The organism is Nodularia chucula CCY0103 (assembly GCF_963923915.1).
GTDB lineage: Bacteria > Cyanobacteriota > Cyanobacteriia > Cyanobacteriales > Nostocaceae > Nodularia > Nodularia chucula.
This window is the reverse complement of sequence record NZ_CAWUOL010000029.1, coordinates 1-49030: the sequence shown is the minus strand read 5'-3', so window position 1 is coordinate 49030 and position 49030 is coordinate 1. Positions and strand designations below refer to the sequence as shown.

42 protein-coding genes, 1 tRNA gene and 2 pseudogenes are annotated in these 49030 nt (G+C 41.5%); 20 read left to right on the top strand and 25 right to left on the bottom strand.

The window, feature by feature from the left end:
* The first annotated feature begins 90 nt into the window (after positions 1–90).
* Positions 91–858 carry a CHAT domain-containing protein gene (locus ACM0OP_RS10720; RefSeq protein WP_414528395.1) on the top strand — a complete coding sequence of 256 codons (768 nt, stop codon included), beginning with the start codon at positions 91–93 and terminating at the stop codon, positions 856–858.
* Between the two features lie 89 nt (positions 859–947).
* Here the strand turns inward: ACM0OP_RS10720 and ACM0OP_RS10715 are convergent, their stop codons facing one another.
* Both ACM0OP_RS10715 and ACM0OP_RS10710 read right to left on the bottom strand, forming a co-directional pair.
* On the bottom strand, positions 948–1391 hold the full coding sequence (locus tag ACM0OP_RS10715; RefSeq protein ID WP_414528394.1) for a DUF29 domain-containing protein: 444 nt from the start codon (positions 1389–1391) through the stop codon (positions 948–950).
* Between the two features lie 120 nt (positions 1392–1511).
* A complete protein-coding gene (locus ACM0OP_RS10710) occupies positions 1512–2108 on the bottom strand; it encodes a glyoxalase-like domain protein (protein WP_414528393.1) in 597 nt (198 codons plus the stop codon).
* A 420-nt stretch (positions 2109–2528) separates the two neighbouring features.
* Here ACM0OP_RS10710 and ACM0OP_RS10705 point away from each other — a divergent pair, with 420 nt between their 5' ends.
* The 3 genes from ACM0OP_RS10705 to ACM0OP_RS10695 all read left to right on the top strand — a co-directional run bounded on the left by ACM0OP_RS10705 (position 2529) and on the right by ACM0OP_RS10695 (position 5738).
* Positions 2529–3158 (top strand): sigma-70 family RNA polymerase sigma factor, encoded by a 630-nt coding sequence (locus tag ACM0OP_RS10705; RefSeq protein WP_414528396.1) that lies wholly within the window; start codon positions 2529–2531, stop codon positions 3156–3158.
* Between the two features lie 98 nt (positions 3159–3256).
* Positions 3257–4279, top strand: coding sequence for a tetratricopeptide repeat protein (locus tag ACM0OP_RS10700; RefSeq protein ID WP_414528392.1), 1023 nt, complete (start codon positions 3257–3259; stop codon positions 4277–4279).
* A 52-nt stretch (positions 4280–4331) separates the two neighbouring features.
* The gene (locus ACM0OP_RS10695; protein ID WP_414528391.1) at positions 4332–5738 is read left to right on the top strand and encodes a sensor histidine kinase; all 1407 of its coding nucleotides are present in this window, start codon (positions 4332–4334) and stop codon (positions 5736–5738) included.
* Positions 5739–6104: 366 nt separating this feature from the next.
* On the opposite strand, the gene ACM0OP_RS10690 is transcribed toward ACM0OP_RS10695, so the two are convergent.
* On the bottom strand, positions 6105–7529 hold the full coding sequence (locus tag ACM0OP_RS10690; RefSeq protein ID WP_414528390.1) for a sensor histidine kinase: 1425 nt from the start codon (positions 7527–7529) through the stop codon (positions 6105–6107).
* Positions 7530–7639: 110 nt separating this feature from the next.
* Between ACM0OP_RS10690 and ppk1 the strand changes: the two genes are divergently transcribed.
* Together ppk1 and ACM0OP_RS10680 are read left to right on the top strand one after the other, a co-directional pair.
* Entirely contained in the window at positions 7640–9847 is a 2208-nt protein-coding gene (gene ppk1, locus ACM0OP_RS10685) for a polyphosphate kinase 1 (protein ID WP_414528389.1), read from the top strand.
* Between the two features lie 138 nt (positions 9848–9985).
* Complete coding sequence (locus ACM0OP_RS10680; protein WP_414528388.1) at positions 9986–10390, top strand: response regulator; 405 nt, start codon at positions 9986–9988, stop codon at positions 10388–10390.
* A 134-nt stretch (positions 10391–10524) separates the two neighbouring features.
* On the opposite strand, the gene ACM0OP_RS10675 is transcribed toward ACM0OP_RS10680, so the two are convergent.
* Entirely contained in the window at positions 10525–10707 is a 183-nt protein-coding gene (locus ACM0OP_RS10675; RefSeq protein ID WP_193997546.1) for a hypothetical protein, read from the bottom strand.
* 176 nt (positions 10708–10883) lie between these two features.
* On the opposite strand from ACM0OP_RS10675, the gene ACM0OP_RS10670 reads away from it, so the two are divergent.
* Positions 10884–11435 carry a DUF2854 domain-containing protein gene (locus tag ACM0OP_RS10670; RefSeq protein WP_414528387.1) on the top strand — a complete coding sequence of 184 codons (552 nt, stop codon included), beginning with the start codon at positions 10884–10886 and terminating at the stop codon, positions 11433–11435.
* A gap of 103 nt (positions 11436–11538) precedes the next feature.
* On the opposite strand, the gene ACM0OP_RS10665 is transcribed toward ACM0OP_RS10670, so the two are convergent.
* Positions 11539–11799, bottom strand: coding sequence for a CRR7 family NDH-1 assembly protein (locus ACM0OP_RS10665; protein WP_414528386.1), 261 nt, complete (start codon positions 11797–11799; stop codon positions 11539–11541).
* Between the two features lie 460 nt (positions 11800–12259).
* Between ACM0OP_RS10665 and ACM0OP_RS10660 the strand changes: the two genes are divergently transcribed.
* Positions 12260–13282: a GGDEF domain-containing response regulator gene (locus tag ACM0OP_RS10660; RefSeq protein ID WP_414528385.1), complete on the top strand. Its 1023-nt coding sequence runs from the start codon at positions 12260–12262 to the stop codon at positions 13280–13282.
* 21 nt (positions 13283–13303) lie between these two features.
* Here ACM0OP_RS10660 and ACM0OP_RS10655 read toward each other — a convergent pair whose 3' ends face one another.
* Positions 13304–14509, bottom strand: coding sequence for a histidine kinase (locus ACM0OP_RS10655; protein WP_414528384.1), 1206 nt, complete (start codon positions 14507–14509; stop codon positions 13304–13306).
* Positions 14510–14640: 131 nt separating this feature from the next.
* On the opposite strand from ACM0OP_RS10655, the gene ACM0OP_RS10650 reads away from it, so the two are divergent.
* From ACM0OP_RS10650 to ACM0OP_RS10640, 3 genes are all read left to right on the top strand, one after another.
* Positions 14641–16131: a hypothetical protein gene (locus tag ACM0OP_RS10650; protein ID WP_414528383.1), complete on the top strand. Its 1491-nt coding sequence runs from the start codon at positions 14641–14643 to the stop codon at positions 16129–16131.
* A gap of 115 nt (positions 16132–16246) precedes the next feature.
* A complete protein-coding gene (locus ACM0OP_RS10645) occupies positions 16247–17575 on the top strand; it encodes an S-layer homology domain-containing protein (RefSeq protein WP_414528382.1) in 1329 nt (442 codons plus the stop codon).
* Between the two features lie 272 nt (positions 17576–17847).
* Positions 17848–18876, top strand: coding sequence for an SGNH/GDSL hydrolase family protein (locus ACM0OP_RS10640; RefSeq protein WP_414528381.1), 1029 nt, complete (start codon positions 17848–17850; stop codon positions 18874–18876).
* A 426-nt stretch (positions 18877–19302) separates the two neighbouring features.
* On the opposite strand, the gene ACM0OP_RS10635 is transcribed toward ACM0OP_RS10640, so the two are convergent.
* Positions 19303–19374, bottom strand: a tRNA-Thr gene (locus ACM0OP_RS10635).
* A 33-nt stretch (positions 19375–19407) separates the two neighbouring features.
* Here ACM0OP_RS10635 and ACM0OP_RS10630 point away from each other — a divergent pair.
* Positions 19408–19680, top strand: coding sequence for a DUF3493 domain-containing protein (locus tag ACM0OP_RS10630; protein WP_414528380.1), 273 nt, complete (start codon positions 19408–19410; stop codon positions 19678–19680).
* Positions 19681–19725: 45 nt separating this feature from the next.
* Here the strand turns inward: ACM0OP_RS10630 and ACM0OP_RS10625 are convergent, their stop codons facing one another.
* Positions 19726–21432 (bottom strand): DUF1565 domain-containing protein, encoded by a 1707-nt coding sequence (locus tag ACM0OP_RS10625; protein WP_414528379.1) that lies wholly within the window; start codon positions 21430–21432, stop codon positions 19726–19728.
* 273 nt (positions 21433–21705) lie between these two features.
* Between ACM0OP_RS10625 and ACM0OP_RS10620 the strand changes: the two genes are divergently transcribed.
* Positions 21706–22239 carry an alpha/beta hydrolase gene (locus ACM0OP_RS10620; RefSeq protein WP_414528378.1) on the top strand — a complete coding sequence of 178 codons (534 nt, stop codon included), beginning with the start codon at positions 21706–21708 and terminating at the stop codon, positions 22237–22239.
* Here the strand turns inward: ACM0OP_RS10620 and ACM0OP_RS10615 are convergent.
* From ACM0OP_RS10615 to ACM0OP_RS10585, 7 genes are all read right to left on the bottom strand, one after another.
* The gene (locus tag ACM0OP_RS10615) at positions 22236–22433 is read right to left on the bottom strand and encodes a hypothetical protein (RefSeq protein WP_414528377.1); all 198 of its coding nucleotides are present in this window, start codon (positions 22431–22433) and stop codon (positions 22236–22238) included. The two genes, ACM0OP_RS10620 and ACM0OP_RS10615, sit on opposite strands and share 4 nt — an antisense overlap.
* 438 nt (positions 22434–22871) lie before the next feature.
* Positions 22872–23933, bottom strand: coding sequence for a hypothetical protein (locus ACM0OP_RS10610; protein ID WP_414528376.1), 1062 nt, complete (start codon positions 23931–23933; stop codon positions 22872–22874).
* Positions 23934–24598: 665 nt separating this feature from the next.
* The gene (gene infB / locus ACM0OP_RS10605; protein ID WP_414528375.1) at positions 24599–27715 is read right to left on the bottom strand and encodes a translation initiation factor IF-2; all 3117 of its coding nucleotides are present in this window, start codon (positions 27713–27715) and stop codon (positions 24599–24601) included.
* Between the two features lie 416 nt (positions 27716–28131).
* Positions 28132–28401, bottom strand: a complete 270-nt coding sequence (locus ACM0OP_RS10600) for a YlxR family protein (protein ID WP_414528374.1) — start codon at positions 28399–28401, stop codon at positions 28132–28134.
* A 147-nt stretch (positions 28402–28548) separates the two neighbouring features.
* Positions 28549–29826, bottom strand: coding sequence for a transcription termination factor NusA (nusA, locus tag ACM0OP_RS10595; RefSeq protein WP_414528373.1), 1278 nt, complete (start codon positions 29824–29826; stop codon positions 28549–28551).
* 211 nt (positions 29827–30037) lie between these two features.
* On the bottom strand, positions 30038–30499 hold the full coding sequence (rimP, locus tag ACM0OP_RS10590) for a ribosome maturation factor RimP (RefSeq protein ID WP_414528372.1): 462 nt from the start codon (positions 30497–30499) through the stop codon (positions 30038–30040).
* A 230-nt stretch (positions 30500–30729) separates the two neighbouring features.
* Complete coding sequence (locus ACM0OP_RS10585; RefSeq protein ID WP_414528371.1) at positions 30730–32175, bottom strand: hypothetical protein; 1446 nt, start codon at positions 32173–32175, stop codon at positions 30730–30732.
* A gap of 264 nt (positions 32176–32439) precedes the next feature.
* Between ACM0OP_RS10585 and ACM0OP_RS10580 the strand changes: the two genes are divergently transcribed.
* Positions 32440–33267 (top strand): peptidoglycan-binding domain-containing protein, encoded by an 828-nt coding sequence (locus ACM0OP_RS10580; protein ID WP_414528370.1) that lies wholly within the window; start codon positions 32440–32442, stop codon positions 33265–33267.
* Between the two features lie 142 nt (positions 33268–33409).
* Here the strand turns inward: ACM0OP_RS10580 and ACM0OP_RS10575 are convergent, their stop codons facing one another.
* Together ACM0OP_RS10575 and ACM0OP_RS10570 are read right to left on the bottom strand one after the other, a co-directional pair.
* Complete coding sequence (locus ACM0OP_RS10575; RefSeq protein ID WP_414528369.1) at positions 33410–33553, bottom strand: hypothetical protein; 144 nt, start codon at positions 33551–33553, stop codon at positions 33410–33412.
* A pseudogene (locus ACM0OP_RS10570) lies at positions 33546–33800 on the bottom strand (serine/threonine-protein kinase); the annotation flags it as partial. The pseudogene ACM0OP_RS10570 and the gene ACM0OP_RS10575, both read right to left, overlap by 8 nt.
* 159 nt (positions 33801–33959) lie before the next feature.
* On the opposite strand from ACM0OP_RS10570, the gene ACM0OP_RS10565 reads away from it, so the two are divergent.
* A complete protein-coding gene (locus ACM0OP_RS10565; RefSeq protein WP_414528368.1) occupies positions 33960–34100 on the top strand; it encodes a hypothetical protein in 141 nt (46 codons plus the stop codon).
* Positions 34101–34343: 243 nt separating this feature from the next.
* Here the strand turns inward: ACM0OP_RS10565 and radA are convergent, their stop codons facing one another.
* A complete protein-coding gene (radA, locus tag ACM0OP_RS10560) occupies positions 34344–35912 on the bottom strand; it encodes a DNA repair protein RadA (RefSeq protein WP_414528367.1) in 1569 nt (522 codons plus the stop codon).
* 171 nt (positions 35913–36083) lie between these two features.
* Between radA and rpaB the strand changes: the two genes are divergently transcribed.
* From rpaB to ACM0OP_RS10535, 5 genes and pseudogenes are all read left to right on the top strand, one after another.
* The gene (gene rpaB / locus ACM0OP_RS10555) at positions 36084–36812 is read left to right on the top strand and encodes a response regulator transcription factor RpaB (protein WP_006196591.1); all 729 of its coding nucleotides are present in this window, start codon (positions 36084–36086) and stop codon (positions 36810–36812) included.
* Between the two features lie 40 nt (positions 36813–36852).
* Complete coding sequence (locus tag ACM0OP_RS10550; RefSeq protein WP_414528366.1) at positions 36853–37491, top strand: cofactor assembly of complex C subunit B; 639 nt, start codon at positions 36853–36855, stop codon at positions 37489–37491.
* Positions 37492–37631: 140 nt separating this feature from the next.
* A complete protein-coding gene (locus ACM0OP_RS10545) occupies positions 37632–38150 on the top strand; it encodes a DUF456 domain-containing protein (RefSeq protein ID WP_414528365.1) in 519 nt (172 codons plus the stop codon).
* 403 nt (positions 38151–38553) lie between these two features.
* Positions 38554–39186: a PEP-CTERM sorting domain-containing protein gene (locus ACM0OP_RS10540; RefSeq protein ID WP_414528364.1), complete on the top strand. Its 633-nt coding sequence runs from the start codon at positions 38554–38556 to the stop codon at positions 39184–39186.
* A gap of 17 nt (positions 39187–39203) precedes the next feature.
* Positions 39204–39341, top strand: a pseudogene (locus ACM0OP_RS10535) (DUF456 domain-containing protein); the annotation flags it as partial.
* Between the two features lie 339 nt (positions 39342–39680).
* Here the strand turns inward: ACM0OP_RS10535 and ACM0OP_RS10530 are convergent.
* The 7 genes from ACM0OP_RS10530 to carB form a co-directional block, all read right to left on the bottom strand.
* Positions 39681–40307: a PEP-CTERM sorting domain-containing protein gene (locus ACM0OP_RS10530; RefSeq protein WP_414528363.1), complete on the bottom strand. Its 627-nt coding sequence runs from the start codon at positions 40305–40307 to the stop codon at positions 39681–39683.
* A 596-nt stretch (positions 40308–40903) separates the two neighbouring features.
* A complete protein-coding gene (gene nblB / locus ACM0OP_RS10525; RefSeq protein WP_414528362.1) occupies positions 40904–41566 on the bottom strand; it encodes a phycobilisome degradation protein NblB in 663 nt (220 codons plus the stop codon).
* Between the two features lie 59 nt (positions 41567–41625).
* The gene (locus tag ACM0OP_RS10520; RefSeq protein ID WP_414528361.1) at positions 41626–42084 is read right to left on the bottom strand and encodes a CBS domain-containing protein; all 459 of its coding nucleotides are present in this window, start codon (positions 42082–42084) and stop codon (positions 41626–41628) included.
* A 197-nt stretch (positions 42085–42281) separates the two neighbouring features.
* On the bottom strand, positions 42282–42692 hold the full coding sequence (gene mutT, locus ACM0OP_RS10515; RefSeq protein WP_414528360.1) for an 8-oxo-dGTP diphosphatase MutT: 411 nt from the start codon (positions 42690–42692) through the stop codon (positions 42282–42284).
* Between the two features lie 310 nt (positions 42693–43002).
* Positions 43003–43341 carry a DUF760 domain-containing protein gene (locus tag ACM0OP_RS10510; RefSeq protein WP_414528359.1) on the bottom strand — a complete coding sequence of 113 codons (339 nt, stop codon included), beginning with the start codon at positions 43339–43341 and terminating at the stop codon, positions 43003–43005.
* Between the two features lie 232 nt (positions 43342–43573).
* Entirely contained in the window at positions 43574–44530 is a 957-nt protein-coding gene (locus ACM0OP_RS10505) for an RNA polymerase sigma factor, RpoD/SigA family (protein ID WP_414528358.1), read from the bottom strand.
* A gap of 764 nt (positions 44531–45294) precedes the next feature.
* Entirely contained in the window at positions 45295–48579 is a 3285-nt protein-coding gene (gene carB, locus ACM0OP_RS10500; protein ID WP_414528357.1) for a carbamoyl-phosphate synthase large subunit, read from the bottom strand.
* Positions 48580–49030: the final 451 nt, after the last annotated feature.

The window sequence follows — 49030 nt, the reverse complement described above, 5'->3', positions numbered from 1 at the left end:
TGATGGCTATGATGCTTATACAGCAGCCTCTTTAACTTCTTCGTCGCCCCCTCAAGTCAACAACGTGAAACCATAGGGACATTTAATCAAATGTCTCTACAATATGGCACTGTGGAAGATACACAAGATGACCTGCTCTGCTGTAGATTTGAAGGTGAAGAAATCACCAAAATGTATAATATTCCACGAGAAAATAGATTAATCGGCAGTAATCAAGCTACCCCTAACAACTATCGAAAGTTAGCACAACAAGTCCAAGTACTTCATTCCTGTCACCATGCCCAATCTCGCCTCGATAATCCTTTAGAATCACAGTTAACATTAGCGCATGGTAGCTGCATCACCTTGGGACAATTGATGACACCAAGCTGGCGTTTACCTCAACTTGTAGAAGTGTTTCTATCTTGCTGCGAAACTAATTTAGGTAAACCTTCCTTAACTGATGATGTTCTTACTCTCTCCACAGGCTTTTTGTGTGCTGGTGCGAGAAGTGTTATCAGTAGTCTTTGGAAAGTAAATGATCTAGCGACAGCACTATTTTCTATCTTCTACTACCAACATAGAAAACATGGTCAAAGTCGTCCTGAAGCGCTAAGACAAGCCCAAATTCAGCTACGGGAACTTACACAAGTAGACTTAAAAAAAATATCCCAGCCCATAGAAGCAAGGGAAAAAGAACTGATGGGAAATAGAAAAAAATATCTTTCAGGTTCTGTGGAACATCAGCAATGGGTGTATGAATATAATATGTACGCCAAATTGAATAGACGAATTAAAGAAATCGAAAATTCTACCCAGCAATTCCCTTTTTCTGCTCCTCACTACTGGTCTGCTTTTATCTGTCAGGGTTTACGGTGATTAACCATAACAAAACCTGAGATATTTTATTATTTGTAACTCAATCTTCTTCCTTATATTCATAACCAGAAGAGGAGAGCCTATTAATTTTAATTCAGTTCTGCTAAAAAATCAGGGTTGAGTATTTTTTCTGGAGTGTAAGGACATATTTCGGGAAATACCTGTTCATCGAATTGAGTCTCTCGAATTGCTAAAGCTAAAGCTAATTCATACGCATCGGCAAAAACCGCATTTAAATATGGTTTTAAACTAGGGCTATCTTGCAGCAGGAACTTAATTTGTACACGTTGTTCTCTAATTGTACCCAACCAACTATTGCTGCGTTTTTCTGATTGAAACTGCCATTTCAGTAAATGCCCTAATAATAACCCTAACCCATTTCTCAATTCTTGCCGTTCTCTTCTGCCCAAAGTAGCAATTTCTTCAATCAAGTTCAAAGTATCTAACTTATCCCATTGTTGATTTTCAAGCAAATTAATTTGCTCTTGAGTCCAACCATAGAAATCGGCTTCATATTGCTGTGAGATGTACATCCTTCTTCACTTGACGCTCTTGGCGACTTGGCGGTTAGATACTCAAATAGCATTGCTATATGAAACAATGTTGGGTATTGATCAGATCAAGCCTGCAACACCCAAGCTCAAAAGTCATGATTAATTTGCGACTTCGGCGATTTCAATTACCCGTCCTTCATAGTCCTTCACCAAAAAATTGAGGGGCTTTTGGTTGCGAATCTTGAATTTCAAACCACGCATTTCCACTCGTAATAAAATCATATCCAAGCAGTCGCGGTCAAAGCAAACATGACGTTGCTGATTTTTGTTACCTAAACTCGCCCCTGAAATGACGTGCAACTGTGTATTTTTCTTCACCTGATACCAGAGGCCATCATTAGCATTATTCATGACTTTATTAGACCAACTGGGACTGGTGGACATATAAAGTGGATCAATGCCAGTAGCACCTAAAGTTTGTTCGTAGTTGTAGTAATAGTGTAAAGGTACTTCGGCGGCTGGCAAATCTAGCAACCCTTCATATAACTGTCGCGCAATTTCCAAGTCAGACACCATGACTGTGTGTACTTTGGGGGCGCTGGTCAGGAACATCCACATAGCGCCAGCATACGCCGCCAGCAAAATTACCATAATCCCCTGGGTGGAGAATAGGCTATCTAAGGGTAAAGAAGACAAAAATGAGCCAAAAGTCAAAGGGGCAAATAAGAAAGGCATTACATTAACTGCTATAACCATGAACAAACCAAAAGATTATCTAAGGGGGAGCTTTTATTATTGTCGATACGACTAAATTTAAGTTCTTATTATTTAGTTTATCAATAGTGAACTAGTCCGAGCAGTCCACGGGGAAACTAGCAGGTTCTGTAATTTGCTGTAAATGTCTGAGATCAGAGTTTTGCGGCAGTTTTTGTCTTATATGGCGATCGCCAGGGAAATTAGGAAAAAAACAGATCATGAAACCGTTGCAATTAAGAAGTTTTAAGGCTGCTCTCTGCTGCCTGATACAAGTAGTCAGTGTATTCAGGTTGTGGACTTGGGCGACAAGGTTAAACTAATCTGGGTTTGAGGAACGAATAAACCAAGAGTAAATTTTATACAGATCAGGGCATGATTGAGATGAAGAATAGTATTTTAACGACGATTCAGCCCCAAACTATGCAAATTCCGCATTTTACCGAAGCTAATCACCCATTAGTGAAGTCGCTGTTTCATCATAATGATCAGGAACTGCTGAATTTATTTCAGAGTTATCCAGATGCGGGCAGGTATTTTACTGTGATTTTTTGCCGTTATAGCCCTATAGTTTACACTTTGATTCAGCATTCAGCGCGATCGCCTGTGCAGGCAGATTATTTGTTTGCCCTGACTTGGAAACATATATATTACGAACTGGGTGGGCTAGATTTAGCTGATTCTTCATCCACTCCCCAAGCTCTGACTTTGCAAAATTGGTTAATTAATATTACCGCTTTCTGTATCAATGAAATTCAACTACCGCCAACGGAAGCCATTCATTATTCCCTCTCGGCGACTTCGCCACCTTTATGGTGCTATGTAGAACAGGCTTTAGATCAACTACCACCGATGTTACGCCTGATTGTATTAATGGCTCAGACTTTCCATTGGAGTGAGACGAGAATTGCAGCTTATTTGCAAGCGGAAGGAGAAAAAATATCCCCGCTCGAAGTAGCTAATTTCCTCCAGGAAGGGTATTCTATGCTAGAGGAGAAATTACCAGCAGACATCCGCGCTATCTACTTGGATCAAGATTTTGTGCAATCATAGTCTATGTATAAATGCGTAATTTGCTGGTATTGATCAGAAAAAATTAATTCTTTTTGAGGAATCTTCTGCTGAAGGCGGAAATTTCAACGGTAATTTTTATGAAACAACAGCATTTATTAGGGTGTTCCGTTTTACTGTCTATTGCTTTATTGTCTCCCACAGTGGCGCGTGCGGCTGATATTACCGAACAACTCCACTACCGGGTGGATAGTTCCACTTGGGGACAATCTAGAGAAAAAGCAGATACTTTATTGCGGATTGGTAAAGAACAATATGCTTCAGGGTTTCCTGAGAAGGCTGTGACATCAGCTTTGGAAGCATTGGGGATTTATCATGGCATAGGTGATCTGAGGGCGCAAGGATTAGCTTATGATTTGCTGGGACAGTCTTATATTCGCTTAAATCGAGTTAAGGAAGGGGAAAATGCCTTACGCCGACGGTTGGCGATCGCACGTGATACTAAAGACTTTCAAGGTCAAATTTTTGGCTTAAACAATATCAGCACCTTATTATTACAAAAAGGTGAACCTGTAGCCGCAGAAAAAACCAGTGAAGAAGCCTTAACTATTTCCCGTCAAGTCAAAAACATTGAAGGCCAAGGACTATCTTTAAATAACTTAGGTTTAGCAGCATTCAGACAGGGAAATTTCAATAAAGCCATTCAACTATATGAAATTGCTTTAAACTTCCGTCGTCAAATCCGTGATCCCATCAGTGAAGCTAATACGCTGAATAATTTAGGTGATGCCTATTTACAAGTTAGAAATTATCCAGATACCATTGGGACTTATGGTGCAGCTATGGGAATTTCTCAAACTAGCGGCGATCGCACTAATCAATTAAGAGCAATTGACGGTTTAGTAACAGCACATAGTGCTGTCGGACGTTATGAACGCGCCTTTGATTTACTACAAAAACGGCTGATAATTTCCCAAGACTTACAAAATCGCCGAGAGGAATTAAAATCCTTTGCATCTTATGCTCATTTGTATGAGCAACTAGGTAATTATTCCACTGCGCGCAACTTCTATGAACGGGCAATCATCTTGGCGCAAACCTTAGAAGATAATAAACAAGAATTACAATTAGTTGATCGCTTGACTCAAATGCTGAAGCGGTAATCTGTAAGTGCAGTCTCTGTGGTAATACCTATTCAAGATCCAATCTAAAACTATGCAGACTCCTGATTCCACAGAACTTGCCATTTCTTCACCAAATCAACCACTCCCAGAAGAAAATATCAATCTGAAACTGATTGTCGAAGGAATTGCAACCCAGGTGGGTGAGGCCTTCTTCCAAGCTTGTGTCTATTACTTAGCTGAAGTCCTGCAAATTCAGTACGCACTCATTGCAGAGTTTATTGATGAAGATGAGCCACGAGCCAGAGTTTTGGCTTTTTGGACAGGAGAAGAATTTGGCGCCAATTTTGAATACAATTTGAGTGGAACTCCTTGTGGTGTTGTTTATGAAGAGGGTATTCAGATTTACTGTCAGTACATCCAACAAAACTTTCCTGAAGACTTAGATTTAGTCAGATTGAATGCAGAAAGCTATCTAGGGGTTCCCATTTTAGATAGTAATGGTAAGCGTCTAGGGCATATAGCAGGCTTAGATACTAAACCGTTAGAACGCAATTACGCAGAAAAAAAGTCTATCTTAAAAATCTTTGCAGCTCGTTCAGCCGCAGAAATTGAGCGTCAATTGGCGGAAAAAGCACTTCAAGAACAAAATATTTATTTACAAGAAACCCTGAAACAGTTAAAAAAAACTCAAGCACAACTGATTCAGGCAGAAAAAATGTCTAGCTTGGGAAATTTGGTTGCAGGTATTGCACATGAAATAAATAATCCCATTGGTTTTATTTATAGCAATATTAATCATAGTAAAGAATATGTTAACAACCTATTGGAAGTGATTACGGCATATCAATTAGAATATCCTCATCCATCTAGTAGTCTGCAAGCAAAAATTCAAGCAACCGACTTGGAATTTATCAAACAAGATGTTGCGAAAATGTTTAATTCGATGGAAGAAGGTAGCCATCGTATTCGTGATATTGTCTTGAATTTACGCAACTTTTCGCGTCTTGATGAATCAAGTAAAAAAACCGTAGACCTCCATAACGGAATAGACAGCACTTTACTAATTTTACAACATCGATTGCAAGCTGATCATTTATCCCCAGCAATTGAGATAATTAAAGAATATGGACTGATTCCTAAAGTTAACTGCTATGCCAGTCAACTGAATCAGGTATTTATGAATATTTTGAATAACGCAATTGATGCATTTACCTCTGACTCCAATCCTATTTCTCAGCCAATTATTGAAATTAAAACAGAGATGGTTACTCCCGATAATATAGTTAAAATTTCAATTACTGATAATGGAATCGGGATGAATCAAACAACTTTGTCCCGCATTTTTGATCCTTTTTTCACTACGAAACCCGTTGGTGATGGGACTGGTCTAGGACTGGCTATCAGCTATCAAATTGTAGTTGAGCAGCATGGAGGAAAATTAAACTGTTTTTCTGAGCCAGGAAAAAGCACACAATTTGTGATAGAAATACCTGTATAGAAAGTCTGCACAAATTCTGTAAATATCTACAACCAGATTTTTCTCCCCGTCTCCGCTTTAGGTTGAATTTTAATTCAACAACACTGCACCGTCCTTTTGAACCTCTTGCATATCAGTGGTAGCGTTCAATGTAAATTTGGCGTAAGTCTTATTTTGAACATTCAAATTACAGTCTAAATAAAAATCTTAGCTATACAAACCCAATCTAATTACACCGATTGCCAGAAGTCTTCATTTGGACTTAGCTTGTATAGCATGAGACTCTAAAACGGGAAACAGGAAAGTTTTACAAGTACATACCGAATACGATAAGCTATCAAATTATAGTTATTCATCTATCAGAAGAAATAAAGATAGAAAGTAAATTTAATACTCTGGAGTGATGGGTAAATTTATCGTGAAAGTTGTACCCTGCCCGATGTTGCTTTCAACGTACAGTTGACCTTGATGATGTTCTACAATTGCAGATGCGATCGCCAATCCTAAACCTGAACCTGTAGAACTTTCTGTACTTGTCTTCGCTGTCTTATGGGTACGTGCTGGATCTACCCGATAAAACCGATCAAATAAGCGCGGTAAAGCTTCCGATGGAATACCAATCCCTGTATCAATAACTTTAACTTGCAGCACAGATGTACTGTAACGAATTTTAGAAACCCGATTGCTTCCCTCTAAACGCGCCAACTGTACATATACCTCTCCCTCCGCAGGAGTATATTGCAAAGCATTACTAATCAAATTAGTGAACAAGCGCACCAACTGATCCCAATTTCCCGCCAGTGTAAACCAATTTTCTAATAATTCCGGCGTGCTTTCCCCTACAGGAGGATCAACCAATTCTAGAGTTAAACTAATGTTTTTTTCCCTAGCTAATAGTTGTTGTTCTTCCACAACCTCTATAAGTAAAGCATCCACAGGACAAGATGAAAAAACATCTTTATTGATACCGCTATCCTGTCTAGCTAAAAACAACAAATCATTTACCAACTTACCCAAACGCTGGGTTAGCCGTTCTACTAGTTTTAATTGTTGCCGATAGTTGACAAAAGTAGTACCTTGTGTATCTGCTAATTCTAAATCAGCAAGGGCAACTTGGACATTAGTTTGAATTAAAGTAATGGGGCTACGGAGTTCGTGAGAAGCATCAGCCGTAAATTGTTTCAGACGTTGGTAAGATTCTCCCACAGGTTCCATCGCTTTCCCTGACAGAAACCAGCCACTAGCAGCCACAGAAAGCACCATAAACCAAGTACCCAAGGCTAAATCAATAATTAACTGGCGACTAGGTTTAGTCACTTCAAACCAGGGATGACTAACACGCAGATATCCTAATACTTGTCGTCCCACTTCCACACGTTGGGTAACTTGTCTTAATAAAAGTGGAGCATCCCGTGTTTCTCCGTCTCCCCATATTTCTTGTCTAATTACACGCACCGTTTCACCCAGACGGTTCCCGTGAATAGGAATATTTAAAGGTTCCGATACAGTTGACCAAACTAATTTACCAGTAGGACTAAACCATTCCAGGTCAATGTGGTCATCTTCTACGGTGTTGGCATTATCCCGGAAACTCGCCTCGACATTAATGCGAACTTTTTCACTATCCCCATCCACAGGCTCAATTACCAAAGAGCGTTCGACAATTTCCACTACGTGATTGAGGGTATCATCCACACGCTCAATCAATGTACTGCGGACATATAAATATACACCACTGGCAAACAGTAACAGTAATATTGCAGTTACGGCAGTATACCAGATAGCAAGACGGCGACGAGTAGCTTGAAACATTTGGCAACTTAGAAAAATTTGACTAGGGAGTTTCACTCATGCCCTATTTAACTTACTATATTGATTGTCCCCCAGCTGTATGGGCTACATCTGGCTACCAAGAGATCGTCATGGCGAAATCAAAAAAAAATTCCAATCACCTTGATTTGAACGATCCGCAATATTACCTGAACCGCGAGTTAAGTTGGTTAGAATTTAACAGTCGCGTCCTCCATGAAGCCTGTGATACCAGGACACTGCTATTAGAAAGATTAAAATTTCTGGCAATTTTCAGCGCCAATTTAGATGAGTTCTTTATGGTGCGAATAGCAGCTTTAAAACAACAGGTGGAAGCAAAAGTTGCCAAGTTAACTCCTGATGGTCGGACACCGCAAGAACAATTAAACGATATCAGATCAAAACTCAGTCCTCTGGTGACAAAGCAGCACCAGCAGTTTGAAGAAGTTTTGCAAACTCAGCTAGTCAGTCACGGTATCCATATACTGGATTACATAAATTTAAATCAAAAACAACGCAGTTATCTAGATAACTACTTTGAAGAACAAATCTTTCCGGTTCTAACTCCTTTGGCGGTTGATCCTAGTCATCCTTTTCCTTTCATTTCTAATCTCAGTCTGAATTTAGCTGTTGTAGTTAAAAATCCAGATACTGAAGAAGAATTTTTTGCTAGGGTGAAAGTACCGAATGTACTACCGCGATTTTTACCTTTACCACCAGAGTTAGGAATCTCGGAAACGGGAAATCCAGTTCACTGGACTGGTGTACCTTTAGAACAGGCGATCGCACATAACCTGGAGTTTCTCTTTCCAGGCATGAACATACAAGAATATCATCCCTTCCGCATCACCCGTGACGCTGATTTGGCTTTGGAAGAAGATGAAGCTGATGACCTACTCTTAGCCATTGAACAAGAACTACGCAAACGGCGCATGGGTGGAACGCCAGTCAGACTAGAAATCAAATCCCATACTCCAGATCCCATCCGTTCTCGATTATTACAAGATTTAGACCTCACCGAAAATGATGTTTATCAAGTTGATGGTCTTTTAGGACTGCGGGACTTAATGTATTTTATGGCCTTGCCATTACCCGAACTCAAAGAACCACCACGCCAGTCTGTAGTACCTTCACGCCTACAAAGGTTGAGAGAACCCAGTCTCACCTCAGATCCTCTGGAATTAGAAGAAGGTCAAGACTTTTTTGCAGTCATCAGAGAAAAAGATTTGTTGGTACACCACCCCTATCAATCCTTTTCCTCCACAGTAGTCCGCTTTATTACCCATGCAGCCCATGATCCAAATGTCCTAGCGATCAAAATGACCCTTTACCGCACTTCCGGCGACTCACCCATAGTCAAAGCCTTAATTGCAGCTGCGGAAAATGGCAAACAAGTATCTGTATTAGTGGAATTAAAAGCCCGATTTGATGAAGAAAATAATATTTACTGGGCTAGGAGTTTAGAAAGAGTTGGTGTACACGTTGTTTATGGTTTAGTAGGGTTAAAAACTCATTGCAAAACCGTCATGGTAGTGCGAAGAGAAAAAGACCGGATGCGTCGCTATATCCACATAGGTACTGGCAACTATAATCCTAAAACAGCACGACTGTATACAGATTTGGGCTTATTTAGTTGTCGGGAAGAATTGGGCGCAGATATTACGGATTTATTTAATTTTTTAACTGGCTACTCTCGACAAAAATCATATCGAGAAGTGCTAGTTGCACCTGTGAATATGCGCGATCGCTTTTTGGCATTAATTCATCGGGAAATAGAAAATGTTAACAATGGTTTTTCCGGGCGCATTGTGGCCAAAATGAACTCCCTTGTAGATCCGCAAATCATCGCCACATTATACGAAGCCTCCCGCGCTGGAGTACAAATTGATCTGATTATTCGCGGTATTTGCTCTTTGCGTCCAGGACTCAAAGATATCAGTGAAAATATTCGCGTCATCAGTATTATTGGCCGCTTCTTAGAACATTCTCGGATTTATTATTTTCATAATAATGAACAAGAAGAAATTTTCATTGGTAGCGCTGATTGGATGAGTCGTAATTTAGATCGGCGAGTCGAAGTAATTACCCCAATTAAAGACCCAGACATTGCTAAAGATTTGCAAGAACTTCTAGGCATCATGTTAGCCGATAATCGTCAAGCCTGGGAACTACAATCTGATGGTAGTTATATCCAACGCCACCCTGGTGAAGACTCTCCAGAAACTAATTCACAAAAAATTCTGATTAACATGGCATTACGTTCAACTGGTATAGCATCAAACTTGATTGATGCCAAAAAAAGCTACTATTACACAGACTAGTTTCACATCAAGTTAATTCCAGCCAAAATTTGTATTTTGGCTGCTTTTTCCGCAAATATTATCCAGAAGATAGAGTGATTTTTGGTACTTCTTCCCATAAACTATAAGGGTTGATGTATCAATCTTTCTATTTTATAAATGTTAATGTTGTCTTGTAAGTCTACGACCTTGCGTATTTTAGTGGTTGATGATCACGAACTTACGCGTTTAACTCTACAACTAGCTTTCTCAACTCAGGAAAATTTTCATGTAGTGGGGTTAGCATCTAATGGTCAAGAAGCCATAGAAATGCTGCCAACTGCTCAACCTGATGTCATTGTTCTAGATTTACAAATGCCAGTTATGGATGGTTGGAGTGCTTCTAGTCATATCAAAGCCATCTCTCCTAAAACTCAAATACTTGCTTATTCTTCAGTGGAAGATGCCCAGTTCTGGGCTGCTAATAGCAACCTCAACTTTGATGATATCTGTCAAAAAGATGTTCCTACAACTGAGCTTATTGCTTTAGTTAGACAGTTGGGTGAACGTGCCAAAAATAATTAATATGTCGGCGATAGAAAACTTTTGATAGGGTGCAGGATCAAAGAGATTTTTGGAGAGTCTCAAAAACAAACAGCACTAGGTTCGCCCTTAGTTTCAGGTTTAACTAGCGCTGTCTACTATTCCCCTAGTTGAGCTTAATTATGATCTGTCTCTGGAATAGTCCGTTTAAATTCATCAATTAAATCATCCATCTCTTCCAAAGCCTGATTGACATCAATTCTCAAAGTTCCTAAATTGGGTTGTTCCAAGAGGCTGAGTAGGTACTCCCGTTTGCTTTGAACTACGGCAATTCGTTCTTTTATAGTCTGTAAATCCATAATTTTTTCCCAGTATCGAAATAGGCTCAAGTTTAAAGTTAACCCAAAATGGCGCATATACGCGGTTAATTAGGCTTATACAAAAATCGTGAGCAATGAAGAACTTTTCTTTAATTGTGACTAATAACCGATAATAATAAAACTGAGATGTTAAGAAATTATAAGATCCGAAACTCATGTTACGTAAAATTTCTTTGGGGACTATCGGTTTAACCATCGGCGGTATATTGATCGTTGTTGGTTTTGCTGCCTACGGTGCTGATAATGCCACACTTAATCTGGTGGGATTTTTTTATGGGTTTCCTTTATTCTTAGGGGGACTGGCGTTGAAAGCTAATGAAATTCAGCCTATACCCTTCAGCGAAGAGACAACGCCATCAATATTACTGTTACGAGAGCAGCAAGCAACGGTTACTCAAAATAAAATCCGCAAGGACATCACCCGCTACTGCTATGGTCAAGAGGCTCATTTAGATGAAGCGCTGTCTTACCTGGGTTTGAGTCCTACAGATGAAGATAGACCAGTGGTTACAGGTTTACGAGAAACCGAAATTGATGGGGCTTATGCCTTAATTTTAGAGTTTGATTCGCCATTTATTTCTTTGGATGTTTGGCAGGAAAAACAGGAAAAAATGACAAAGTATTTTGGCCCTGGAATAGATATTAAAATTACAGAAGTGGGCGAAGAGATGATCGAATTAACAATTCTGACAATTGTAGATGCTTAACAGCTTCCGCCCTTCTCAGACGTGACTCCCACTCACCTGTTCGCGGAACTTGCTAAAAAATAGGAAGGTGGTGTTGACAGGAAAAAGCTGATTGAGTACAAAACTACTTTTCTAATCGGACTACATACCACTGCAAATATTTTCCCCTGCCTATATCTAATTCACAACTAGTGTCAATTAAGTATTGGGCTTGAGCAGTTACAGATGCAATTTTTTGTAAATCTGGGGACAAGTCTTCATAACTTATGGTTTCTAACACAAGTTTGAGCTTGTCTAATAATTCCTCGGTGGTGAGAAATTGTTCTGGTTGGTCTGTTTCTAGAACAACAAAGTTGTCCTGGTGATACATTATAGAATCTGGCATTTTAAGAATTTTTCTCAATAAAGGTTAATTTCTAGATACAGTTGCCAAGTCAATTTTTCCGAGTTTGTTTGTGCGAAAATATGATGAACATTTGATTTTTGATGGGCTAATGCAGGCTTTATAGCTCAGGTGAGTTTATCTATATTTTAGATATAGGACTCCTATTTGATTTCTCAACAACTCAAAAGGCTGTTTTCCACTCCCTACTCCCTGGTTACTGAGCGGCTTGTACTGAGCGCAGTCGAAGTAAGTCGAAGTAACTCCCCACTCCCCACCTATATTGATTTAAATTCACATTGTTACCCTTGATGAGTACAGAGCAGCGACTAAATCATAAAGTTTGTTCAAGAATTTTGACTAGTGTTAAGCAACTGTTGCTCTGAAAGGATTTAATAATCAAGATCAGGTTTTTTCAGATATGTTCTAACCCGATACTCTCATTTTCAGTGGTACGCAACTCATGTCAGGCATAAGCCCATTTAGTTTATCTAAGCAACCTCCTGTAATTTTGGTAGCTGATGATGACAAGACCATCCGATTACTGTTGCGTGAAGCTATGGAAAAAGAAGGCTATAAAGTTGTTGAGGTTACTAACGGTCAGGAGTGTTTAGATGCTTATAAGAGTGTCAAACCAGATATAGTGTTACTCGATGCTATCATGCCCGTGATGGATGGCTTTACTTGCTGTAGAAAATTGCTCCAAATTGCTAAAAATAATTTGATGACAGCCCTGGCTAGTCTGGATATGGAGGCTGCTTTGGGCAATGCTGTGATTTCAAAGTTATGGCAACGCACTCCTATATTAATGATTACCTGTTTGGATGATCAGGAGTCTGTAGACCGTGCTTTTGATGCAGGAGTAACAGATTACTTAACTAAGCCCATTCATTGGCCGGTGTTGCGCCAACGATTAAGAAAACTTTTGCAACAGGCGCAAGTGTATAAACAGTTAGAAGCAGCAAATCTGGCTTTACAGGAATTGGCTAATATAGACTCGTTAACTGGGCTGGCTAATCGTCGTCGCTTTGATGATTATCTGAATACGCAGTGGATTAATCTGGCGCAGGATCAATCTCCTTTATCTTTGATTTTGTCTGATATTGATTTTTTTAAGTTATATAATGACGAATATGGTCATCCTGCTGGGGATAGTTGTATCCGTCTGGTGAGCGATACTTTAAGTCATAAAGCTCAGAATAATCAAGTTTTAGTGGCGCGTTACGGTGGTGAAGAGTTTGCTGTGGTTATGCCTCATACCTATGCTGATGATGCGTTGTACATGGCTAAGGTAATACAATCTGGTGTGATGAATTTAGAAATTGCTCATAGTGCTTCTGAAATTAGCCAGTATGTGACGATGAGTATGGGAGTGGCGACTATTACTCCTACTTGGGAATCTTCTCCTTCTGATTTGATTATGGCTGCGGATCAGGCTCTTTATCAAGCAAAACGGGCTGGGCGGAATCGGATTGTACAGAGTTGAGGATGGTGTCTGATTTTGCTTTCAAGATGGATATACGGGTAATGTAAAGTGGAACCATGCACCGCCATCGGGGGCAGCATCTACCCAAATTTGACCATAATGTGATTGGATGATGCGTTGGCATAAACACAGACCAATGCCGTAACCATCGATGGATTTATCACGTTGTAGTCTGTAGTGGTTTTCAAAGATGCGATCGCGGTTTTCTGGGGGAATCCCTGGGCCACTGTCGCCAATACTGAATTGAATTTTTTGGGTGGTGCGGTGTAATCCAGAGATGCTGATTTTGCCCCCTTCGGGGGTGTATTTGATGGCGTTATCTAGTAAATTGATCAATACTTGCCTGACCCGTTCTGGATCAGCATAGACTTTGGGTAAGTCTTGGGGAATATCTGTTTCTATTTCTTGGGATTTGGCCATGTAGCGATCGCGCAATTCTTGCAATACATCTAAACAGAGGTTGCCAACTTCCATCTTTTGTGGTATTATGGGTATCTCTGTATCGCTGCCCCTACCGACCTGCAATAAATCAGCAATCATCCGGTCAATGGTTTTAGTTTGAGAGCGGGCTTGTTTTAATAAATGGGCTGCCATAGCTGGTTTGAGGCGGGTAAATGCAGCCATTTCGATATTGTAATTAGATTGTAAAGTTTCTATAGCGATCGCAGCTGCTGTCAGAGGATTCCGCAGATCATGAGCCAGCATTGCAATCACTCTATCTTTAAATAGTAACTGCTCTTGCAGTTTGTCATTTTCCTGTTTCAAGCGAAAAACTTCATCAGTAAGTTGGATCAATTCCGCAGAAACAGCCACAGAATGAATTGTAGATGTCGGTGACGATCGCCGATGATTATTCTCTATTGGTTCCTGGACATCTTCTGACAAATGGGAACAACTATCTACAGATGTTTGCCAGCGAGTCCAGCAGTTCTTCAATTGAGCAATAATATTACTACCAGCGATAATCTGTCTGGGTTCTGGATGAATTTTGATTAAAGCTGGGGTAGCGACTAATTTAAAATGTTCTGCTAAATATGGTTGTTGCCCCACATCAATAAGTTGCAGGTCAAAGTTATACTCAGATTGTAATTCTTTTAAGTAAGCACGAATACGTTGTACTTGTTGTCGAGACTTAGGTCGTCCATCGACAAATAACAACAGCTGGAGTGGAGCCTCAGAATAAATAGGCTGATCCTGGGAAACTTGCATGTAATCTTGTTTCAGCACTGGTAACAACCCGGCGACGCTTCGCTTAACAGAAAGTAAAATGGACTGATGGTTGCCGATACGTGGGGATTTTCTCCAATTTAATATCTATTTTAGATTTTTAATACTCCTATCTACCCAGGGTTTTTGAAATGAGACAGTTATTTTGGGGCTTTTTACTACCTTTTCCTTTAGCTGCTATGCCAGTAACTACCTTAGCGGCCGAATATAACTCTTCATCCTCCTTAACTCAAAATCTTACATCAAAGCCAACAGCAGAAAAATTTTATACCGAAGCCGGGAGACTAGTGCAGCGTCAGATAGACTTGATTGCTAGAATTGAACAAGCCCTCAATAGTCCAGATCCCAATCGCATCAGAGTTGTCAGAGGACAACTAACAGTTCAAGTTAAGAGTTCAGAAAATTTTGTGCATCGCCAGGAAAAGCATACGCAAACCTTGTGTAACTCTCAAAGGGATTTATTCAGAAAGATTTCACCCGCTTCTAACCAGTTAACATCAGCCCCAGATCAAATTTACTGTTCTTTGTATACTTCTAGCCAGGAGTTATTAAAACTATCTCCCATACTAGACAGACTGTTATATCGGCGGGCGGAATTAGCTTTAGTTAGAGAACTACCCTTAATCAGTGGTGAACGTCTACCAGATCCTGTATTGACCATTGCACCACTACAGTATCCCCAACTAAATCAGCCGGCTATACCTTTCTCGGCGCTAGAACCAAAGTTATCCACTTATGGTTTAGGTAGACAACAACAGATAATTGGCAGAAGTGCGAAAACAGCTATAGCCAATTATGCACCGCCCATACAACCTGCAATTGTAGCCCCTGAGTCAGCGCTAGCTATTCTGACTCAAGCCAAAGAAATTTTAACGGCGACACAAGGGTTATTTCCCCCAGAAATTCGGTTTACAGATCCTTGGGAAAATGCTAGGGTGGTTGATCGCCTGACCTACTGTGTTAGTCAGCAAGAACCGCAAATTTACGCTGAGTTGTTGGCATTGCCTAATACTGGTATTTTCCGTGTGTTACAGGCTTCAGCTTACCAACGTCCCCTGAATACTCTTTGGAATCGATTGCAAAGCAATGTCCGTGAGCGCTATCCTTTCCCTTCTTTGGGTGATGCGAAGGATGGATTTAATCCTATCTTAGCACTTGAGCTAGCCGGGGAGCGCTTTCGATTAGTAGATCAAGCCCTAGATTATAGTTTCATGGTTGATGTGGGTGATATCCCTCTGGAAGAGTTAGATAGCAATCTGCAAGGGGTAACATCGCCAACGCGAGAACTATTCCTAAATTACCAACCGCCGCAACAGTTAAGAGCTTTACAGGTAGACAAAAGACGGTTTGTCACGGGAAAACACCAGAATTGGCAGCAAAAATCAGTAATTTTTTCCCATGCTGAGGCTAAATTAAACCATACTTATTTAGTGCGATCGCTGCAATTTCAACTTCCAGAGATGATGTTGAAAAGTCAAGCCATATCGCCAGAACAACTACAACAAATTCGTAGCAGTGATCTGGTCATCGCCTTCCGTCCAGTACATCGGCGTGATGATGGTAGCTATACCGTAGTATGGCGAGTTTTGAAAGAATTACCCGCCCCAAAAATTCGACAATAATTCCATAAGAGAACAGGGAACAGGGAACAGGAAATGTCCTAATTACCTTGGCGATCGCTATAAATTTTAGTAGTCTGCGCTAGGGTAGGAATTGACACGCCATTTGTGATTTACCGTGATTTTTTGTAAACGTCCAGCTGTCTTACTGAGTTTGGCTGTTTTACTCACCTCTGTAACAGCTTGTGGGAATAATCCCAACGCCAGGAACCTCGAACAGTCTTTGGCGGCAGATCCCAGGCTACAAAACAACCCAGGTATTGTTAGTGAATCTCAGACAAATGAAGGGGAACCAGGGCAAAACCAGCCTACATCTGAGTTACCAGCTGATTTTCCCCAAAATATCCCTTTGTATCCCAATGCAAAATTAGAGTCAGTCATACCTGCTAGTGGCGCAAAAAATCCTGTAGTCACTCGTTGGCTAAGTTCTGACCCCAGCAATTTTATTACTAGCTTTTATAGCGAACAGTTGCAGAAAAGTGACTGGCAGATTTTAGAACAGCCTACAGATGAGTTAGAAGATACCTTTAAAGTTCGTCGTCAGGATTTGGAAGTAACAATATCTGTGCAGCCGAAATCAGTTACCAACCCCCAACCTGATCAACCACAAACAGCTACTACCTTAGTTATTGAGTACATACCTACTAGTACCTCCGCCACAGAAGTGGGGGAAATTACCAATCCGAAATCTAGCCCTGTTGTCCCGGATAATCTGGTTAAACAGCCAGCTAACACATCCAGTGAAACAAGTATCGGCAAATCTCAGCAATTCGATGACCTCAACCAAGCACCGCCAGAAATGCGTCCAGCTATTCAAGACTTAGCCGCTTTGGGTGTGTTGTCCTTAAAGTCTGAAGATAGCGTAAATCAATCCTTTGAACCTAGCAAAAACATTACTCGCCGAGAATATGCCCGTTGGCTGGTTGCTGCTAACAATGCTATGTATGTGAATAATCCGGCTAAACAGATTCGCTTGGCATTAACCAGCACTCAACCAAGTTTTAGTGATGTACCTGCAAATGATCCTGATTTTCCTGTAATTCAAGGGTTAGCAGAAGCAGGTTTAATTCCCAGTCCTTTATCTGGTGACTCCACAGCAGTTTCATTCCGTCCGGATGCACCATTAACTAGGGAACAGTTGATTTTGTGGAAAATCCCCCTAGATACTCGCCAAGCCTTACCTGCTGCCAATTTAGAAGCGGTCAATCAAACCTGGGGTTTTCAAGATGGGGGAAAAATTGACCCCAAGGCGTTACGCGCAGTGCTGGCAGATTTCCAAAATGGCGAACAATCAAATATTCGTCGGGTGTTTGGCTATACAACCCTGTTTCAACCCAAAAAACCTGTATCTCGTGCAGAAGCGGCGGCGGCTTTAGGCCATTTTGGGACTTTGGGAGAGGGGATATCGGTGGCTGAGGCTGTCAATTCCAGGCGATCGCAAAACTGAATTAGTTCTTCCCATTCATACATTCAGCTGGGGTAGTCTCGTCAACCGCCCTGGCTAAATTTTTGGCATTGTCACTTTATCAATAATTCATAAAACGGCGATAAATCATGAAGTTCCAGTAAAATCCTAGATTTACAGTAAATATAACTTATATAGTCTTGTAAGTATGTCTAACCAGATTAAACATACGTACAGAAATAAATTTAATTGCATATTTTGCACATACTTAGATTTACTCACTGTCAAAATACTTTTATTCAAATGATATGAATATGAAAACACAATTAATGGCAGCAGGGTTTGTTCTCTTATCCTTCATGTTGCCACTCAAGGCTTCCGCTTTTACCGGGCTTTATGTAGTTGGTGATAGTTTATCGGATACAGGCAATGTCTTCAATCTCACTATAAACCCAAACACAGGAATTGGACTGCCACCCCCACCCTACTTTCAAGGACGCTTTACCAATGGTCCTGCTTGGATAGATGAATTAGCTCAAAAGTTGAACTTAGATTCTCCCACCCCATTTATTCAAGTTCTCAATGGCGCTACCCCTCAAGGTGGAGTTAACTTTGCTGTAGGTGGAGCCACTAGCACAACTGCTAACACCATTGATAGTAATCTTTTAGGATTGCCGCAGCAAGTGGGAGCATTTCAAACTGTGCTGAATACAAATCAGCAACCTGTTGACGCTGATGCACTTTATGTACTGTGGTTAGGTGCAAATGATTATTTACCCACCGAATCATTAGATTTTGTTCCTTTTACCGATTCTGTTCAAACCTTAGAAAACATATCCAATGCTGTACAAGCCCTAGCTAGTTTTGGGGTGCAAAATTTGGTAGTACCCAATTTACCAAATTTGGGCAATACTCCCAGAGGCCTCAGTCAAGGTGAGTCTATATCTAACAGCCTCAATCAGTTAACCCAAGAGCATAATGCTGGATTATCCACCATTCTGGCAGGTTTTAGCCAAAATCTGGGTTTAAATATTTTGCCTCTAGATGTCAATTCTTTGTTCAGTAATCCACAAAGTTTAGGTTTTACAAACTTTACTGAACCGTGCTTCAATGCGATCGCACAAACACTCTGTAGTAATCCAGAACAATATTTATACTGGGATTTCGTCCATCCTAGCGCCACAGCTCATGGCATCTTAGCAGATGCAGCCTTTACCGCATTGCAACCGCAATCTGTGCCTGAATCTGGTTCAGCATGGGGTTTATTAGCGATTGGTGCTTTAGGTACAGCAGGAGTCCTCAAGCGCCAACAAAAGAAATTTGCTATTTCTAAAGAAAACTAAAGAAACCAAAATAATATCACCCAATCTGAGTATTTGACACTCCTCAGCCTAAAGGCATGAGGATTCTTGCTTCATCCGTCCGAACTAGAAACCTGAATATAAAATATTCAAATCTCCCCGTTTGGATACGTCCACAAGCATACACGGACTGCCCGACCGCGTTTGAAACGATTTCTGGAATTTTTGCTTTACTCCCACATTTATACAAGATTGAGGATTTATACTACCAGGGTTCCGGATGTCTTCGACAAGCCATGCCTTCGGCTTGTCTACAGGAGTCGTCCGCTTGACCTACTTCGTTTTTTATTTGTGCGCTTTACCGCTAAAAACATAATATCACCAAAGCCGTCCTATAAGGACGGGGCTTTAAACCCAAATTTTCGGTAAACTTAGCACATACTCAGGTTTAACTGCGCTTTTAATTCAAGCCGATGACGGGATTTGAACCCGTGGCCTGCTGATTACGAATCAGCTGCTCTACCACTGAGCCACATCGGCCTATACAGCATCAGATTATAGCATTATTTATTGATGATCAAACCAAATCCCCAAAATCCCCCAAATACTGAACAATATGCCCGCCTCAAAGCAGAAATAGCAGCCCCCTATCGTGGTGTGCGGCAATTTATCTATATTGGTTTTGGTGCATCCGCTTTCATTGGCGCATTTATTTTCTTTTTTCAAGTCCTAGCTGGGCGAGATATTGAGCAAGCTTTACCTAATTTGGCTCTGCAAGTGGGAGTTTTAGCTCTAATGATTTTTCTCTGGCGCTGGGAGCAAAAACGCCAAAAACCTTCTAAATAATACTTTGACACCCTATGTAATTTACAGGATGTCAAAGGTAAAATTTTACTGCGCTGTTACCAAATAGGGTGAGTTAATTGGTTCCACACGTCCAGCATTAACCAGTGCTTGATAAACAAAAGCCGCAATTTCCGCTCTAGTTGCGGGGCGATTGGGATTTAGTTGTCGAGCAGTAGGATAGTTAATCACTAATTGTTGGGTCGTTGCTGCTGCTACCGGACCCATCGCGTAATTAGGAATTTGGGCAGCATCATTATACAAACCCAGAACATTCTGGTTATTAGCAGTAAAACCCAGACCATTAGCTAAAGATACTAATGCTTGGACTCTAGGAATTTCCTGCTGTGGTTGAAATCTACCATCAGGATAGCCAGCTAAAAATTCACTCCGGTAAGCAGATTGAATTGCACCGTAAGCCCAGAAATTACTGGCTACATCCCTAAAATTAGTAGCTGGCCGTTTAACCGGTGGTGTCAAAGCTTTAGTAACAATGGTGGCAAATTGAGCGCGAGTTACAGGATCATTAGGTTTAAAAGTGCCATCAGGAAAGCCTGCAATTATCCCTTGAGAGGCTAAGGCTTCAATGTAAGCTTTTGCCCAGTATCCTTCAGGAACATCTCTAAAAGCGCTTTGGCCAGTGGGTAGATCAACACTAGCAGCTACAAAATTGACTTGACCTGAAATCCGCCCCTGATCAATGTCGTTGCCAATAGCAAGAATGGTATTAGAGGTAGCATTATTAACATCATGCCGGGTGTTATTACGAATTAAATTTCCCCCAGGATTTTCATTATTACCCAGGTCAGGTTGAGCATTAACTGTGGCAACAATGCCATCCCGCTTATTGTTTTGAATGACATTTTTACGCAGTATAGGTTTAGCGGTTTGTGAGATATACAAACCATCTTGGTTGTCGATGATTTGGTTCCCTTCAATTAGGGGTGTAGAAGTACCGCCTACCGCTAGACCAAAACCTGTATCCTGAAATAAGTTACCGCGAATTTCACCTTTGGCTGTGCTAGCAATGGAAATGCCGTTACCTTGGTTCTGCACAAACAGGTTATTTTCAACTTTGGGATTACTAGCACCAGTGATAAAAACACCCTCTCTAGCACTGTTAGTGAAAGTATTATTTTGGATCGTGGGATTACTTGATTCTACCCAAACTCCTGTACCTCTCTGATTGGGGTTGGTTACAGTTAAACCTGCAACAGTAGTATTGTTGTTAGCTAAGATTGTAATATTTTGTCCGGCAAAGGTGCGACTGGCGTAAGAACCACCACCAGTAATTAATATTGCCTGACCTTTACTAGATTCATCACCACGTAGGCTAATTCCAGGGTTAAGCAACAGAGGAAATTGTTCGCCAGATTCGCTGTTATAGGTTCCTGGTGCTAGTTGAATAATTGTGTTTGGTTGGGCTTGTCTGAGAGCAAAAGTAATAGTTTTATAGGGCGCATCTGCGGTAGTAGCAACACCGGATGTATCTGTACCAGTTTCTGGATTAACGTAAATTATTGTTGCAGATGTAGAGTTTTGTGCCACTAAAGTGGAGGTATTTACCTTTTGCTGGGCAACAGTAGCATTTGCTTGACTATCTAATATGGAACCCGCAGGTGCAAGCAGCAAGGCTATGATTCCTGCTGATAAGGGTAATGTTGATTTGAGTTTAGTGCTAAATAAGAGCCAAAAATTCTTGGTTGATAGCTGGCGTGGAGCAGCTACAGGAATATGCAAATCCCAATATTTCATTTTATTTCTGTGATTAGCTGAATTATAGTTGGTTAAACAGGGTCAAATATAGCAGCTAAAAGCTATTTAATCCATGCCAAACTAGATCGGATGACTGGCAATCAATCAGCTAAGTTTCACAATCAAACACATAAATAATTGGGTTCTTGTGGCTAAGTTATATCCTTTTAGCCCAGAAAATGCTGGGTTTCCGGAGATAACTACAGCTAGATGCGGCGATTCTTTTCGATAGATATGATTTTCAGTAAACCAAACTTATGGATAATAGGGAAAATGCTGTATCAGTTTCTGGTGCTGCGCCAAGCTTTATTTTTACTGAGTGCGTGTGTGCTATTCTTCCACACCTCTGCCTTTGCGGCTGAACAAGTGCTGCTAAAATACGGTATTTTTCGTGAATCAATTTCCGTCGAGGAACTATCTACTTTTGCGGAAACTGGAGAACTCTCATCTGCACTACGAGTCAATTTCGCTTTAGCGCAACAAGACCCTAAAGCAATTCGCCCATATTTGACTACACCGGTGAATATCGACTTGGTGGTTTTAGATAGAGTTCTGAATAGCCCAATTGGTAATGTGATCCTGGATGAGCTGAGTCAAGTAATTCATACACCATCGCGTACAGCCGACCGGCAAGCTTTACGAGCAGCTTTGGTACTCTCGGCTAATGAGGATGGACAGGTGACTTTGCTAGAAGTTATTCAAAATTATCCCACGACAAGTGTGGAAGTTGACGGAGAACGGCTGGAGACTGCTTACCATCAACTTCGCCGTTTGCAAGTAGGTCTACAAGATTTGCTCAATTTTTAATAAGCTAAAGTCTCTAAAGTTTCGCGTAAATATCTTTGTACTTGTTGTTCTAGAGGAAGTCCCTGTAATTGGGGGTAGTTTTCTAGTTGCCAGCGTTGAAAACCTGAACTAGTGGCGATCGCGCATTTAAGACTGTACCAAATTTCGGGATCAGCAGAAAATTGGCGATCGCTAGCAGATGGAATTTGAGCCATAGTTCTTCATTCCTCAGTTTGAAATTCAACCGTTATGGCAGTTTTCACCTTCAGCAACTACAACATTGCCTAGATGAGAAAGTGCATAATTCGTTTTACACCCATCAGAGTCTACTTTAAAGGTTTTTGGGGTTTGGTGTTAATCCCTCTCAGGGATTGAAATCATCAGTAGCTTACCCCCACACCTAAAATAGTAAAATCTTGCTGAATTTTTTTAAGATAATACTTTTATACCAGCCACTTCTGTCTCATTGGTCACTAAAAGTCACGCAATACTGACTGTTATTCTCAAAATAGAGCTATTTTGTCCGATAACTCTAGCCGCAATCAACCATAGCACTACGCATACACGTTAGGACATCATAATTGTGGTTTTCAGGGAACAGAGAACAAGAAGCAGCGAACGGGTAAAAGGGAGAAATGTCCTAGCACTTGTGACTACTGGTATAGTTGACCAATTTTTGAGTATACAGTAGTCAATAAAATATCAAAATTTAAACCCAATTCCAAAGAAGATTTACATAACAATTGTCGCTCAAACTTAACTTCAGAAATTTTGTCTAATTGCAAAACAAAAATATCACTATATTGTTTTGTAATATTTTCGCGGAAATTATTTGCTATATTGTCTGGATGTAAAGTTTTTGAAATTAAAAACTTTACTATACGTATGATTGGTTTAGAATTATTAATATGCTTATTGTCTTGAGCAAAAAGGTTGATTATACGAAATGCAATATCTACACCATTTACTACTTGTCCAGCAATTTTAGCAGCTTTATATTTAGATTCAAAGTTATTAAGAATTTTGTTTAAATCATTTAGTTGTCGAATTAATTCAGAAATTTCTTTTCTTCTTTCTTGCATTAAACCTTTCTCTAAATTGATTTTTTCAATTGCAGTCCTAGTTTCTGATTCCCATCCTTTAAATTTTATTAAAGCTTTATTAACTTGATAATAAATAATCAAGCCACTAATTAGTATGACAGGACTAAGTATAATATTATCAATCACCATCAGAGAAGCAATAATAATATTAGAACCACCAATTATCGGCAACCATTTACTTAATCTATTGAGATTTTCTTGAATCTCTAAATCTTCAGACAAGATATTATTGACTATTTTTTGTGTAATATCAGCAATATCACCAATATTATGATTGTTTTTTAATATTTCCAAATTATCATTTTTATCTAGTGATAATTCTTGTATTTCCTCTAAATATTTTTGCTCTTTATTTTCATCATCCTGTGCAATTAATTTCATGAAATTGTTAATTTTAGGAACTATTTCCTCTTGAAGAATGCTATATTTTTTGGCTTCATTTTGAGTCAAAATTAAATCATTTTGAAAATTTATTAACGCTTGTTCATAAAGACTTAGCATGATTTGAGTGTTGTATTTTATTTCATATATATTGCTAATTGATATAGCACCAGCAAGTGAGCCTAAAGCAGCACTAATTAGAGCAAGAGTGCCTAAAACAAGTGACATCATAAAAATACCCCTGATTAATTGTATGTAGAGTAAATTCTTAATTGCTTACATTTGAAAATTGATATCAAGATTAAAGCATTGATGGAATATGCTTAAAGAAATATTTTAAGTTTCTAGGACTTACGCATTGACAGGAAAAACCAAATGTGGGGTATGGATTTCAGGCATTAAACCTTGATTTTTCGATACTTTTTAGGCGATCACTATTTATCAAAGGATGATTGATCACAGCCTGAAACCATGTATTTTGGTTGATACACAAGATAATAAATTTGTACAGTGCGTAAGTCATAGTTTCTTGATCAATATTTAAATAAGTTAATTCTTGTCGCAAGATTACCAAACATTAATTAATGATACTTTGCAATAGTATTTCCCGCAATGTAGCTAGGGGAACGTATCTCAATAAAGGTGAGAGCATTAGAAACTACTGTGTGGATGCTGCATTCCACAAATGTCCTAATGTATGCCTAGTTCTATATATAAATTTTCTTAAACTTTCACAAAAAGCAGATCAGTTGTGGCAACTGGCTGTGCTGAATGCTATCGATGCTCATAGCAAGCATAGCCAGTGCAGAGAGATGAGTTTTGAAGTTCGAGTTGTCAACTCTTTTCCCCTCAAAACTCATCATTTTTACTCATGACCCAGTAATTACTAACCAGCACTACTTCGTCAACGTGAGTGTACGACGCTTAGTTACCATTTGGAAGGCTTCAATCAAGTCACCTTCAACCCAGTCATGGAACTTATCAATATTGATACCGCATTCATAACCAGAGTTGACTTCTCGTGCATCTTCTTTCATCCGTTTCAGGGAGTCAAGAACACCTTCATAAACAACCTTACCGGAACGACGCACGCGCACTTTGCAGTTACGAACCAATTTACCCGACTGCACATAGCAACCTGCAACGGCTCCACGACCGACTGGGAAGACGGCACGAACTTCGGTTTGTCCCAGGGGTTCTTCCACCAACTCTGGTTCCAGAAGACCTTCTAAGGCTCCTTGGATGTCTTCCAAAAGTTTGTAGATGATATTGTATTCCCTGACATCTACCCCGGATTCGTCGGCGGCTTGTCTGGCTCCACTGGCAAAGGTGGTATTGAAGCCAATAATTACGGCTCCACTCGCTGCGGCTAGGTCAATATCTGTCTCAGTTATTTCTCCAGCAGTAGCCAATAGCATCCGAATTTGCACTTCGTTTTGGGGGATTTGTCTGAGAGATCCCACAATGGCTTCCACAGATCCTTGCACATCTGCTTTCAGGATCAAGTTGAGTTCTTTCAACTCGCCTTCTTGTGCTTGAGCTGAGAGAGTGGTCAGAGTGACACGTCCTTGTAACAGGCGAGATATCCGTTGTTTATCAGCACGGTCTGCGGCTAAAGTTCTAGCTTCTTTTTCATTGGCGAATACTTCAAATTCGTCCCCTGCACCTGGTACATCACTTAAACCCAGAACTTCTACAGCAAAGGATGGGCTAGCGATATCCACTCGTTTGCCTCTGTCATCCACCATCGCTCGCACCTTACCAAAGGCCGAGCCAGCTACTAACATATCTCCCACGTGCAAAGTACCATTCTGAATTAGCAGGGTAGCAACTGCACCTTTTGCCTTATCCAGATGTGCCTCAATTACAGTTCCTTTAGCAGAACGATCTGGGTTAGCAGATAGTTCTCCTACTTCTGAAACTAGGAGAATCATTTCTAAGAGGGTATCCAAGTTTTCCCCCTTAATAGCACTCACAGGAACCATAATGGTTTCACCGCCCCATTCTTCAGGGGTGAGGCCATACTGAGTTAGTTCTTGTTTAACCCGGTCTGGCTGTGCGCCTTCTTTATCAATTTTGTTAATGGCGACAACAATTGGGACTTCGGCAGCTTGAGCGTGGCTAATAGCTTCGATGGTTTGGGGACGAACGCCGTCATCAGCAGCCACTACCAGAATAGCAATGTCTGTGACTCGCGCACCCCGCGCCCGCATGGCTGTGAATGCTTCGTGTCCGGGAGTGTCTAAGAAGACGATTTGATGTGCTTTTCCTTCGTGTTCTACATCCACATGGTAAGCACCAATGTGCTGAGTAATACCACCAGCTTCGCCAGAGGCTACTTTAGTTTTGCGAATTGAATCAAGCAAAGTCGTTTTACCGTGGTCTACGTGACCCATAATTGTCACTACTGGTGGACGGCGCTGGAGTAGTTGCATATCTGCTACATCCAACATTTCTGTGACTTTCCGGGCTTCTGCTTCTGGTTCGGCAGTTTCAACTTCTATTTCTAGCTCTTTACCTACCAATGTGATGGTGGGGATATCCAAGTTCTGGGTAATACTGACCGCCATCCCTTTGAGGAAGAGGATTTTGACAATCTCTGTATCGGCAACAGCTAAGACATCAGACAGTTCTTGAACTGTCATTGGCCCTGTAATCACTACTGTTTCAGGACGCTCACGCTTTGTTTCTACTTCTTGGCGACGGTTATTGTCGCGGCGAGAAAAGGATCGTTTTCCTCTAGTAGTTGGGGCGCTAATAACTGCGGCCGTTGGTTGTGTAGGTCGAGAGGATTTTGGTTTGGGAGGACGGGCGATGGAAAGACTTACCTGGACTGTAGCTGGGGAATCTTGATCCTCATCATCCAATAAATCTTCTTCAAAGTCATCTTCAACAACTGGTTTGACCCGTTTGCCTTTAACTCCGACTTTGCCAGCCTTTTCTTTGATTTCGTCAATAATTTCTTCTTCTTGCCACCTTTTACCACCTTTGGTTAAACGTGGTGGGGTGGGACGTTTCAAATCCAGTAATTCTGGTCCGACCCCATCATTGCCGCTCAGATCGATTTTGCCTTGTCCGCCGGACATAGGTTTAGGCGGAGTCGCCACTGGCATTGCGGCTACAGGTTCAGATGGACGTACTGGGCGGCTAGGTCTTGGTCCGTCTGCTGCTCCTGGTCCGGGAGGTCGATTAGCTCTTGGCTCTGATCTAACTGGCGATTGAGTGGGACGAGCCGATTTTGGCACTGGAGCCTGGGGCGCATCACTGCTAGTTGCCTTGGCTACCTTTTGCTTAACTTGATCGCGTTTGAGTAATGGTTTCTCAGAGGGAGTTAGCTGGTCAGCTGCTGGATGAGAGTTGCCCTCGGCTGGCCTAGCGGGTGGGGCTACCAAATTGGGTTTTTGTGGTTTTTCCGCTTTTGGTCTAGGGGAAGAAGCACTGCGGCTGCGCTCAGTGCCAGCTGGTTCAGGTTTTCCCGCTACTTTGGTTTCCTGTGCCTCTTTATTAGAAACTTGATCTGCTTGTATGCTTGGAGCTTCTGATGAGGTCTCAGATTGATTCCGGGGTACAGGTCGAATTGGTGCCGTCGGCTTCATGGGTGAGACTTGTGTATCGAAGGGCTGTGATGATGAAGAAGAATTAACTTCTGAGGAAGCGAGATCGCTATCATGAGCATCTGCTGCTTCTGGGGCGTTGGAGGTGGTATTTCTCAATATTTTGGGTTTGCGAATTTCCAAAATTTGCTGTTTGTGAGGTGGGGTGGGTCGATTGCGATCGCCAGTTGGTGATGGATTTAGTTTATGGCTTGGTGTGCCTTGTTCTTTTTTCGCCATCACCTTCGTAGCTGTCAGTTTTTCCGCAGCAGTCCGTATCCGTTCTGCCTCAGATTCTGAAATAGTGCTGCTATGACTTTTGACCGCAATGTCGAGCTGGTCGCAAATTGCTAATAGCTCTTTGTTATCCAAATTCAATTCCTTTGATAATTCGTAGATTCTAACTTTGCCGTTGGTCATCCACTCTTCCCCTTTAATTTACAGTTTTTTAGCGGATGGTTGCCTGGTTTTCGACATCTCCATCCTTCGATTACTGTTTTTAGGTTGCCCTTGGTTATTTCGCCGGTGCCTCCAGTCAGGAAAGAGAGATGTTTTGGTTTAACTGTGACATTTCCACCAGGAATGATGGTTGATGTCAAGCTGCGCCTGAGCGCTACCAGGTTGCCATTTTTTAGTTTTTTGTTTTGCTGATTCTGAGTCTTCCACAACACAATCTAGTAAAACTTGTTGGGAGTATTCCCCTGCTACTCTGCTTGTGAAACAGCCGCAGCTGACTACACCCATTTACTATTGTGGCATTCACCCCATTAATGGCAGAGTCGGCTTGATGCACCGGTACTCTGGGGATTACCGCCAGAAGGTTTTTCCACCTAGTTTTAATTTTGGTTTTGGGGATGGCTTTGGGCTAGACGCTGCCACAATCCTTCATACAGTGTTTCTGGCACTGATGCATGTAGCGATCGCCCTAGTCGATTTTTTTTCTGAGCGGCTTGTAGACAACTCCTTTGTGGGCAAATGTAGGCAGAACGCCCCATGCCCTGATCTAATTGTACCTTTCCCGATGGAAAGACGCGGACGATCCGCCAAAAGTCTTCTTTCAAGCCTACTTTACGGCAACTAATACAACGGCGATAATTTGGTTTCATCAGTCTTCTTTGACTTCCTAGAACAATCTTGTGATGAAAATAAATTTGGCTTTACCAATCTTTACTTACAGTGGCATGATTGATCTGTGGTAATCATTAAGACTAGTGATGTTGTCAATAGTAGCAGAACTCCATAACACTAATAAATTAATCTTGCTCACTGGTCTGAAAAATGTCTTCTTCCTCTTCTAGTTCTGGTTGATTTTGATCATCTAGCTCTTCCGGTTCTAGTTCATCTTCCTCCGGTTGATATTGGGCGCGTGCGGCAGCAAACTTAGTATCTTCTCCTGCATAATCGTACTTAGCTTGATCTTTAATGTCGATTTTCCAACCAGTTAAACGGGCAGCTAATCGCACATTTTGTCCTTCTTTCCCAATAGCTAAACTTAATTGGTCTTCAGCCACTAGTACGTGAGTTTGTCGGGTTTCTGGGTCCATAAGACGAACTTCATCTACCCGTGCTGGACTCAAGGCGTTAGCAATATATGTGGACGGGTCTGGCGACCAACGAATCACATCTATTTTTTCGCCACGTAATTCGTTGACGACTACTTGAATGCGTGATCCCCTAGCTCCAATACAAGCACCCACTGGGTCTACATCTCGGTCAAGGGTATCTACAGCAATTTTAGTCCGTGGCCCTACATAACGGGAAGGGGGATTAGCTTCTCGTGCTACAGCCACAATTCTCACCACTTCATCCTCTATTTCCGGGACTTCGTTGGCAAATAAATAAACTACTAAGCCAGCATCGGCACGAGATACTTGCAACTGAGGTCCCCTTTGTTGCCCTTGGGAAACTTTTTTGAGATATACCTTAAAGGTGGCATTTGCCCGATAATTATCATTAGGTAATTGTTCTCGCTTGGGTAATTCAGCTTCTACTTCTGGCTGACCAAAGCTACTAGCTACTGCCAAAATTACCGATTGTCTCTCAAATCGCAATACTCTGGCTTGTAAAACAGTTCCTTCTAAGTCTTGGAACTCTTCTTGGACCATTTGGCGTTGTTGATCCCGCAGTTTCTGCGCCAGGACTTGCTTGGTTTGCATTGCGGCCATGCGACCAAATTCACCTTGATCTGGGGTGACATCTAGAACTACAGAATCTCCCAACTGGGCTTCTTGTGCAACTTGTTGTACTTCCTCTAGGGAAATTTGATGGTCTGAGTTATCTACTCCTTCCACAATACTTTTAGTGGAAAGAACACGGAATCCTTCGCCCTCAATATCAAGCTCTACTTCAAAGTTATGAAAATACTCTTCATCAAATTGTCTTTTTTCTAAGTTTTGGGCGCGACGATAACGTTCGTAGCCTTTAAGTAAAGCTTCTCTAATAGCTGATTGAACTGCGAGACGCGGTAAATTACGCTCCCGACTAATACTTTCAATTAATTCTTTTAATCCTGGTAAACTAACCATTGACATAAGCAATCTCCTTTAAAATCAGATTTAAAAACATTTAGATTGGATAGAGTAGATCCCCAATTTATCCTCCCAATTTATCCTCTATGTGAGAGAGGGTTAGAAACTGAGAAATTACGCATCAAAGGCTGGGGATTAGAGAAAAATTTAACTCTACTCCCTAGCTTTGAGCTTCTAGTCTCTAGTCTCTAGCCCCTAGCCCTTAGTTCCTAGTTTATCGGCGTTCATCTAGCTGCACTCTATGAATCAGGGTGCGGGGAATTTCGGTGACGCGACCTTTTTGGTTTAAGTAAACAGTGGTTTCATCCCGGCGAATTAACTGACCAATCCATTCTTGTTTTCCATCGTAGGGTTGAGAAGTGGAGATGATTACAGGAAATCCTTTGAAGGAAATAAACTCTCTGTCTGTTATTAGTTGTCGTGAAATTCCCGGACTGGACACTTCCAAGACATAAGCATCTGGAATGATTTCTGCCGCATCTAAGGAAGCTTCTAAGGCACGACTCATCCGCTCACAATCTTTCAAACCCGTGTCATCCTGGGGATTGCGGATATCTACCCGTAATACTGGTGGACGCTGGTTGGTGTGAAAAACTATGCCAACGACTTCCAAACCCAGTTCTGCTGCTACTGGTGTCGCTAAATCGATAATTTGTGGAACTAAAGGATGAGTCATGCGAAATTTCAATAAAAAAAGTGGGCATAGACCCACTTCCTGCGATAGGGATATCTTCCAAGAAGTCTTCTGACGAATCAATAATGCTTCGTCTCTATTCCGAGTTTAGCGCATTTCTTTAATAGTCAATAGTGATTGGGGAGTGGGGAGTAGGGAGTGGGGAGTGTGGGGAGTGTGGGGAGTGTGGGGAGTTACTTCGACTTCGCTCAGTAACCGGGAGTAGGGATTGATTAAGAATCTTTGTTGACTAGGAGAATATTAGTTTTATCCACTATTGGCTGCACTGGTTTTGTTCTTAGCTGTTTGGTTTGTTCCATAATTTGCTCTATATCTTCTTGAGACAAGCGCTGGACATAGTTAAGTTTAACTTCTTCCAGGAAGTCAGACATTAAACTTTGAATTTCGCTAATTACGTGTTTTTGTTGCACTTCTTCTCCCAAGGCTTTGGTGAAACTTTCGGCTAGTTGACTGGAAAGTTTTGCTCCCACGGGATCTTCTATGGCCGTAGTGACGACGCTGTAAAGGTTGGCGGTGATTTGAGTTGCTAGTTGTTCGCTGAGTTGGTTTTGCATATCTCTCATCCCAGGAAGATTGTGGAGGTTCCGGTAGACAGGGACTTGATTGATGGTCGTGGCAATAATGTGGCGTAAAATGGCAATGATTTCTGGTTGAATTTTGGGCAACACTTGGTAGACTAATGTTTGAATCAAAATTCCGGCGATCGCTTCAACTTCATTTGTATTATTAATATCTATGTAGGGTCGCAGATTCTCATTTTGCGTCAGCCAGCTGATTAAATCGCCCCGCCTAATTGATCCTTGAATTTGGTTAATGACTCTGACTACAACTATTTCTGTGATATCTTCGGCAAAATTAGCTACTATTGATTGATTTAGTTGCTGCTGTAATGGTTGCAAATTCAATAACCGGGCTTGATCAAGGCGAATAACTACGGGTATGATGCGTAACCAGCGCATAAAAGGAAATACTAGAAATAGGTCATACCATCGCCACAGTATGGCATTTACCCAGCTAAAACTGGGATGACGACGACGCAGATAATAGGAACGCGCCAGTAACTCTGCGCCAAATAGCAAGACAAAAGGTAAGTCAATTAGCCAAAAGTTATCAAAAAGTTCCCCATTTTCACCGATGCGGCGGAAGTAGTTGGTGGCGATTAAAGGGCGAATTTCTGTGTTGAAAAAATTAATTTCTTCGTTCCAACCCTTCCGGGATAAATACTCTTGACTCCAAAATTGGGAAAATGACTGTTTTGCTGATTCTTGACCGATGCGATCGCGCATCCGATTTTTGGCTTTTTCAAAGTTACCACTTTTGTTGACTGCTGCAAACGGATTGCTGTCAATCATTTCGTTGGTGAGACGGTCAATTTCCTCTAATTTAGTTTTGGCCTCTGGTGAAGTTAACCCAGTTGGACTCACCTGTTCTTGAAGTGCGTCGATTCTGTTCAAATAATTTTTCGTTTCTCTATGGTCTTCAATTCCCTTAACCGGGTCATAAATTTTCGTAATTTCGGGAAAATTCTTTAAATAGAAATCTCGCCAAGGTACGTAACTTAAATCAAATAATACTAAAGATAAATTTACTGTGGCAATGATTGCCATTAATCTTTCAAATGTGAGGTTTTGCCGTTTTGGGGATTTGCGTTTAGTCATTGTTTATGTCTTCCCATACATCAAAATATATGTATTATGGTTGCATATTTACGCAGTCCATCATGACGGCTCCACTAAGATCACTCTATAGGATGATGGCAAAGATATTTGTTGAGATTGTCAGCTAAATTTAATCAAATCAGCCTACATTAATTAATAATTATTCATGATTTTCAACATAAACTTTAAATGAATGTAAAATTTGTCTGTAAATTTCTATATACTTCTGAAGAGTCTTGATTTAACTAAGAGGAGTTTTAAATTATGTGGTGTGGATTTGGAAAATCCAGTATGGCCATCGCTATCACCTGCGTAGTAAGCGCTAGTGTGGTGATTGCAGATACAACTTTTGCTGCTCGTCAACGTAATTATACCCCTGCCGAGTTCCGGGCTGTATTGCGGGGTTTAGGCTATGACGTAAAGGTGATGAATACCCCTCTGACGGATGAGGAAACGAAAAAGGCGATCACTGAATTTCAAACGGGTTATAGATTAAGTGTTGTTGATGGTGTCGCAGGGCCAGCAACTCAAAATTTTGCCGCCCAGATTGTGCAGATTTTACAAGCTAATTTGAATGCGGTACTAAAACCAGAAACTCCTTTACCCCGTGATCAATTTTATGGAGTTCAGACGCAAGCGGCTGTAACTGAAGCACAGAAAAAATTTGAACTGGAACCCACAGGTATTGCTGATTTACGATTCCGCCAAAGATTGAATGAAGAGGCGAAGAAAACTATAACTCAGCCAAGACCGACACCAAGACCAACGCCGACACCGAGAGCCACGCCTACTCCAACGCCAACGCCGAGAGCCACGCCTACTCCAACACCGACACCAACGCCGAGAGCCACGCCTACTCCAACACCGACACCAACACCGAGAGCCACGCCTACTCCAACACCAACACCGACACCAACACCAAGACCGACACCAACACCAACACCGACACCGAGAGCCACGCCTACTCCAACACCAACACCGACACCAACACCAACACCGACACCGACACCGACACCAATACCAACACCAACGCCGACACCAATACCAACACCAACGCCAACGCCAATACCGACACCAACTCCAACTCCGTAAGGGCTAAATAGTCCCGTTATTTCATTTAACTTGTATAGTTAGGGCGGTTGACACTCTCCGCCCTCTAAGGGCAAAGATTATTCGCTTTTTAGGTGATAATTTTTAGGCGATCGCGTGTCTATCTAGAGATTTAAACTGTTTGTTATGGTAAAAGTTGCTGCGATCGCCAAATTTTGATATTTCCGCTACTATCTCCAGCAGCTAGCCAACCACCACAGGGGCTAAAGGCTACGGAAAGAACTTGATCAAAATGACTGAGTGTGTGAATTTCTTTCCCGGTTGTCATAGACCATAATATGAGGATGGTGACACAAAGCTAGTCGCAATGCTTCATCCCGAAAGTCTTGGCGTAATTTATCTTGCTTGGTTATCCAGGCGGGATGATTGAGTATTTGTTCTCTAAGAGTTTTAATGACTCGTAATTCACTACGTCGATTTTGAGCCAGGGATGTAATACCAACTCCACCTTCACCCAGCTTTTTCTGGATTATGTAGCGCCCACCAAATAATTGCTGTCCTGGATTCCACACCATTGGTAAACTCAGTAGATTTATTGATATTTATTGTGACACAGTTCAAATCGGGGTTTTTTGGCAAAACAGATATGAAACATTCTTGAGCCATTCCTAAGAACGAAAACCAGAACACAAACCTATTTTGTTAAAATCTTAATAAATATTGATTCTGGCAATATGACTCTCAGCCAAATTTTACCCACAGTCAACCAACTATCACATCAAGATAAACTACGACTAATCCACTTTCTCCTGTTAGCAGTTGCTAAAGAAGAAGGATGTAGCTTAGAAACCAGTGACGCAGAGAATACACTCTGAAATCAACTTGCTTCCACCAGTGCCACTGTCTGGTCGCCTCAAGCAGATAATAGGTCAGTGCAAGCCTTATCAGACCTGTTAGCCACTGCAAAAGAAGATTCCAATGCTTAAAAGTCAGCGTTTTTTAGTTACGTTTTTCCCAGGTGATTTGAGGTGACAATAGCTGTCATGAATAAATCATCATGGTTTGTAGTTACGCTTTAGCGCTAAAGCGCAACTACGAGCGAATCGGGTTTTGGAGGTTTATTCTTCGTCTTGCCCTTCCTCTTCGTCTTCATCCAATTCTAAATCGCTGGCTTCTAGGGTTTGGTGAGGAATGGCGGCGATAATTGCATCTATTACTTTGGAGACTGGTAATATCTCGATGTCATAATCTGGGTATTTTTGCCCTTTGGGTACGATCGCACGTTTAAATCCCAGTTTGGCTGCTTCTTTTAATCGTAGTTCCATTTGGGACACTGAGCGCACTTGCCCCCCTAAGCCGACTTCACCAATTAATACTGTACCTGGATCGACGATGCGATCGCGGAAACTGGCTACAATGGCGATCGCAATTCCTAAATCTACTGCTGGTTCTGCAACACTCAACCCCCCAGCCGAGGCGACGTAAGAATCTAATTTCGACATTGGTATCCCCACCCGTTTTTCTAACACAGCGAGAATCTGCACGAGGCGGTTATAGTCTATACCCGTACCTGCACGGCGGGGAGAAGGGTAACTGGTAGGACTTACTAAAGCTTGCAACTCTACAACAATGGGACGAGTTCCTTCGCAAGCCACGACAATGGCTGTCCCCGGTGAGGGATCATCACGGTTCCCTAAAAATAGCTCTGAAGGGTTGGAAACTTCTCTCAGTCCGTTTTCTACCATTTCAAAGATGCCGATTTCGTGAGTTGCACCAAAACGGTTTTTAACTGTTCTTAATAATCTATGGGAGGCAAAGCGATCGCCTTCAAAATACAATACTGTATCTACTAAGTGTTCTAAAACTTTCGGCCCCGCGATCGCACCCTCTTTGGTTACGTGTCCCACTATTAACATGGTAACATCTTCATGCTTTGCCACCTTCATCAAAGCTGAGGTACATTCCCTAACTTGCGCTACCGAACCCGGTGCAGAAGTCAATGCGGGAAAGAACACTGTTTGAATACTATCAATCACTGCTAAATTCGGTCTCAGAGAATCTATCTCCCGTAAAATCTCTTCTAAATCCGTTTCCGGTAATACATACAAATCCGCATTTTTACCTTCTTCAATTTCTTCTGAAGTTAGAACTTTTACTGGTGCTTTGACGTTTTCCTCATCCTGATTATCTTCATCCCCAAGCACATCGGCAATTTTTGATACTCCCAGGCGAGAAGCTCTTAATTTTACCTGTTGTCCTGATTCTTCCCCGGTTACATAGAGAATACGGTATTTCTGTGCCAGTGAATTTGATACCTGTAACAGTAAAGTAGATTTACCAATACCCGGATCACCACCAATTAAAACCATCGAACCCGGAACAATTCCCCCCCCAAGCACCCGATCTAGTTCACCATAGCCTGATTCCCAGCGAGCAATTTGGCGATCAGTAATTTGGTCAAATGTCAGTGAAGCTCTAGCTTTGGCTGGTTTAGTAGGAGGTTTACCATTGCTTTGATTGGCCTGCCAATTGCTAATTCCTCCCCTAGAAGGTATATCTGTTGACGATTGAATCGAAATCTGCTCTTCTAAAGAATTGTAAGTACCGCAAGATGGGCATTTGCCAAACCATTGAGGAGATTCTGCTCCACATTCGTTACAAATAAAAGTAGTTTTAGGCTTTACCATTCTTAAAAAATATTCAATAATCTTAATATTTACTTAATTTTTCGCCAAAAGTCAGAATCAAAGGATGGTAAAAGATAGAGCTTTTTCTCAATCAATTGATGGAATGATATCTTAATATTATGGTATTAAAAATTAATCATGAGAAATTTTAGTTAGGGAGCGTTGAGAGACTTGGAAAGCCATAAAGAAAAAATCCTGGTGGTAGACGACGAAGCCAGCATTCGCCGGATTTTGGAAACGCGCCTTTCCATGATTGGCTACGATGTAGTAACTGCTGGTGATGGAGAAGAAGCTCTCGAAACCTTTCGCAAATCAGAACCTGACCTAGTAGTGTTAGATGTGATGATGCCAAAGCTTGATGGCTACGGCGTGTGTCAAGAATTGCGTAAGGAATCCGATGTTCCCATTATTATGCTAACAGCCTTGGGGGACGTTGCCGATCGCATTACCGGTCTAGAATTGGGTGCTGATGACTATGTAGTCAAACCATTTTCCCCCAAGGAGTTAGAAGCACGGATTCGTTCAGTGCTGCGACGAGTAGACAAAACCGGGGCTTCTGGTATTCCTAGCTCTGGGGTGATTCATGTTGGTAACATCAAAATAGATACCAATAAACGCCAAGTCTACAAAGGCGATGAACGCATTCGCTTAACAGGAATGGAGTTTAGCCTCTTAGAGTTACTAGTTAGCCGTTCAGGAGAAGCCTTTTCCCGTTCCGAAATTTTGCAAGAAGTATGGGGTTATACACCAGAACGACACGTAGATACTCGTGTAGTAGACGTGCATATTTCCCGTTTGCGCGCCAAGTTAGAAGATGATCCTAGTAACCCAGAATTAATTCTTACAGCTAGAGGTACTGGTTATTTGTTTCAGCGAATCATAGAACCAGGAGAAGAGTAGCGAGTAGGGAGTAGGGAGTAGGGGGAAGAAAACATTTCTAATGACTAAATCAGATCCCAATCGAATTCTACGGCGTTTACCCTTAGTGGTGGGTGGGTTAGGCGCTGTACTTTTGTTGATTAACCGTTTGCTGACTCCAGAATTAACGGAGTCTCAAGCGCGTGGGGATGCGGTAGGTGTAATTTTGAGTGCGGTGTTGATTTTAACAGGTTTAATTTGGCAGCAAGTACAACCGCGATCGCCTGATACAGTGGATCTAATTGGGGAGGAAGGTTTTGTACTTGCAGCAGATTTACCAGAAACTGTAAAAACAGAGTTAGCTTGGGCATCCCATTTATTATTGACTAATACAGTCACGCGATCGCTGATAGTTTATTATCAAGGCAAAGTTTTATTGCGTCGGGGGATTCTGGCTCCTAAATCTGAAGTTATCCCAGGAACAATCTTAAAACGAGTCTTAGAAACACAAAAGCCAATTTATCTAGTTGCTTTGTATGTATATCCAGGCAGAATAGAATTTGATTATTTACCAGAAAACACACAAGGTGTAATTTGTCAACCAATTGGTAATCAGGGTGTTATGATTTTAGCAGCGAATGCACCCCGCAGTTACACCAAACAAGATGAAACCTGGATTGCGGGTATTGCTGACAAATTAGCAGTAACTATTCAAGAGTAAGATGTAGGAAAGAAAAAATTAATTTTTACATTTCTTCACATATTTAGGTTGATTCTCGCCAACTGTCAACCAAGCAACATAGTTGCACTCACCCCCAAGCAGAAGCCAAATTACGAACTACGAACTACGAACTACGAACTATGCAAATTATTTATTGGCTACTAATTATGATCATGGTAGTGGGTGTAATTGGTGCTGTGGTTCCCGGACTTCCTGGTAGCGGCTTAATCTTAACCTCTATTATTATTTGGGGGATTCTGGGCGGTTCCTTTGCAGCCATTAAAACTCCACTAATTGTCACAGCCTTAGTTTTAGTTCTCAGTATCGGTGTTGATATTTTAGCTAGTTACTTAGGTGCAAAAAAAGCAGGTGCTAGTAAGTGGGGACAGATTGGCGCAATTGTAGGGTTAATAGTGGGATTTTTGGGTTTACTCCCAACTCTACCCTTCGGCGGTCCTTTGTTAGGAATTTTATTAGGCCCACTGCTAGGAGCCATTATCGGTGAATTTATTTACCGTCGTCAATTATGGTTAGCAGTTAAGGCTGGTATAGGAATTATAGTTGGTTCGTTAATTGGAAATTTAATTCAAGGCGTTTTGGCGATCGCCGCCGTAGTCGTTTTTGTAATCACAACTTGGCCTCAAGTATATGGCGGTTAATAATTCTTTCTATTTTACTGCTTTTTAAAGCTAATCAGTTGAAACGCCAGTATAACAAGCTTTATAAACTCCTGCTTTGTAAATAGACTCTAAAGCGTAGCCGAAAACCCTGATTATTTCCTTGAATACAAAACTGTTCGATTTACGGAATGTCTATTCTATTTCAACAAATCTATTTAAGTAATTTATACCAAAAATAAAGGGTCGGTAAATTTGGCTACATAAGTATTGCTAGTTGGAAATATTTATGTAATTATCCTATAAGGAAGCAATAAATACATATTTTGACTAAGATACTAATCTATTTAGTGTAGAAAAAATAATTAGTATTAGTCGATATGTAAGTGCATTATGCCACTAAAAATTACACCCACTGTTTTCTACTTTTTGATAGGAGTCTAAAATGATGACATCTGAATCCAAGTTCTTTAAAGCTGCTCTTGCTGCATTAGCTGCCATACCCGTAACTGCTACAATCTTCACTCCTGCTGGTTCTGCTGAAGCATTTAATGGTGGTTTTACATTTGACGGAAGTGGTACTAACGCCGCTATTAACGCCCTGGGCGTAACCTTCTCTCCCGATCCAGGACCTATTTCATTAACAAATTCCACAGGAGATTTTCTTGGCGATACGACAGGAAACATTTTCAGCTTCGTTGTTGGGCCCACTAATACTCCAATTATAGACGTTGGATTACTGGGGGATTTAACGAAAGTATTGACTTTAAATAATGTGGCAGCACCCGTTGTCCAAGGTCTTGCTCCCAATCTATCAGATATCAGGTATGATTTCACTGGAACCTTTGAAGATGGCAGTAACGCAAACGGATTCGTTAATTTCTCCACTTTGTTGAGCGCGCCTGATGCACAGGCAGCATTTGGTCTGGGTCAAAGCATTAATGCAAGTTTTTCAGGTGCGACAGTAGCAGTAAATAATGCAAATGTAACTGTTCCTGAGCCAGCTACACTATTGGGCTTAGGCATAGTAGCCGCAGGTATGGCTGTATCTCGTCGCCGCAAAACCATTCCTCAATAAACCGGGCGATAAAAAAAATACTACCAACTCTACCTTTCGGCAGCCCCTTGTTAGGAATTTTATTAAGACCACTGCTAGGAGGCATAATTGGTGAGTTTATTTACCCTCGCCAATTATGGTTAGCCGTTAAAGCTGGTATAGGTATTATAGTCGGGTAGCTAATTGGAAATTTGATTCAAGGCGTGTTGGCGATATGGGCTTTTTTCCTCAATCACGCCCAGCACAAAATAGCAGAATGTCAGAATATGTGCCTTTGGAGTCAAGTCAAAATTTGACTGCTTTTTATATTCCTATTTAGTATAAAATACCCCTACAACTCGTCACAGTCATAGGGGTATAGAAGTCTCTTAGTTTGAATACATGACCAGCTGCTGTTTTTAGGATCAGTCGCTGGTCAGTAACTCTACAAGTTGTATTACAGATGTACTAAAGAAAAGAATTACTTGCCCTGATCCTAAAATTTCTGGAATTATGGTTTTGATGAACGGTTTGCATTAAGAGTTTACCTGTGCTTTCTTCTTTTTAGCCAAGCTCTTGGTGAAGAACGCTCCCAATCCTAAAGCTGCAAGTCCAAGAGTGGTTGTAGGTTCGGGTACTGATGTTGGTAAGGCACTAATAGACAAGCTGTAACCAGACACACCTACATTATTTGCGCTAATAAGTCCTCTACCTAAGACGCTGCCCCCACTGTTCGTAAATGTTCCAGTGAATCGAGACAGCGGAGTGTTAAAGACAGTTACGTCACCATCAGCCGCTATTCTCTCAACCGTGAAATCGCCATCAAGCATAAAGTTTAAATCAGGTGTAACCGTAATCCACGGAGTACCAACAGCGCTAGCTGTGTACATTGTACCTGCAAGCTGCGTTAAGTCTAAAGTACTGACTGTTGCTGACGCATTAAGATAACTTAAGAAGTCGACACTTGCGTTAACAACGCTACCAGTATTAAATGTGATGCTGTCAAATACAGGATTATCAGCTGTAGTCAGAAAAGAAGAAGCACCAGTGATAGTAATTGCACCAGTCAGTGCTGCCTGAGCAGATGACATACCTACAGTGCTTACAGCTAAAGTACTAGCAGCAAAAGCTACTCCGATACCGATTTTTTTGAGTGTTTTCATGGTTTTGTCTATACCTAAGAGTTTACAGCTGTGTGTGATACAAAATTTTAGGGTAAAAATACACCTTGTTTCGCTGCCCCTTGTGCCACTTTATGATTAGGCTAAATCCGTAATCATAACCTAATTAGGCACATTTTCACGAAGAGCATCTGTAGTTCTAGAGAAAATAGGGGTTAAATACCCTCTCAAAACACAGTTGATTTAGTCAATCATAAGCTCTAGCCCTATGGCTACTAAATTGAAGTAAATACTACATTAAAAAATAGTAAAAACTCAAATCTAACTTTTCTCGTGGGCAAGGTCTTATGCTTTACATAGTGGTATTATTACACGCTATTCCAAATTTATTTTAAAAAAGCAGTAAAGTTCAAACTAAGTTTGTGTAAAAATTTTTTCAGTATTCTTGATCCTACAATTATCATACACGTTTTTAAAGACACAAGAACCCAATCATGAAAATATTGATTGGGCGGGTATCTATTAATGCTAATGTAGTTGGTAATCATTATATACAGTAATATTTCTGGTGATCAGTAATGATTCTCTGAGAAAATAAATCTACCGTACAATCAAATATTACTTGTAACCAAAATTACTTAAATAGACTGCAAGTATTTTTTAGCTTCATTTGCTACTGCTTCTACTTCATCGTCAGCAAGAATCTTTAAAATTGCTTCAGCATTTACACCACCCAAGTGAGTCAAGGCTTGTACCACCCTATAGCGAATTTGCCAATCAGAATTGCTAGCAAAGGGAGCTAAAAGGGGAATGGCTTGCATATCTCCCAACTCACCCAAGGAACTAATGGCGGCTGTTTGGACTAATTCATTTTCTGATGAGAGTGCTTGTTGGAGTAATTCAAAGGAGCGTGGATCGCCTAACTCACCTAATGTAGCAATGATGCTGAATTGAACCAGCCATTCTGGACTTGTATTATAGAGTTGTTGCAAATCCTCAAAAGCATCGTGTAACTTTAATGCACCCAGACAGTCTGCTGCTGCTGCTTGAACATCAGGTTCTGGGTCACTAAGCAGAGAACGTAAGATATCCAAGGATAACTGTAAATTTTGCTGTCCCAATGTGTCCATTTGACTTACTGCTGAGTATCGCACTCGTGAGTTAGTGTCACCAATCGCAATTTGAATCAGTTCAAAAGCCTTTGCCGGTTCCAAGTCACGAGCTTGATTCACTGCACGCAAGCGATCGCCCAAATCCTCAGAACTGAGCATTTGCTTTACAGACTCAGGAGTAATACTCATTTATTTTATTTATCCTAATTTTTCAAATTATTTCAAAAAGCTCTCAACCAAGGATCAAATCAACTAGCAGCCATAGCCCGGATAATATCACCACGGGTGAGGATACCAACCACCTGACTCGCGCTGTCAACTACTGGTAAACGGTGAATACTGCGATCATGCATAATTTGAGCAGCTTCCTTGACAGTTTTGTCTGGAGAAATAGTAATAGGATTTTTGCTCATTACGTCCCCCACAATTTGTCCCAATGCTTTGTGTAACTCACGTTCATAAGTAGCGGGATTTTGTAAATAAATCACACTATCCAGAAACATAATGTACGCCGGAGGAGTCACACCAGTTTCTTGCCACATCAAATCTGTTTCGGAAATAATACCCACCAATTTACTGGCATCATCCACAACAGGTATACCACTGATGCGTTTTTCTGCCAGAATTTGGATAGCTTCCTTCAGTGGAGTTTCCGCCCGCACCACAATTGGGTTGCGAGTCATCACGTCGGTAACATTTTTAGACATTGGCTTACAGATAACCCTTAATCAAAGCTTCTGCAACCATTGTAGAAAATTGCGGGACTCAACCTAATTCAGTTAATACATTGTTACGGTGTTGGGGATTGGGGATTGGGTACTGGGGACTGGGGACTGGGGATTGGGTATTAAAAATCTTTCCCCCCACACTTCCCACACTTCCCACACCTGCCTCTTCTTCCCCTTTATCCTTGCTTCAAGGCGGCGATAATTTCACTATTAGCTGCGGGGAAAGTAAAGTTGTCTAATTCATCCAAGTTGACCCAGCAAATTGCATCGCATTCTAAAGGTTGAGGAGTACCCTTGATTAAACGGCAGTGATGCACAGTTAGGGTGACACGTAAGTGAGTATAAGTGTGATCAATGGTGATTAAATGCTTGCCTACTTCAATTTCTATGCCTAATTCTTCTTTAATTTCCCGTTGAATACATTCTTCAATGTTTTCACCAGGTTCAACTTTTCCACCAGGAAATTCCCATAAACCACCCATGACACCTTGGGGAAGACGACGATCAATTAAAATTTGCTGATGATCATTCCAAATTACAGCCACACCAATAATTTTATGGGGTGGGTCAACAGTAGTGACAGTCATAGATAATTAATAATTATTGGTATTGCGAGAACTAATGAAGATAAACCACATAAGATACAGCGATTTCCAATTATATAAGGTACATCTTAGCCCCCTCATCGCTTGCGGGGAGGGGGTTGGGGGTGGGGTTCTTTTACCTCATAACACAGGGAAGTGCTGTATCGGATCATGCCAAAGAATAGGCAGAATTATTCCAATATCTGCCCAATGGGAAATTTACTGTTGCGAAAATTCTACATTTATAAAATAATTTTTATGGGTTTATATATAAACCCAATAATGCTAAGATTTTGGGGATAATCAGTACATATTACTGATTTTCTTGGTGGTCTGCGGTTCCCTGTAAAACGTTTTCAAAGTACATTCTCTGTTCGGCGTTACGCAGAAAATAACCACTAATCATGGCGGAAGCCAGTAGTTGACCGAGACTTTCCCGGCTGGTGGTTACAGTAATGTCAAAGTGTTCTGAAGGTAGATTGCCTAATAATCCGATGATGTTCCGCTCCATCACCTGAAACACTTCAGCAGAACTAGGTTTAGATAGTTGGGTAACTGTGTCCGGATTCAGAGATTTAACGTATTGCCACAGCAAGTTGCCTGTTTCTTCACCGTTAAAAAATTCTGAGACTTTATTGGATTTGTTACTCATCTTGTACCTCCTGTACTACCACTACTAGCTGTAATGGAGTGTTTGCGTTTTGAATAGTAAATGCCTGTTTTTTACTGAATTTAACTGGCGCTGAACTGTTCGTTTCAACTAATGTAACAGTGTTGTTGCCATTTTGAAGTCGGTGGAACCGTACCTTTAATAGCGTATTTTCTCCTCTCAATGTACTGGTTACATTTCCCAGCGACTCACACCAGACTCTATGCTTGGGGACTTAACTGGCCAAATATTCGTTCATGCTGGCTTTGGATTTGCGAAGTTTTGTTAAGGCTTCCCGTTCTATTTGTCGGACTCGTTCACGGCTAATATTGAGAATATCTCCGATTTTCGCTAGAGTCAGGGCTTGGCCATCTAGTAACCCAAAGCGCAATTTAATCACTTCTTTTTGTTGGGGGGTGAGTTCCTCCATGAGTCGCTCTATGTCATTAGATAGTGAAGATTGCATAACAAATTCTTCTGGAGAAGCTCCTGGATCTTCCAGCATTTCTCCTAGTTCGGTGTCGTAGTTGTCACCTAAGCGCAAGTCTAAAGAGAGAGGTAAACGCGCTCTTTCAAGGTATTCTCTGACTTGCTTTGGTGTCAATTCTAACTCTTGCGCTAGTTCAACAGCTGAAGGTGCGCGTCCTAGCTGCTGTGATAACTGGCGCTGGGCTTTTTTAATTTTATTTAATTTTTCGGTAATGTGGATTGGTAATCGGATAGTACGAGCTTTTTCGGCGATCGCTCTGGTGATGGCTTGACGTATCCACCAATAAGCGTATGTGGAAAATCTGTAACCTTTGGTGGGGTCAAATTTTTCGACACCACGCTGCATCCCAATACTACCTTCTTGGATTAGGTCTAGTAGATCAACGTTACGCTTAATATACTTTTTGGCAACGGATACCACTAGACGTAAATTCGCTTCTACCATCTTGCGTTTGGCTGTTTCACCGTCCGCGATCGCATCGTTCAACTGTGTAATTTCTAAATTTGCGGCTACAGCCCACTCCTCTGGACACGGTTGACGACCCAGTTTCTGAACAAGAGAATCCCTGACTTCATGCAAAATACGGGAAAATTGCACCTGTTTACCGTAACAAATTTCTTCCTCGTGGGTTAAGAGTGGCACACGGCCAATCTCACGCAGGTAAGTCCGCACGAGGTCTGTGGCTGTCTGAGCGGTCTTCATGGCGCTACTCTGTGGTAATGATGGATTGTTGACGATGGAATCATTAGCTGATAGATGCTGGTGTGGAATGTTACTCAGTTAGACTGAGAACATAACGCTCAGGTTAGCAATTTACGCGTCGGAAATTCTCGGCTACTGATATTAATCAATATAATGTCTTAACTGCTAGACGTTACAATGATTTCTCATTTTTCACAACTGTCTGAGGTTAGATAAAACTTAGTGGGTGAAACATTTTGTGTGTTGCTTAATATAAATAATTGTAACATTTATGAGAAAAAAGGACAATACCTGAAACTCTGATTTTTTTGTGCTTTCGCAGTGATCCTGATCAACAGTGGCGATAGTAAGTAAATGTTAAACAGAACGACATCTGTCTTTGAGATTTTGCAGATTTACTCATGGAGTGGGGAGTAGGGAGAAGACAAAAGACGGAGCTTGTACTCCGTCCCAGTTGAAGGGACTTAAAAGGGTGGGGGTTTGTACCCCTGTTAGAAGCCCTCTTCCCTTCTGCTTCTGCGATCAAAGGTACTAATTAAGAAAATATCTTGATACTAAACCTGAGAGGACTCTCTTCTTAAGAAAATAGTTCCTGATATTTGTTAACATATCTCAATAGAAATGATAATTATTCTTCTATAATAATTGCTTAATTTTTCTGGTAAATACGGCTTAATGCAGATTTTCCCCGAAGTGGGGGAAATTATGACTACTTAATTTTCCCCCAGAGATCCCAAGTATCGCCAGTTCTACCCAGTGTTTGCCTACGTTCTCGGCTGTGAGGTGAGATCCAGAACTGTGCAGTATTCTTGGATAACTTTTATGTCTAAAGTAGTAGTCTGTAGTGAATGGATAGCGGCTACAGTAGCTCTGGCTCCGGCAATTGTAGTAATGATGGGGATTTTGTAAGCTAAGGCTGTGCGCCGGATTAACCTAGCATCAGTTTGGGCTTCTTCGCCGGAAGGTGTGTTAATAATCAGTTGAATTTTCTGATTTTTAATGGCATCTAGGACGTGGGGACGACCTTCATGGAGTTTCAGCACTAGTTCCACATCTAATCCCTGTTCTTGCAGGACACGGCGTGTACCTAATGTAGCCATGACCGTAAAGCCTAATTTAATCAGTTCTTTGACGACATTAACGGCTTCGGATTTGTCACGATCGCTCATGGAAACGAATACAGTTCCTTTGAGGGGTAAAAACTCTCCTGCTGCTAACTCTGCCTTTGCAAAAGCCCGCCCAAAGTCTTTATCAATGCCCATCACTTCACCAGTAGAGCGCATTTCTGGGCCTAATATCGTATCAGTTCCAGGGAATTTATTAAAGGGTAATACTGCTTCCTTGACCGCAATATGAGAAGGAATGACTTCCTCTGTAAAGTTAAGTTCTGCTAAGGTTTTACCCGACATAATTAAGGATGCTACTTTTGCCAAGGGTACACCCGTAGCTTTAGAGACAAATGGCACTGTGCGGGAAGCGCGGGGGTTAGCTTCCAAAATATAAACTTGGGGAGAGTAGCCTTGAGCGCCGACAACAGCAAACTGAATATTCATCAATCCCACAACTGATAAGGCTTGGGCTAATTGCACCGTCCAAGTGCGGATTTGCTGGAGAACTGCTGGAGAAAGGGAAATAGATGGTAAGGAACAGGCAGAATCTCCTGAGTGAATCCCGGCTTGTTCTATGTGTTCCATGATGCCACCAATTACTACTTTTCCTGTATGGTCGGCGATCGCATCCACATCCACTTCAATGGCATTTTCCAAGAACTTATCGATTAAAATCGGGTGTTCGGGTTCCACCTGCACCGCAAAGGTCATGTAGCGTTCTAATTCTGTATCAGAATAGACAATTTCCATAGCTCGACCCCCCAACACGTAACTAGGGCGAACTACCACGGGATAACCGATACGTTTAGCGACAATGAGCGCATCTTCATAACTGCGAGCCAGACCATTAGGTGGTTGAGCAATATTCAACTGATTGAGAATCTTCTCAAACCGTTCCCGGTCTTCAGCCATATCAATGGAGTCTGGTGATGTCCCCCAAATTTGAGTGGTAACTGTACAGTCGGGATGGCTGAGAAATTTCTGGAGCGGAACGGCTAGTTTGAGGGGTGTTTGTCCGCCAAACTGAATAATTACGCCTACAGGGTTTTCAGCTTCGATAATATTCAGCACATCTTCTTTGGTGAGTGGCTCAAAGTACAGGCGATCGCTGGTATCATAATCTGTAGAAACCGTCTCCGGATTAGAATTGACCATAATAGTTTCAAATCCCGCCTGTTTCAAAGCATAAGCGGCGTGACAACAACAATAGTCGAACTCAATTCCTTGGCCGATGCGGTTCGGACCACCACCCAAAATCATCACCTTGGGCTTAGTGGTGGCTAAAACTTCCGTTTCTGGCTCGTAGGTAGAATAATAGTAAGGAGTAAAGGCTTCAAACTCAGCCGCGCAGGTATCCACAGTTTTATAAACCGGGATGACACCTAATTGTTTACGGTAATTGCGGACTTCATCTTCAGTGGTTTTCGTAGCAAAGGCAATTTGGCGATCGCTAAAACCATCCCGTTTAACATCATATAACTGCTCTTTTGTCAACTGTTTTAAAGGTGTCCGCTTCAGGAACTTTTCCACATCTAACAGTTGCTGGAGTTTATCCAGAAACCAGGGGTCAATAGCCGTCAGTTCGTAAATTTCCTCAGTGCTGAACCCTAGTTGTAAAGCATGACGCACCGAAAAAATCCGATCAGGATGAGGTGTTCGCAATTGAGCGCGAATTTGTTCCCCACTGGGTAACTTTTCGGCTCGGTCGCAACCCCAACCAGCTCGACCAGTTTCTAAAGAACGCAACGCCTTTTGAAAAGACTCATTAAAAGTCCGTCCAATAGCCATTGCTTCACCCACAGACTTCATTTGAGTAGTCAGCACAGCTTCCGAACCAGGGAACTTTTCAAAAGCAAAGCGGGGAATTTTAGTAACTACATAGTCAATAGTCGGCTCAAAGGATGCGGGAGTCTGCTTAGTGATATCATTTTGAATTTCATCCAAGGTATAACCCACAGCCAACTTAGCCGCTATTTTCGCAATGGGGAAACCAGTAGCCTTAGAAGCCAAAGCGGAACTGCGAGAAACACGGGGATTCATTTCAATAACGACCACATCCCCATTCACCGGATTAACCGCAAATTGGATATTAGAACCGCCAGTTTCAACACCAATCTCGCGGATAATTTTAATAGCCATATCCCGCAGACGCTGATATTCTTTATCAGTCAAAGTTTGAGCGGGCGCGACCGTAATCGAGTCCCCGGTATGGATACCCATCGGGTCAAGGTTTTCGATAGAACAGATAATCACGACGTTATCTGCTAAATCGCGCATGACTTCTAATTCATATTCTTTCCAGCCTAATAGAGACTGGTCTATGAGAATTTGGGAAACAGGACTAGCATCAATACCTACCTGTGCCATTTCCTCAAATTCTTCTTGATTGTAGGCAATACCCCCACCAGTACCACCCATTGTAAAGGCAGGGCGGATAATTAGGGGATAAGTTCCAATGCGATCGGCAATTTTCTTGGCTTCTCCTAAAGAAGACGCTGTACCACTAGGACAGACATCGACTCCGATTTTAGCCATCGCCTCATTAAACAATTTGCGATCTTCGGCTTTCTCAATGGCTGGTAATTTAGCGCCAATTAGCTCAACGTTATACTTATCTAAAGCCCCATTTTTGGCTAAAGCCACAGCCAGATTGAGTGCAGTTTGTCCCCCCATTGTGGGTAGCAGCGCATCAGGACGTTCTTTAGCAATGACTTTTTCGATAAAATCTGGTGTAAGCGGCTCAATATAGGTGCGGTCAGCCGTTTCGGGGTCGGTCATAATTGTGGCTGGGTTAGAGTTGACTAATACCACTTCATAGCCTTCTTCACGCAGGGCTTTACAGGCTTGAGTACCAGAGTAGTCAAACTCACAAGCTTGTCCGATGACGATTGGGCCAGAGCCTAACAGTAGAATTTTCCGGAGGTCTTGACGACGAGGCATAATTGTTGGGTTTGAGTAAGAGAATACAAATCCTGATTATTTTAAGGGTCTTTTCCCTCAGTCACATTATTTATTATTAAGTTTTTCACCTTTCATAGCCCACACCAAAGTCAGGGGAGCCAAAAAATACTGAGAATCACTTCCCAGGCTGTGTTATTTCCTAGCTAACTCACCTTCTATCCTCTATTATTCCACTGAGCGCCGCCGAATTTGCGACGGTGCATTGTCTGGCTCGACAAGACACCCTACAGTTTATTTATCTTTACATTGTTATAAATACTCATGACCACCCACTTAATAATATTTTCTAATATCTGTGACTTATACCAATTATTTGTGAGGCTGCATATTATTTTGACCCCCCTACACCACAAAAATCCGGTTCCCTGCTCCGTTGGCTACGGTGTACACACAAGTAGGCCTAGAGCGAGTTTCCAACCAAAAAAGGTGG

Excerpts from the sequence above, each read along its gene's own strand:
- ACM0OP_RS10720 (WP_414528395.1), top strand. The coding sequence starts at position 91 with ATGTCTCTACAATATGGCACTGTGGAAGATACACAAGATGACCTGCTC.
- ACM0OP_RS10715 (WP_414528394.1), bottom strand. The coding sequence starts at position 1,391 with ATGTACATCTCACAGCAATATGAAGCCGATTTCTATGGTTGGACTCAA.
- ACM0OP_RS10710 (WP_414528393.1), bottom strand. The coding sequence starts at position 2,108 with ATGGTTATAGCAGTTAATGTAATGCCTTTCTTATTTGCCCCTTTGACT.
- ACM0OP_RS10705 (WP_414528396.1), top strand. The coding sequence starts at position 2,529 with ATGCAAATTCCGCATTTTACCGAAGCTAATCACCCATTAGTGAAGTCG.
- ACM0OP_RS10700 (WP_414528392.1), top strand. The coding sequence starts at position 3,257 with ATGAAACAACAGCATTTATTAGGGTGTTCCGTTTTACTGTCTATTGCT.
- ACM0OP_RS10695 (WP_414528391.1), top strand. The coding sequence starts at position 4,332 with ATGCAGACTCCTGATTCCACAGAACTTGCCATTTCTTCACCAAATCAA.
- ACM0OP_RS10690 (WP_414528390.1), bottom strand. The coding sequence starts at position 7,529 with ATGTTTCAAGCTACTCGTCGCCGTCTTGCTATCTGGTATACTGCCGTA.
- ppk1 (WP_414528389.1), top strand. The coding sequence starts at position 7,640 with ATGGCGAAATCAAAAAAAAATTCCAATCACCTTGATTTGAACGATCCG.
- ACM0OP_RS10680 (WP_414528388.1), top strand. The coding sequence starts at position 9,986 with ATGTTAATGTTGTCTTGTAAGTCTACGACCTTGCGTATTTTAGTGGTT.
- ACM0OP_RS10675 (WP_193997546.1), bottom strand. The coding sequence starts at position 10,707 with ATGGATTTACAGACTATAAAAGAACGAATTGCCGTAGTTCAAAGCAAA.
- ACM0OP_RS10670 (WP_414528387.1), top strand. The coding sequence starts at position 10,884 with ATGTTACGTAAAATTTCTTTGGGGACTATCGGTTTAACCATCGGCGGT.
- ACM0OP_RS10665 (WP_414528386.1), bottom strand. The coding sequence starts at position 11,799 with ATGCCAGATTCTATAATGTATCACCAGGACAACTTTGTTGTTCTAGAA.
- ACM0OP_RS10660 (WP_414528385.1), top strand. The coding sequence starts at position 12,260 with ATGTCAGGCATAAGCCCATTTAGTTTATCTAAGCAACCTCCTGTAATT.
- ACM0OP_RS10650 (WP_414528383.1), top strand. The coding sequence starts at position 14,641 with ATGAGACAGTTATTTTGGGGCTTTTTACTACCTTTTCCTTTAGCTGCT.
- ACM0OP_RS10640 (WP_414528381.1), top strand. The coding sequence starts at position 17,848 with ATGAAAACACAATTAATGGCAGCAGGGTTTGTTCTCTTATCCTTCATG.
- ACM0OP_RS10630 (WP_414528380.1), top strand. The coding sequence starts at position 19,408 with ATGATCAAACCAAATCCCCAAAATCCCCCAAATACTGAACAATATGCC.
- ACM0OP_RS10625 (WP_414528379.1), bottom strand. The coding sequence starts at position 21,432 with ATGAAATATTGGGATTTGCATATTCCTGTAGCTGCTCCACGCCAGCTA.
- ACM0OP_RS10620 (WP_414528378.1), top strand. The coding sequence starts at position 21,706 with ATGCTGTATCAGTTTCTGGTGCTGCGCCAAGCTTTATTTTTACTGAGT.
- ACM0OP_RS10615 (WP_414528377.1), bottom strand. The coding sequence starts at position 22,433 with ATGGCTCAAATTCCATCTGCTAGCGATCGCCAATTTTCTGCTGATCCC.
- ACM0OP_RS10610 (WP_414528376.1), bottom strand. The coding sequence starts at position 23,933 with ATGATGTCACTTGTTTTAGGCACTCTTGCTCTAATTAGTGCTGCTTTA.
- infB (WP_414528375.1), bottom strand. The coding sequence starts at position 27,715 with ATGACCAACGGCAAAGTTAGAATCTACGAATTATCAAAGGAATTGAAT.
- ACM0OP_RS10600 (WP_414528374.1), bottom strand. The coding sequence starts at position 28,401 with ATGAAACCAAATTATCGCCGTTGTATTAGTTGCCGTAAAGTAGGCTTG.
- nusA (WP_414528373.1), bottom strand. The coding sequence starts at position 29,826 with ATGTCAATGGTTAGTTTACCAGGATTAAAAGAATTAATTGAAAGTATT.
- rimP (WP_414528372.1), bottom strand. The coding sequence starts at position 30,499 with ATGACTCATCCTTTAGTTCCACAAATTATCGATTTAGCGACACCAGTA.
- ACM0OP_RS10585 (WP_414528371.1), bottom strand. The coding sequence starts at position 32,175 with ATGACTAAACGCAAATCCCCAAAACGGCAAAACCTCACATTTGAAAGA.
- ACM0OP_RS10580 (WP_414528370.1), top strand. The coding sequence starts at position 32,440 with ATGTGGTGTGGATTTGGAAAATCCAGTATGGCCATCGCTATCACCTGC.
- ACM0OP_RS10575 (WP_414528369.1), bottom strand. The coding sequence starts at position 33,553 with ATGACAACCGGGAAAGAAATTCACACACTCAGTCATTTTGATCAAGTT.
- ACM0OP_RS10565 (WP_414528368.1), top strand. The coding sequence starts at position 33,960 with ATGACTCTCAGCCAAATTTTACCCACAGTCAACCAACTATCACATCAA.
- radA (WP_414528367.1), bottom strand. The coding sequence starts at position 35,912 with ATGGTAAAGCCTAAAACTACTTTTATTTGTAACGAATGTGGAGCAGAA.
- ACM0OP_RS10550 (WP_414528366.1), top strand. The coding sequence starts at position 36,853 with ATGACTAAATCAGATCCCAATCGAATTCTACGGCGTTTACCCTTAGTG.
- ACM0OP_RS10545 (WP_414528365.1), top strand. The coding sequence starts at position 37,632 with ATGCAAATTATTTATTGGCTACTAATTATGATCATGGTAGTGGGTGTA.
- ACM0OP_RS10540 (WP_414528364.1), top strand. The coding sequence starts at position 38,554 with ATGATGACATCTGAATCCAAGTTCTTTAAAGCTGCTCTTGCTGCATTA.
- ACM0OP_RS10530 (WP_414528363.1), bottom strand. The coding sequence starts at position 40,307 with ATGAAAACACTCAAAAAAATCGGTATCGGAGTAGCTTTTGCTGCTAGT.
- nblB (WP_414528362.1), bottom strand. The coding sequence starts at position 41,566 with ATGAGTATTACTCCTGAGTCTGTAAAGCAAATGCTCAGTTCTGAGGAT.
- ACM0OP_RS10520 (WP_414528361.1), bottom strand. The coding sequence starts at position 42,084 with ATGTCTAAAAATGTTACCGACGTGATGACTCGCAACCCAATTGTGGTG.
- mutT (WP_414528360.1), bottom strand. The coding sequence starts at position 42,692 with ATGACTGTCACTACTGTTGACCCACCCCATAAAATTATTGGTGTGGCT.
- ACM0OP_RS10510 (WP_414528359.1), bottom strand. The coding sequence starts at position 43,341 with ATGAGTAACAAATCCAATAAAGTCTCAGAATTTTTTAACGGTGAAGAA.
- ACM0OP_RS10505 (WP_414528358.1), bottom strand. The coding sequence starts at position 44,530 with ATGAAGACCGCTCAGACAGCCACAGACCTCGTGCGGACTTACCTGCGT.
- carB (WP_414528357.1), bottom strand. The coding sequence starts at position 48,579 with ATGCCTCGTCGTCAAGACCTCCGGAAAATTCTACTGTTAGGCTCTGGC.